We start from the raw sequence: 56383 nt of genomic DNA, 5'->3' as shown, positions 1-56383 counted from the left end.
TCGGCGACCTCGTGCACATTGCCCTGCGTCGGCAATCCGGAGCCAATGTCCACGAACTGCCTGACCCCGTGCCCGACCATGAAACGGACAGCCCGGCCGAGGAACGCCCGATTCGCACGGGCGAAATCCCGGATCTCCGGCAGCACCGCGAGCTGCTGCTCGGCGAACGCCTGATCGACGGCAAAGTTGTGCGACCCGCCCAGCAGGTAGTCATACACCCGCCCCACCGAGACCTTGTCCACCGACGCGGCCACACGGGCGGCATCATCCATGCTCATCACGTACCCCCAGAGTCATCTCGCAGGCGGCGCATCAGTACCGGCACACTACCGGGACCGGAAACGGCTCGACGCCCGAACCGGCACGTCCGGCGGCACCGACATGCCAAGCTCCGACTGAGCACGAATCCCGGTCTCCGATTTGACCTGGTCGTGAACGAAGTGCCGTCGCCACGTGCCACAGGCCCGACGCTGGCTCGAGCAGAGAGTTCCAGCGGCGCGGCGACGATGCCGATGACAGGTAGCGATCACCACGTGTGCGTACGTCGGACCCGAAGGGCTGAGATTGCGGTCCGGGTCGGGTGACTGAGGCCGCGTGTCTGCTCGACAGAGGGGACGGCGTCCGGTCGTCTTCGCTTCATGGGCAAAGGACACAGGCTGAAGAAGCAACGACGTGGGCAAACTGCTCCAGTGATCGTGCAGCAGCCGCTGCCGACGGGAAAGCAAGAGCGTTCTCTCGGGCCGCGGCGGCTCGAGTACATCGATTCGCCGGAAGGGCCGCACCCGGTAGCTGCGCTCCGAACTCTATTGGAGGGCCGCGCCGGCTGGGTCGAGCAACCGCCGGACTGGGCCATTGCGCAGATGTGATTCGAGCGACCGGCCTCGCTGATCGGGGGCGAGCGCGACGATGTGTACGGCATCGCGCCGACCACCCTGCTCGTGTGTGCGCGAACCATCGACAAAGACGGCCTTCTGCGGGATTTCGAGATCTCCGTGGAAATGGCCGGCCGCAGCGGAGGCGGATGCGCCGACCACGAGGCTCCGAAGACCAAGACGTTCCAGCTCGACGACGATGGCTTGGCAGGCCTGTCCCGGGAACTCGACGCCATCGAACAACACACAGCGAACGCACCGGACATGCTGGCATGCGCGGACGGCCCGGGTCTTTGCCTGTAGGCGCGCGCCGCGTTCATGGCACAGCGCGCCGGGCAGGCAGCGGGTCCGGTGAAGTGCCCGGCAACAGCAACCTGACCGCGCAGCCGCCACGGGCGCGCAACGCTGGTCAGAACCGGTGCGGGTCGAGCTCGCCTGGTAGGAGGACCGAGATCTGCTCAGGCGTTAGGCTGCGGCTCTCACCGACGGTCTGAGCCAGCGGTTGGAAGCGACCCCGGAGATCCCGCGTTGTCGTGGGACTCCGGGGTTCGCGCTTCTGCGGGTTTGCATGCGCGTGGCCAGGCTCCCGTCAAAGCCCGAGGTCACCTGGCCTCGCGAGCGCACCGGAACCTCGGGTCGTCACGAGTGCCCGGCCAGGGTCACCCGGTCCGGTGCTAGACGGGCTGCAGCGTGGGGCGAAGGATTGGGACGTGGCCGCGAGTTGGCGGTCGAGCACGGTGCCGGCGGGGACAAGGCCCGCTCGCCGGTAGAGGTTGTCCGTGCGGGAAGGGCAGGCCCGGGGTGACGGCCGGGAGTCCTCGATCTGGGCTTTTTCACGATGGATGCGTAGCGCCCCGGCATGCGGAGCTGGGGGCGTGAGCGCACCCGCGGCCGTTCCGTGGGTGGCGCACGCCGTGCCCTGATCAGGCGGGCACTGGTGTGGGAGGACGGTCCCGCGTCCGGCGGGCGGGTCCCGATGATCTTCTCCGTCTCTCGCTGTGTCCTGCCCTGCGCGCACCGCGTGGCTCCCTGCCGCGACCTCGCGCGCCCGGATCCGGGAGGGAGGTGAATCGTGATGGGCAAGGAAACCCCGATGGACAAGGAGTCCGCCGACCGGATCTCCGCGGCCGCGGACCGCGACCCGGCATCTCCGACCGCGACCAGCGGATTCGATGAGCGGGCTCAGGCCGCCGCCGACCGCAACGAGGACCACGACGACGAAGACGAAGACGAAGACGAGTGGCCTCATCCGTGCCGGGCCGCGCGTGATGCCGCGGCCCGGCACGACGTACGTTCGCAGCGCGCGCCGTGATGCGCGCGCGTGGCCCGTCGGCGTCACCCGCGGTCGGGGCTGCCCGGCCGCGGGATCGGACCACAACAACGCGGGAGCCAGCCGCAGCGGCGCCAACATCATTGCGGTCCGTGACGCAGGCAGGCGCACGGCCGCGAACCGGCGGCCTGCTGACTGCGCGAAGGCAGCGCGGGCGTTGGGCTCAAAGCCACGTTGCCCTGGTTTTCATGGCATGAAAGCAGAATGAAAGCGCTCCCAGGATCGTAGGGGCCTGGCTCCTGCCCAGCGAATACGCATCCGTCTTCCGTCCTCCACCATTGCTGTCGGGTGTTCACCTGACAGAAAACGGTACTCGACATTGGTAATTTGATGATCAAGCGCGGCCCGTTCTCCCGGCCGGCAGATCATGAGGGGATTGTCATGAGAGTTCGTTCGAGGCTTGTCGCATGTCTTGTGTCGGCGTTCATGGTGCTCGCGCTGGCGTTCGTCGGCGCGGGATCCGCGGCGGCGGACCAGTCGAAATCCATCTCCGGGAAGTCGCCGGACGGCGGTGCGAGCTTCAGCGGGACACTGACGTGGACCGGCCGGGGCAGCTTCAAGGCCGACATCACGTTGAAGGACGCGAAGTGCGACGGGAACCCCGTCTACTTCTACTTCATCATCAACAAGGGGTGGACGAGCGAGTGGCAGGGCAAGCGGCGCGACAACAACGAGGGCTGCGGCAAAACCATTACCTGGAAGGGCATCGCGGGATCTGACACCAACGGCATCTACGGTCCCACGCTGCGGGTGTGCACGGACATCCGGCCGGGGGTGGACTCTTGCAAGGAGTACGGCTACGACAACCCGTACTTCCCGTAACCGGCCTCACCCGCCGATCGGCCCGGACTCCCGGGCCGATCGGCGCGGCGCCCTCCGGGTGAGCGCCCAGTAGCCAACGCCCGCGACGGCGAAGCCGACGAGGAACGTGCTGTCGCCCACCCACGGCAACACCCTCGGCACCGGCCCGGTGTAGACGGACTGGTTCGCGAACAGGGCCACCGACACAACGAGCGCGGTTACAGTCGACAACGACCGCCCGGGACGAGTAGTACAGCGATGGTGCATCGCCATCGGAGAAGCCGACCGGTCTACCTGGACATGAACATCCGGAAACGCCGTCGAAGGGGAACCCGACCCGTTTCCCCTTCGACGGCCGGTCACCGCACCAGCAGTTACTTCTTCTTATGGTACGCCTCGACAACCTCGGACGGGATCCGTCCACGATCGGACACGTCGTACCCGTTCTCGCGAGCCCAGGCACGAATGGCCTGGTTCTGCTCGCGGTCGGCCGCCGTCGGTGCCTTGGATACCACCGACAACGCAGCCGTAGCCGTGGCCGCAACGGCCTTACGCTTGCGTCCCCCAGCTCGGCGACCGTGTTCGACATACTGTTCGAAGATGTCACGAAGTTCTTCCGCGTTCTCCGCGGACAGATCAATGTGGTACATCACGCCATCGAGACCGAACTCCACGGTCTCGTCCGCTTCCGTGCCATCAAGGTCATCGACAAGACTTACCGATACTTGCTGAGCCACGCCACGTCCCTCCAGAATGAGATATCGAACCACAGAATAGTACCCACAAACCAGACCCGGCTATCCCATGGCTTCGTATATTCGAAGCGGCGACGGAAACAAACTTGTCCCGTCACGATCCCGCGGTCCTGGCCACAGGGAAACCTGACTGCGGGGCGGTGCTCGCCGAGAGCGTTCCACTCAGGACTGTTCATTCCGGTCTTCGTCTATCGCGAAACCGGAGTTTCGTGGGGCTCAGTCGGTGTCCTGCTCTGCGTGGCGCTGCAGGATCGTGAGGATCTCGATACCCTGGATCCGCGAGTCGTCCGAAACTCCGTCTGCGTGCGCGAGCTCCTCCGCGTTGAACCACTGCACGGCGGACTCTGCGTCGTCGGAATATTCGCCGTCCGGTTCGGCAACGTACACGTGATCACGATGGACGTGGGGTACACCGGTGTGGTTATCGGGCCCGGCCGGGACCTCGGCGATCCACCACGGGCCCGCGATCGTGTGGTGTGGAAACCGGGCCGGCAGTGACAGCGGCAGGAGCCTGCACCGCACCCCGGCCTCTTCGCGCACTTCGCGCACCGCCGTCTCGCCGATGCTCTCCCCCGGTTCCTGATGGCCACCGGCCTGCAAGGTGATTTCCAGGCGGTGGTGCCAGGCAAGCCCGATCACCCACCGCATCTGCCTGCGTTGCAACAGAAAAGCCGACGCTGTCTGCTCTGCGATCGTCACGAACCACATTTCCCATCTGCCAGATCGCCCATACAACCCTGTCATACTTTCTGGTAGCAGGTCTGCGTGAGCCAGCGGCATCTACGCCGATGCCCGCGCGCCCACAGCCGAGCCTCACCCTCCAATCCTTGCTGGGTCCATAGTGGACGGTATCGCCGCCGATGCTCGACGTAGCGTGAGTGGCGCTCAACCGCCATCCGTGCTTGTGGAAGAATCTCGCGCGGAAGCTGGCGTTCACGCCGGATCACGGTCGCCCCTTCCCGACAGGGCGAGAAACAGCGGGTTTGACGATGAACAAGCACAACGCCGCACAGGCCGGCACCCAGCACCATCAACAGCCGGAGCAGCGGGCGTTCCGGTTGCTGGTCACGGGCGGCGGGACGGGCGGGCATACCTATCCCGCGCTGACCACTATCCGCACACTGCAGGCCCGCTTGGCGGATCAGGGCAGGACCGTCGAGGTGTTGTGGGTGGGAAACGCGGCCGGCTTGGAGGCCCGCGTCACCACCGATCAGGGGATTCCGTTTCAGGCGGTCGCCACCGGGAAAATCCGCCGTGCGCGCAACCCGCTGAAGATGCTGTCGCGGGCCAATCTGACCGACATGGCCCGGGTGCCGCTCGGCGTGGTACAGGCGCGGTCGGCCGTGGCGCGTTTCCGTCCCGATGTCGTGCTGGCGACCGGTGGCTACGTCGCCGTGCCCGTGGGGATGGCTGCCAAGGTGTGGCCGTCCGCTGGTCATTCACGAGCAGACGTTGCGGCTGGGCTTGGCGAACCGGGTGCTGGCCCGGGTGGCGGCCAGGGTGGCGGTGTCGTCGGAATCGACCCTGCCGCTGCTGTCGCCCGCCACGCGGAAGCGCGCTGTCGCGACGGGAAACCCGGTGCGCGCGGAGGTGCTCGAGGGGGACGCCGAACGGGCCGTGAAGGCGCTCGGCGTTCAGACCTTCGATCGGAAGCTGCCCACGGTGTATGTCACCGGCGGCGCGCAGGGCGCCAGGCAGATCAACGAGCTCGTCTCGGCGATTCTGCCGTGGCTGCTGGAGCGGGCCAACGTCGTGCACCAGTGCGGAACAGCCGCCGTGGAGGCGCAGCGGGAGCGTGCGGCCAGGTTGCCCGCGGATCTCGCTGCCCGGTATCTGCCGATCGATTTCGTCGGCGCGGAGCTGCCTGATGTGTTCGCACTGGCCGATGTGATCATTTCGCGGAGCGGGGCGGGGACCATCGCCGAGGTGACCGCGCTGGGCACGGCGGCGGTGTTCATCCCGTTGGCGTCCTCGGCGGGTGGCGAGCAGGCCCACAACGCGCGGCATCTCGCCGACCAGGGCGCCGCGGCCGCGCTGCTCGGCACCGAGGTCACTGCGGCGGACCTGCGGGACGCGGTGGCGCCGCTGCTGGCCGATCCGCAGCGGCGCCACGCGATGGCTGATCGGGCGCGCGAGCTGGGGCGGCCGGACGCCGCTGACCGGCTCGTCGATGTCGTTCTGGACGCCGCGGGCAAGTGTCGGTGATCGTGGTCGCTGGGCGGTGATCTCACCGGTGGGATTGTGTCGTGGTCCGGGTCCAGCCGTCGCGGTCGCCGAGCAGGTGGCTGTCTCGCCGGTAGTGCGTGGTCGCCCTGGTCTCGTCTTGGGGTGTCGGAGATGAGCCGCCGCCCGTGGTCCATGGCGCGGGCCCGGACGTCGGCGACCTCGTCGACGTCCGGCCAGATGGAGAACAGCGTTTCACTGGTGATGCGGCTTGCGGTGACGTGGTTGCAGGTGGATGTCCTCGAAGAGTGCTTCGATGGTGGCGGCGGATGGCGGAGTCTCGGTGAGCCTTCATAGTCGAGTCAGCTGAGGGCACACCAATCGATTGGGCGTTCATTCCCTCACGACCGCGATATCCGTGATCGTGTACGTGGTCTTCTGGCTTTCCGTGGCCGAGTCCACCTGCTTTCCCAGCCACAGCAGGCTGATCGGACCGAGCAGTTTCTTTCCGGTGGCGAGATCGAAGGTGGAGTACGTGGGTGTGTCCCGGAAGTCGATTTGCGCGACCGTCGACGGCGTCAGGTCAATACTCGTCCGCAGGTGTGTTGATGGCAGCTGCCAGTGGCGAGCGACTTTCGCGGAACCGTCCGCGGGCACGGAAAGGATGTCGCCGTGGATGGTGGACCAGAACAGTCGATCGTGGACTCGGGTGAGTGTGCCGCGCGCCATCCGCCAGGTGTAGCCCTTCATATCGAGTTGTGTTTCGGTTCGTGCGCCATCGGCGATGCCGATCCGGACGAGGGTCAGCCCGGGTTCGCCGGATTCGTTCGACCGCGCTTCTTGGGAGGCGTACAGCGCCGTCAGGGTCGTCCCGTCGAGCGCGCAGTGAAGGGTCCTCGTCGCCGGCCGCAGACCGTTGGGGTAGGTCCAGGCAAGCCGCCGAGTCAGCCCGCCTGTGGAGGACACCTCGTACAGGACACTGCCGTACGGCCGGTCGTCTCCGGTCGCCTCGTCCCGGCTCTCGGCGATCACGAACAGCCGCTCAGCGCAGTACCCTACGGCGAGCACCATCCCCGGAACCGTTCCGGCGCTCACCGAGTCTTCCGTGCCGAAGGACACGAACCTGCTGGACGACCCTCCCACAACCGATCCGCTGTTGAACCACACCGACGCGCGCCCCGTAGGACGATCGATCGCGGCGGCCTGCACCATGTCCTCGTCGACTGCTGCGCTCGTTTTCCCCGAAGCCGACAGTTTGGTGACCGAGTCCGACGACGCCGTGACCATCGTTCCCACAGTCGCCAGGACCTGGTTGTCGTAGATCGCTCCACCCTGGACCTTGCCCAGCATCGCCCCGGTCACGTCGAAGGCGAAGACTGTGGTCCGGTCTTGGTCGGGGACGATGGGGGGCTCTATCGGTCCCACCGACACCATCCCCACGGCATCGCCGGGCAGGACCGTGAGTGGAGCATCACCGCCGTGGGGAGTGGGTGCCGAGCAAGCGAGCGTCATCGTGCAGCCGGCCGCTGCCGCAACCAGCCACCGGCCGCGGGAAAACCGCTTCATTGAGCCCTGTTCCATCCGAGGGTGATCGGTGCGGGAGTCGTCGACGTCATGGGTATTTGGTGACCCAGGTGGATTTCAGGATGTCCCGGGGGTAGACACCCCAGCCGCCGTCCCCGTCGAGATCAATTTCGCGACCCCAGTCGGGGGCGTTGACCGACGCCCATTTGAACGACGCCCAGACCAGGGACGAACAGTTGTACCCAACGGTGTTCCCGCCATCGCTGCCATTGATGTCCTTGTTGGCCAGGAAGTTCTTGTTGTACGGAAAACCGACCCTGCTTCGCGCGAACTCGACCGCTTTCGTACGCACACCGGCGGACGTATTGACCCACATCATCTGCGGACTGCGCATCTTCCTGCCGCCGTCGGCCGTGTTGTCTACCTCCCGCACCCCCTTCTCAGGGTTGAGGGCCTCAACCGAATGCGTGAGCGACACGAAGATCCCGTTGTGCCCATGTGCCACCCTGGCCGTCGCGGCCTCCGAGAAGAAGATGTCGCCGACCCCCCTTGGGGTGGGAAGAAGCATCTCCTCGCCGGGGCTCGGGTCGCCCGCGGGGAACACCATCGACCGCCGCGCCTCGTCGAGTGCGTTCTCGATGAAGTCGGCGACCGTCGCGGCCCCGGTTTGGGCAATGCGCTGCGCCGCCGCGAGGACCTCGTTCGGCGTCATGTAGACACTCAGGTTGGCGAGTTCATGTGTCTTGGGACCGGGCCCGGACAGCGTTCCGTGCTGGAACCGCTGATCGACCGTGATCCCGCCGTCGGCGCTCGTCTCATCTGCGACGGGATAGCCTGCCGGGCTTTTCTCGTAGCCGTCCCGTGCCCATCTGGCCAGGATCGAGCCTGTGACAGGCCACGCGCCGGTGGACGGTGACCAGTAGATGACCGAATCGCCCTTCTCGAACCGGTTCATCCGGCCCTGCCCGTCGGGCAGCTTGACCTCGTCGCTGGCGGGGTAGCCAAGCCGGCCCTGTTCCCAGCCGGTTTCACCCCACTTGTCTCGGATCGCACCTGTGACGTAGTACGCCTCGTTGAGCCGCCAGTAGATCGTGCCGCCCTGGAAGTACTGCCTGCGCCCGATCGGTGCGACAGGGTCGGGATTGACGATCTCGTCGCTTGTCGGGTAGCCGAGCGGCCCCCTTTCCCAGTCGTTGCGCTGCCACGCGGCGAAGAAATGGTTGACCACCGGATGCGCGCCGCCTTCCGGAGACCAATAGATCGGCCCGTTCTGGAAGGTGGAGCGCTTCCCCACCCCATCAGGGTTTCCCAGTTCGTTGCTCGTGGGCCACAGCAGGAAGCTGCTCGGCCCACCGAGGGCGTTGTACTTGTCCCGGATCGCGCCGCACACCTCGTACGGCGCGGGCCAGTACACCTGGCATCCGGGCGCGGTCGAGGTTGATTGTGTCGCGAGTGCGGCCTGCATGCGCTCGGCCCTATCGGCCTCCGCTTTGGTGAACCCGCCAGGGATCTTTTGGCAGTCTGACCGCATCTCGCCCGGTTTCGGGCTGCATTCCAGATCCACGGCGGACGACGATTCGTGGGCGATCGCCTCCGTCGCGGGGCTGGCGAGCCCGATCAGCAACGACACGACGATCACCGTGGTCCGGCACGGTCTGGTACTTCGGCGGCGAATCGATTTCACGGTCAGCCTTCCCCTCAGCGGCGACAGGTACTCAGGGTAGTCGAAAGGATACGCACCGACAGACTGTCATTGGCCGATGAAATCCTGATGAAACCCGCCGCGCCTGGCCGAACGCCCGGTTCTCACTGGAGAACAAACCCTGCTCCACCCACTCATACACGCGACACACGTGACGTCGTCGGCCGTGCCGCCGGATTGCCCAACTCGTGGCTGACGATTCCCACCGACACGCCACTTCGGGGCCGAGCTGCCACGACACGGTGCCGGCGTTCATTTCGCGGCAGAACTCGCCGAGTGGTCGCTCGGCGGGTTCGGGGTCAAGGTGATGTCGCCGCCGGACCGGCCAACCGGTCGGACCCGATGCTCCAGCTGGCCCAGGAACTCGCGGAAACTGGTGGAGCCGTAGTTGGCCTCGTCGACGGTGTGGTCTAAGGCCATCATTCTCGACTTCAGCCCTGAGGCCGTGGGGCTGTCGTCGGGCTCTGCTGCATCGCGGCCACCAGCAACGCCTCCGCATCGGCCAGCCGGTATCCGGTTCGCGCGGCGGTGCATGGCTCGACCGGCTGTGGTTCTGCTTGCGCGACGATCGAGCCCCACAGCTGGTATTCCAGGCACACCGACACCAGTCGGGTGCTCGCTGACGTCTCCGCGCCGACACCGATCACGCACTTGCCGAACTCCCGCAGCTTAGTAGCTAGTGTCCTGCGCCGGAAATTCGCTGGCAATATCGTGCGAGTGAGTCGATGATCTCTTCGGCGGTCTTCTTCCACACGAACGGCTTCGGGTTCTGGTTCCAGTCTTTGATCCACTCGCGGATGTCTTTCTCCAGTGCCGCAACACTTTTGTGAAAGCCACGCCGGATCAGCTGATCGGCGAGGAACCCGAACCAGCGCTCGACCTGGTTGATCCAGCTCGATCCTGTGGGGGTGAAGTGCATGTGGAACCGGGGATGCTTGGCGAGCCACGCTTTGATCGCCGGGGTCTTGTGGGTGCCGTAGTTGTCGCAGATCAGGTGGATGTCGAGATCGGCGGGGACGGTTTTGTCGATCGTGGTCAGGAACTTCTTGAACTCGGCGGCTCGATGCTTGCGGTGCAGTTCGCTGATCACGGTGCCATCCGCGATGTTGAACGCCGCGAACAGGCTGGTGATGCCGTGGCGGACGTAGTCGTGGCTGCGTCGCTCGGGCATGCCCGGCATCACCGGCAGCACTGGCTGGGAGCGGTCCAGCGCTTGGACCTGGCTCTTTTCGTCAGCGCACAGCACCACCGCCCGTTCCGGCGGGTTGTGATGGAGCCCGACGACATCGATGACCTTGTCCACGAACAACGGGTCGGTGGACAGCTTGAAGGTGTCGGCCTGGTGGGGTTTGAGCCCGAAGTCCCGCCAGATCCGGCCAATCGTCGATTTCGACAGCCCGGACCGCTCGACCATCGACGTGCGCGACCAGTGAGCGGCGTTGCGGGGAGTCTGTTCCAGGGTTGTCACGATCACCTCCTCGACCTGGTCGAGCGCGATCGACGGCGGCCGACCGGGCCGGTCTTCGTCGGCCAGCCCGTCCAATCGCTGCGCGACGAACCGGGCCCGCCACTTACCCGCCGTCATCCGGTTGACCTCGAGCCGATCCGCGACCTCCACATTGGACAAGCCATCCGCGCACGCCAGCACAATGCGACACCGCAACGCCAGCGCCTGCGCCGACTTCGCCCGCCGCGCCCACCGCAGCAACGTCTCACGCTCGTCATCGCTGAGGATCAACTCGACCTTGGACCGTCCACGACCCGCCATCGCCACATCCAATTAGATAGCGAATTTCCGGCGCATGACACTAGGCCTCGTGCATCCGCGGGCGCCAGTTCGCCCTCCGCCTCAGCGCCGAACGCCGGTTCGCCTGGAACGTCCCATCCCACGCGAGGACGTGCGGCGCGGGAGACGAAGCGAATCGGTAAAGGGCAGCGGCGAAGGTCGGCCTCCCGGTCCCGACTGGAGAACTCGCCTGTGCATGGACGGCCTCGCCGACGCCGGACTGAACCCCGGCCCGACCGAGACCCGCCGCTGCCTCGACCCGGTACATCTGCCGCGCGCACGGTCACCCCGTCGCTCGCGGGCGCCGTAGGCTGCATTTGAACGCTCACGAGGTCTGCGCGCTACATCCCTACGTGGTCGGCGACCGGTCCGACTTCTGGAGGTTCAGGTATTCGACCAGCTTGGCGAGTTGGTCGGCGTAGCGCTCGACGAACTCAGGGGACTCCGGATCGATCTCTAATAGCCCCTCGATGATGCGCGGCAACGTCACGGGTGCCATCGCGGCGGCCATCACCATTACCGTCAGGCACCCCGAATCGACCCAATCCGGCAACTTCCCGGACTCCCGCAGCTGGGTAACGTGCTCCACCGTCCCACCCAAACGCCTCATCCAGGACGTATGGCCTGGGTCGCTCTGCGGGCCGTCGTACTCCAACCCTGACCAAACCAGCAGCCGCATGTCATCTCGACTGGAAAGGGCCTCCAGTACGCAGCGGTGCAACTGCTCCGACAACGGCGCCCCCGGCGGCATCAACTCACTCTGTCGCCGGCCTAATCTCTCCGACATCGCCCGATACAGGCCCTCTTTACCCCCGAAGTAATACGAAATCAGCTGCTGGTTAACACCGGCACGTGCCGAAATCGCAGCGATCCGCGCACCCGCGTACCCGTGCGCCGCGAACTCCACCACAGCCGCATCCAGGATCGACCGGCGCGTGCGGTCCGCATCCCGCCGCCGCTCTTGTGGCTTCGGCGACCGGCGAGGCTTTGAATCGGTCACAACCGCGACTATACATGCGCAAAAAGCCTTGCCAAATCGATCGGCGAAATAGACCAGAAGGTTGACACAGTCGGTCATTGCTCCGTCGACCACGGCCAGAAACGCCACTGGCCTCGCACCGCTCATCCACGACATGCCGACGCACTCCGAACCACGAACGATCCCCCGAACACACCGCCGTCCAGGTAACAGCCGTGAGAAGAAGCGCCTTCGCTCCGCCGGCGCACATGCGAGTATTATGCGCACACAACCCGTCCTTGGCCGCCTTCGCGAGAGGGCATAGTGACAGAAGAACACGAACGAGACCGAATGCCGACCTTAATCAGAATTCACGAATTCACCGAGTGGCGTCAGCCGTACGGACAACCCGCGCGTCCGACAGTCCACAGCCGGACGTGCCGCGCTGTCACAGAACCATAACCTCACGTAAACATCGATGACAGACGGGCGAAGCTGCGGATTCGACTACGCGACGGCTGCGTCACCAGGGAAAACATTGTGATCAACGCACGTACCACGCTTTTCCGGATCCGCCAATCACTGAGGAAACCGAAGACCGGCCACACCTTATCGACTTCCTTGACACAGTGATCCTTTCCACTATATTATCCAGCCACGGCATGATATGCGTGGAACACGAAAACTGCTACCCTTTATCGTGCCACTGGGGAGGATCAGTCGGTGGATTTACATTGTAAAATTCTGGGTTCTTTGGCGGTCGAAATCAATGGGCAAGATGTCACGCCGAGCGCACCAAAAATGCGAAGAATTCTGGCGCTTCTGATACTTCGACGAAGCACGCCGGTCAACATGGGTGATCTCGTTCTCGAACTCTGGGGTAACCATCCTCCACCCAGCGCGCGCACGACGGTCCACACATATATACACAAACTTCGCTGTCGACTTTTCCCTGCACATCTGTCGAAGCACGGTTTCGCGTTGCACACCAAACAGCAGAGCTATTTCCTCGAGATGCCACCACAGTGTCTCGATCTGCACCGGTTCGAGCACTTGGTCCAGCGCGGAGAAAGCGCGCTGGAGCGCGGCGAACCACGTCTGGCCGTGGAATCGCTACGTGAGGCCCTGAGCTTGTGGCGAGAACCGATGATGAGCGCCATGGAGACCGGCCCCCTGCTGGCCGCGCATGTCACCGGTCTCGAGGAGAGCAGGCTCCGCGCCCTTGAACTCCGCATCGGAGCGGACCTGCAGCTGGGCCGGCACCGGGAACTGCTGAGCGAGCTGAAGGAACTCGTGATCACCCATCCACGCAGCGAAGTGTTTCACGGCCACCTGATGCTCGCACTGCACCGCTGCCATCGGCGTGATGAGGCTTTGGAGGTCTACCAGCGATTTCGTCGCGAAATGGTCGAGGAGATGGGTCTCGAGCCCTCCCAGCTTCTGCAACATGCGCATCAGGCCGTGCTGGCGGGCGAACCGTTGCCCGATGCCACGCCCCTGAAAGCACAGGTCACCACCGCGACCGAGCGCCCCGCGCAACTGCCTGGTGACAGTGCGGACTTCATTGGCCGCGGTGGCCTGGTGGAGGACGCTGTCATGTGGCTGACTTCGGCTGGGCTCGCGGACGTCGCACCGAGGGTGCTGTCGGTGCATGGGATGCCGGGAGTCGGCAAGACCGCCTTCGCGGTACGCGTCGCGCAACGTGTGCGATCGCGGTTCGAGGGAGGGCAGTTCTACGCATGCTTGGGTACGAGTGGCGACGGAGCGAGAGATCCGGCGGACGTACTGAACGGCTTTCTCATGGCCGCCGGTTTTCCCGCGGAGCGACTACCTGCCGATCGTGAAGACAAGGCAGCACTCTTTCGCACTTGGACTTCGATGAAGCGGGTACTCGTCGTGCTCGACGACGTCGGTTCCGCGGAGCAGGTACGGCCACTGATGCCCGCGGGGCCGCGTTGTGCGGTAGTAGTCACCACCCGGCGTGGCATCCACCCGGCGGCGGGATCCCGCTTGGTCTGTCTCGATCCCCTCGAGCCGACCGAGAGTACCGGGCTGCTGTCCGCGATGATCGGCACGGAACGGATCGCAGGCGAACGCGAGCAGGTGGACCGGATAGTCCAGCTGTGCGGCGGACTGCCTCTGGCCGTTCGCGCGGTCGGTGCCCAGCTCCGTTCCGTGTCCGGATGGCCCATCGGAACCGTGCTCCACCAGCTCGAAAACGGTGCACGCCGGCTCGACGCGTTGTCCTTCCACGATCTGGACGTGCGCGGGCGGATAGCCGGCAGTTACCACGTCATACCGAGACCGGCACAACTCGCGCTCCAGAAGTTCGCCACCCTCGGTAAGACCACGTTGACCCAAGCCGAGGCGACCTCACTGCTCGGCTACGACCGGCTGGAGAGCGGCAGGATTCTGCTCACCCTCGTCGATCACGGACTTCTCCGGATATCCGGAGAAGCGGATTCGACGGTGAGCTACGAGCTTCATCCACTTATCCGCTGCTACGCCGAAGAAATCGTCGCCGACCGGACTCAGCGGCATCCGGTGATTCGGCGGCACCGGCCGCGATTCTGTGCTCGCCGGCCCCGAACCATCATGCGGTCGCGGCGACGTCGGCCCGGCTGAGTGCCGGGCCGACGTCGGTTCAGGCCATCAGGCAGAGTTCCTCCCGCGGGCTCAGCCTACGGCCGATCGCACGTAGGCTGGGAAGGAAACGGTACTGGGTATGACCGATCCGCTCGTCGAACGCCGTCACGTCGATAAGCCACAGTTCGGCCAGATCCTCCAGCAACGACTCGGCATATTGCTCGTCCACCTCCAGCATCCTGGCCGCGAGAGCCACCGAGACGCTTGGGTTATCGAGCTTCGCCAGCTTGCGAAAGGCGTCCTGCGCGCCCGGACGAGCCAGCGAGTAGCTCCGTTCGACACTAGCCCGCAGGCCGAGGATGTCGGTATCGACCGAAGGGTCGTCGATCGCGGTACTGAGCCGATGGACCGATCTGGCGATCGCCCAGTGCTGCCGGACCTGCAACTGGCCGGCGGCCCAATGCAGTGCCAGCGGGAGCCCATCGCACAGCTTCACCAGTTCCCTGGCCGCCTGATCATTTTTGGCAACCCGGTCACTGCCGAGAACTCCGGTCAGCAGCTGAACTCCTTCAGGCTCGGTGAGCGGAAGCAGTTCGACGGTCATACTCGTCGCCGCGACGAAAAGACGGCGCCGACTGGTCACGAGTACTCCACATTCCGCGCTCGACGGAAGCAACGGCAGCAACTGCTCGGCACTGACCGCGTCGTCCAGCGCGAGAAGAACCCGGTGTTCCGTGGTCCAGGTACGGAACATCCTGCTGCGCTCGTCCGTCGACGCCGGGATCCGTTCGTCGGTCACCCCGGCCGCGCGCAAGAAGCCGGCGAGCACCTCACCCGGTTCGACCGGGCTCCCGTCGTCGTCGAGCAGCTTGGCGTAGAACTGCCCATCCGGGTACCTGTCCACGACTTGATGCGCGACGTGGTTGCACAGCGCCGTCTTGCCGACCCCGGGAGGACCGACGATGACAACCACCGTCGCCGCCCGGCCACGACCAGTGCACAACGCCTCGAGAGCCGCTGTGCTCTCGGCTCGCCTGCCGATGAGAACCGTACCGTCGGGTGGGAGCTGCCGTGGTGGTCTCGACCGGCGAGTGACAACCGTGCCCGGGCCGGGCGTCGGCGATGACAGGCTCTGATCCGCACTCAGTACGGCCCGCTGCAAACGTTGCAGTGAATCGGTGGGATCCAAGCCGAGTTCGGTTGCCAAAGCGTCCCTGGTGCGGTGGTACACGTGGAGCGCCTCGGCCTGTCTTCCCGCTCGATAGAGAGCCAGCATCAGTTTCGCCTGGAACCCCTCGTGGGTGGGATACTGCGCCCCCAGCATGGTGAGCTCACCGAGCAGCTCGTTGTGCTTGCCCAGCTGGAGATCCACCTCGATCCGCTGTTCAAGGACGCCTTTGCGGAGTTCTTCCAGGCGTCGTGTCTCCGCATCCAGGACCGGTCCCGTGCTGACGTCGGCGAGCGCAGGACCACGCCACAGCCGTAGCGCTTCCTCCAGCGTCTTGGACGCGGCCTCGACCGTCCCCGATTCCAGTTCGCCTCGGCTGCGCTTCGCCAGTTGCTCGAACAAGCGCGAGTCAAGCGAATTCGACGGCAGCGCGAGGACATAGCCATTGGCCAGCGTGTGCAACGCGGCGCCGTCGGCACCGGCAGGCCGGGACGAGCGCACGCCTTCGGCCGGTGACAGTTGTAGCAACTTACGCAGTTGGTAGATGTAGGTTTGCAATGTCGTGGCGGCGCTCGCTGTCGGCCTGTCCTCCCAGAGCTCGTCGATGATCTGATCGGTCCGGACGAGATTGTTGGCCTGTAGTGCCAGAAGACTGAACATCCGCCGAAGTTTCGGCGCGGACGGAGTGATCACCACTCCCTCGCGGAAGACTTCGAGCGGGCCCAGCAGATTGACCTCCATCGTCAGCACGCTCCCCCAGTTGTCAGTGACTCGATGGCCCGCACTCGAAGCACGGATACCGATTCTTTCAAGCGTCCTTGTGAGTCCCTTCAATCTATCGGGCGGTACGACTCCCGCCCTTGAAGATCGGTGGTGGCTTACTAAAGCGATCCTGATGCGGTTAACAGCCCACCAAAGCCGCGTTCAAAGCTGCCGCCGACCATGGCAGGCGACGCGTTGACCTGGACTTATCGGCCTGACGACACAGACCGCGACGACTCTTCAGGAGTCAGCCGGAGCCGCTCTGTGCAAGCAAGGGTCATCCGATCGATGTAGCCAGGTTCTCGCGCCACAAGACTTTCTGTAGTGAATCGGGCGACCGAAGGCCGATGTCAGTACCTGGAGACGCGCCTAGCGTTGACGGCACGAGACACGTCGGAGGAGGGGAATCGTTGTGTCGTCAGCCCGCACACCACGAATAGCGGTCGTCGGTTCTGGGCCCGCGGGGGTGTTCACCGCGGAGGCCCTGCTGAAATCGGACTACAGTCCGGCTGTCGATGTGTTCGATCGCCTGCCCACTCCGTACGGCCTGGTCCGGTACGGTGTGGCGCCCGACCATCCGAGGATCAAATCGGTGAGCACCGTTCTGCGGCGAGTGCTGGAAAATCCCGCCGTCCGGTTCTTCGGCAACGTGACGTTCGGCCTGGACATCGGCCTCGACGACCTGCTCGCCCACTACGAGGCCGTGATCTTCGCGACCGGAGCCCCCGGGCATCGCGAACTCGGAGTCCCCGGTGAGGACCTGCGTGGCAGCTGGCCGGCCGGCGAGTTCGTCTCTTGGTACAACGGCCATCCGGACGCGCTCAACGACTTTCCCCTGCATGCGAGGAAGGTCGCCGTACTCGGAGCGGGCAACGTCGCGCTGGACGTGACCAGACTGCTGGTGAAAGATCCCCGCGAGCTGGTGGATACCGACGTACCGGACCACGTCCTCGACGGATTGCGGTGCAGCAGCGTCGCCGACGTGTACCTGGTGGCCAGGCGCGGGCCCGCCCAGGCCAAGTTCACCACCGTCGAACTCAGGGAACTCGGCCTGTTGCGCGGGGTCGACGTTCTGGTGCGGTCCGAGGACTTGCGCTTGGACGAGGCGGACGAGCAACTACTCGAAGCCAACAGGCAGACGCGAGCCAACGTCGACCTCCTGCGGGAGTGGGCGCGACGCCCCATGACCGACGCCACCCGGCGGATCCATCTGGTGTTCTGGCGGAGCGCGGCGGCGATCGAAGGTGACAGCGAGGTGCGCGAACTTCGCTTGTCCCGTACCCGGCCGGGTGAACACGGCCCTGGCGAGGTGCTTCCGGTCCAGAGTGTCCTCCGTGCCGTGGGCTATCGAGCCGACCCGTTGCCAGGGCTGCCTTTCGAATCACGAACCGGAACCCTGCCTCACCGCAAGGGACGGATTGTCGATGGCGGCGCACGGCCGGTCGCCGGGTGCTACGTGGCGGGTTGGCTCAAGCGCGGCCCGACCGGCGTGATCGGCACCAACAAGGCGGATGCGGCGGAGACGGCGCGCAGCGTTGTCGAGGACCTCGCGGAAGGAACCCGCGCCCGGTCGTCGGACCCGAACTCCGTGCCGCGACTGTTACGCCGCCGTGGCACGGAGTTCGTGACCTGGTCGGACTGGCTACGCCTGGACTGTTACGAGATCAACCGGGGTCAGGCACAGGGCCGGGACCGCAGCAAGGTGTCGGATCTCGATGCCATGCTGGCCATCAGCAGACGAGGTCTTTGAGTGGTACGGCGTAAGACCTTCAGTGCACTGCTCCGTCGAGCAGTTCAAGCTGGGACAGTTCGGCCGAGCACGGCATGAGGATCAGTTCGGTACAGCCCGCGTCGGCGTAGGCCGCCACGGCTTCGCGCACTCGCACCGGATCCGTGAGCACGCCCTTGGTGATCCGGTCGGTCGCCCTCTCCCCGAGAAACGCGTAGTACTCGCCGACGTAACGCCGGGCCAGTTCTGTGCCTTGACGGCCGAGCGCGAAGTAAGCCAGCGCCAGCAGCCGTGGCTGATCCAGCCGTCCTTCGGCGGCCCAGCCGCGCCGGGCGCGCTCGGCAAGCTCCCGGTATCCGCTGGCCGAGCTGCCGCCGGAGATCCAGCCCTGCCCATAGCGCGCGGCTCGCCGGATCGCGATGTCGGTATGCCCGCCGAAGATCAAGGGCGGGCTCCCTCGATACGGCGACGGGCCGATGCGGCCGTCGGGCTCCGCGCCCGACCAGATGGAAACCATTCGCTCCACCGCGCTGTCGAGAGTGCGGCCTCGCCGCGCGTAGGGCAGGTCAGCGGCGATGAAGTCGTCCTCCCGGCCTCCGGCGGCGAGACCGGCCACCAAGCGCCCCTCACTGATTCGGTCGAGGGTGGCGAGCTGCTTCGCGAGCAGTGCCGGGTTGCCTCGATACGGCGCGAGCAGGACCGTCGCGGCAAGGCGTATACGCCGCGTGACACCGGCCGAGGCGGCCAAGGCGATCAACGATTCGCAGTTGCCGTACACGAGCCGGTCCAGCGTAGCCAGTGAGCTGAACTCAGCCTGGTCTGCATACCGTGCCCAGTCCAAGAGCTGATCGCCCACCACGCCGCATACCGCCGCGGGGAGGCCGACTCCGATCTCCACTCGATCATCCCGCCTTGTGACCGATCACGACGGTGTCGTTCTCGCCGAGCGGAGCGACCTCTGTCGAGCCGAAGCCGGCTTCCGTGAGCCATCCCTGGTACTCCGACGGCGGGTACTCCGCTCCACCCGGCGTGGTCAGCATCATGTCGAGGCTGATGATCAGGTTGGTCAGATCGGTGCCTTCCTCGTCCACCATCCGGTCGTACACGACGAGCTTGCCGCCGGGCCGTACCGCGTCGAACGCCTTACGCACCAATGCCCTGCATTCATCCGGTGACCAGTCGTGGAGGACGTGGCCGATGACCACCACGTCGGCGGACGGGATCGGATCGGTGAAGAAGTCACCCGCCTGGAAGGTGGTCTTCTCCTCGAGACCGAGCGCGCGCATGTGCTCGTCGAACGGTGTCCGCATCTCCGGCAGATCGAACACGGTGCCCGAGAGATGTGGATGCGCCTTGATCAGCCCACCCGTGAGATTGCCGCGCGCGCCCCCGACGTCCACCATCGAACGGTAGGCGGTCCATTCGATGGCCCTGGCCAGTTCAGGCACGATCAAGGTGGTGAGCGCGTCCATCATGCCGAGGAAGCTGCGAAGCCGGTTCGGCTCCTTGATCATCTCCATGTAGTCGGCTTCGGCTGTGGGCTTTCCGGTCCGCAACATCTCCCCGAAGCGGCCCCACGCCGGATAAAGCATGTGATTGGCCCGTTCGAGAAAGCCACCGATGTACCCGTCGCCGGTCCGCACCAGATGGCGCCCGGCCAGTGCACTGTTGCGGTATCGCCCGTCGTTCTTCTCGAGAAGGTCGAGCGCGGCCAGCACATTGAAGAAATCGGGCGTTCCCCGCGGGTGCAGGTCCAGCTTCACCCGCAGTTCCTCCGCGGTCATCTCGTCATCGCCGAGTACGGTGAACAAACTCAATTCGAGTGCGGTCAGGAGACATTTGGCGGTGCAGAAGGCGGTACCGAGTTCGAAGACGGCGCTCGGGCCCGCGGCGTCGACACTCGATGCTGATGTGGTCATTGCTGGTGTTCCTCCTTGACTCGGGGGATCGTGTCTTCATGTGCCGCCAGGACCACGGCCGCGTCCTTGTCACCGTCGCCGGCCGCGACGACGCCGGCATAGCGATGGGCGAGAGCGTCCGCCAGCGGGAGGGCCAATCCTGCGTCCTGTGCCTCCGTCAGCAGGAGCCGGACGTCCTTCTCCATCAACCGTGCCCGGAACGCGGCGGGTTCGTAGCGTCCGGTGCGCATGAATTCGGCCCGGAAAGCCAGGACCGGCGATCGGACGCCGCTGTTCAGCACGGCGTCCAACAGCGTCTTGCGGTCCAGCCCGGCGACGGCGGCGAACGAGACCGCCTCGGCCAAGGCGACCGTCTGCGCGCCGAGTATCAGGTTGAAGGCCAGTTTGAGCGCACTGGCCTGACCGGACCGTCCAAGGTGTACAAAGCCGTCGCGGCTCAAGGTATTCAGCACCTCGCGAGCGGACTCGACGTCGTCGTGCTCCCCCGCGGTGAAGACCCGCAGGCCGCCGGACCGGGCCATCCCGGGGTTGCCGATCACACTGGCCTCCACCCGCCGTATCCCCGCGTCCGCCAGCCGCCGCGCGGCCTGGCGGGCATATCCCGGCGATACCGCGGACGTGTCGATCACCAGGGTTCCTCGCCGCAGGGCGGGAAGCAATTTGCCGAAAAGCACCTCGTCGACCGCGGCCTCGTCACTCAGGCTGAGCAAGATCAGCCCCGTCTCGGCGACGGCTTCGATCGATTCAGCGAGCACCGCTCCAGCGGCGACCAGCGGCGCCGCCTTCTCGGTCGTACGGTTGCAGACCGTCAACGCGAAACCGCCTTCGAGTAGCCGGTGCGCCATCGCGGCCCCCATGTTGCCCAGTCCGATGACGGCGATCCCCGTGGGCTTCATGACCGAATCCGCCCGCGGCGGGGAAATGCCACGGAGCGCTGGGTATTTCGTCGGGATCCCTGTCTGCTGAGGACCTTTGACATCGAATGCCTCCGTCCGTCGATCCGGTGCGGCCTCGGAACGAAGGTTCGCGGTCCGTGCTCCAAACGCGCTGGTGCGCCGTTGAACCCCGACCGATCGGTCATGCCCAGCGAGTTTCCATCGGCGCTACAACGCATGCGCGCACCGTGGTGCTTCGCCGTCTGTCGCGGATCCCGATGAGGAGAACGCCATGCCTGCCGAGCCAGCACCGTCCTTTCCGTTCCGTGCGGACGATCCGGTACTTCCACCGGCCGAGTACCGGAAACTCCAGGTCGAACGGCCGGTCTGCCGGGTGACGCTGCCGACCGGTGACCTCGCCTGGCTGTTGCTCCGCCACGAAGACGTGCGAGACGTCCTCGCTGACACCAGGTTCAGCCGGGAGGCGATCACCGCACCCGGCGCACCACGGATCCTGCCGATCGCTCGCGGTTCACGGTCGATCTTCGTGATGGATCCGCCGGAGCACAGCAGGCTGCGCAAACTGGTTTCGAAGGCGTTCAGCCCCCGGCGGATCGAAGCGCTGCGCCCTCGGATCGAGGATCTCACGCGCGGATGTCTCGACACGATGGCCGAATCGGGGCCGCCTGCCGACCTGATCACCTGCCTCGCCCAGCCGCTCCCGATCACGGTGATCTGCGAAATGCTGGGGGTCCCCTTGGCCGACGTCGACCAGTTCCGGGCGTGGACCGACATCATGCTCGGCTTCACACCCGATCGGCAGGCCGAAGTACTGGCCGCGAAAGACAGTCTCTCCGCATACTTGACGGAGCTGATCAAGGACAAACGGCGGACCCCGACCGATGACCTCCTGATGGTGCTGATCTCCGCGCAAGACGAGGGAGATCGGCTCAGCGAGGAAGAACTGGTGGCGTTCGGCTACACGCTGCTCGGCGCCGGGTACCACGCGACGACCGCGAGCATCGTGCATGCCTTGTTGACCTTGTTGCGGAATCCGGCGCGGCTCGACGATCTGCGCCGCGATCGCGGCCTTCTTCCCGGTGCGGTGGAAGAGTTGCTACGCCTTTCCCAGGCAGGCGGCGGCATCGGAGCGCTGCGGATCGCAACGGAGGACGTGAAGATCGGTGACGTGGTGATCCGGGCGGGGGAAGCCGTCCTGCCCTCGATCAACGCCGCGAACCGCGACGACTCGGTATTCCCCGAACCCGACGAGGTGCGGCTGTCCCGCCCCCGAAACCCCCATGTCGCCTTCGGACACGGCATTCACCATTGTCTCGGCGCCCAGCTGGGCAGGATCGAACTGGAGGTCGCACTCGGTTCGCTGCTGGCGCGTTTCCCGGACCTTCGCCTCGCGGTCGCGGAAGACGAACTCGACTGGAGCGTCGGGCTGGCGTTCAGCAGGCCGGACGAGCTCCCGCTCGCCTGGTGAAGTCCACAACAGACGGTAAGGGGGAGCACGAATGGATCTCGGGCTCGCAGGCAGGTCGGTCCTCATCACCGGCGGCAGTGGTGGTCTCGGCGGAACGATGGCGCAGGTCTTCGCTGCCGAAGGAGCGCGCGTGGCGCTTACCTATCACCGCAACAAGAATGCCGCGTCAGCGGTTGTCGAGACGGTCGAGAAGGGCGGCGGGCAAGCCTTGGCCTTGCCGTACGACCTCGGTGACGAAGAGTCGATCCGATCGGCGACCGACGCCGTGACCTCCGCCTGGGGCGGTATCGATGTCCTGGTCGTCAACGCGTCGCCGGCTCGAGGGCCGGATGAACACCGCGGCCCTTTCGAGACGGTGCCGGCCGAGCAATGGCGAGCGCAGCTGCGCGAAGAGGTCGAAGGCGCTTTCCATACCGTCCAGGCGGTGCTGCCGGGTATGAAGGCCCGTGGCTGGGGCCGGATCGTGCTGATGTCCGCCAGCATCGTCAACCGCGGGATGCGCGGCGAGGAGGCATACGTGGCGAGTAAAGCGGCATTGCATGGGCTGAACCGGACGTTGGCCACCGAGCTGGTGGGTCACGGCATTCTCAGTAACGCCGTGGCGCCCGGGCCGACCGTGACGGCCAATCTGCTGCCGAAGGTGCCCCCGGAGATCCGGGCCACTTTGGCCGGGCTGAGCCCGGCGGAGATCCAGAGTGTGCTCAACGAGCGGATCCCGCACCTGCGGTTCGGTCTACCCGAGGACGTGGCGAACGTGGTGGCGTTCTTGGGTTCCGACGCGAACCGCCACGTGACCGGCAGTGTGGTCAACGTCGCGGGCGGCCATTGACACCGGAGGCCGTGTGGCGGTGTCGCCGTCACACGGCCTCCGTCGTCATTCACGCTCGGCGGCCAGCTTCTCCAGCACGTGTACCACGTCCGCGGGTGGCGGCCGGAGCCGCGACTCGGTGGCGAGCGCCGCAGCCGATTCACGGTGACCTGACTCCGCGAGCAGCGCGGTGACCGCCTCACGGACCGACTCCGGCTCGGCGTCCTCCTTCGCGATGACCCGCCCGGCGCCGGTAGCGGCCAGTTGCCTCCCGTGCAGCGCGTGGTCGGGCAATTGCGGAATCACCAGCTGGGGTACACCGTGGGTCATCGCGGTGAGCGTCGTCCCGGCGCCGCCGTGATGCAGCACCAGATCGCAGGACGGCAGCACCAGGTCCAGTGGTACTCCGGTCAGGACCCGCACGTCGTCGGGTAGCCCGGTGAGGAGCTCCATGTGCTCCTCGGCGATCGCGACGACGATCTCGGCGTCCAGGACAGCCACGGCTTTCGCCATCCACTCCGCGAGCATTCGCCGCGATTCGAGTTTGGCCATCGTCGTTCCCCACGTCACACAGACCCTCGGTCTCGATCCCCTGTCCGGTATCGAGGACGGAACCGTGCCGGCACCGTTGTACGGGACATAACGGATCTCCTGTGGACGGTATCCGGTGGAGATCTGTAGCCGCGGTGGGCAGGGATCAACGGTCAGCCCGCCGTGGACGTCCACTTCCGGGAGGCCGAGCCGTTCGGCGAGTGGGCCGATCGCGTCCGGCAGGAAGCCGGCCGCCCGCTCCAGAAGATCTACGCCGTAGAGCATGCGCACCGCGGGCACACCGATGGCGGCGGCCGCGAGCGGACCGGCCCAGGTGGTCAGCTCGTAGACGATCACGTCCGGCCGCCATCGTTTGGCTTGCCCGACCAGATCGTCCACCATCGCATCGGCCAGCTCGACCAGCATGTCCAACGCTCGAGGCCTGCCCTGTGGCCGGCCGCCCGGCCGCAGCACGTATTCGCGGACGAATCCCGGCACGTCGACGTCGCGTCCGACCGAAACCGCGTCCAGACCCGCTTGGCGGATCACCGGCATCAAGCCGGGCTGGCTCGCGACTCGCACCTGATGCCCGGCCGCGCGGCAGGCCCAGGCGAGCGGGACCATGGGAAAGAGATGGGACTGCCAAGCCCAGGTGCAGAACAAGATCCGCATTCGCTCACTCCCCGACGATCGCTTCGATCAGGCGAAGCGGCGTTCCGGTCTCGGTGACTCCCCGGTACCGCAGTCCGGCCCGTTCGAACAGCTCGGCGTACTCGTGTGCGGTCCGTTCCCTGCCGTCCATGACCAGCAGCATGTGCAGGTCCATCAGAGCGTCCCAGGGGTTGGCGGGCGGATCGGAGATCAGCTGCTCCAGCAGGATGACCCGGCTGCCCGGTTCGGCTGCCTTCGCCACGTTGCTCAACGCCCGCACACACCTCTCGTCCTCCCACATGTGCAGTACCTGACGGAACAGATAGACGTCGGCCTTCGGCACCGTCACCAGGCAGTCCCCCGCCTCGAGGTCGCATCGGTCCGCGAGCGCGCCGGTACTCAGCACCGGATCCGCGTGCTCGATGGTGTGCGCCCGATCGAAAAGGATTCCGCGCAGGGCGGAGTTCGCCTCCAACAGCGCGCGCAACAACGAGCCGTGTCCGCCACCCACGTCGACCACCGTGTGGGTCTCGGAGAGGTCCAGTGCGCCGACCAGCGCGGGGTGCATGGCGACGGACTGCGCGGCGTAACCGCGCAAAGTGGCCGCGCCTGCCTCGTTGTCATCCTCTGCGAAGTAGCTGAAGAGGTCCTTGCCGTAAGTGGCCCGGAACGCGCATTCGCCGGTGCGAACGCTTTCGTCGAGCTTCGCCCACATCTGCCAGCCCCAGTACGAGCCGGTCAGCATCACGTCCCCGATTCGCACCGGCGCGTCGGAGCGCATGGCCCTGGACGCCTCCGTGTGTTCGTAGCGCCCGGGCCCGAGCTGGCGATAGACACCGTAGGCGGAAAGCGCGCGCATCAGCCTCGACAAGGCGCCCGGATCCGCACCGATCTCGTCCGCCAGCCGATCGACGTGCACCGGCTCGTCGCCGACGAAGTCCGCGATCCGCAGCTTCGCCGCGGCCTGGATCACGCCGCTCGCCCACATGCCCCAGGCCAGCTCCATCACATTCTGGACAGCCGGCGGGCCGAGCACCGGAGCACCGTCGAAGGCTGTCGTCCGCACGGTCTTCAGGTCAACGTCACGCATGATCATCACCTCGGAATCGATCGTCGGATTCCGCCGTCCTTCGCGGACGGCGGACGGTCGTCGGCCGCGGTGGCGGGCACCCCACCCGGCGGGAGCAGGAAACTCATCACGAAACTGGCGAAGAACAACGCCACGCAGACCCAGAGGCAGGCCTCGATCGCCTGCCGGTGATCCCCGGTGCCGGTGAGCGAACCGAAGAAGACCGTGCCGAGCACCGCGATGCTGATCGCCGAACCGACCTGCAGAGCTGTGGTCATCAGCCCGGACGCCGCACCGGCGTCCTGGACGGGGACCTTGCTCAGCACGATGTTCACCAGCGTCGCGCTGACCATGGCCATGCCTGTCCCGAGGACGATCGCGCCAGGCACGAGCGCCCACGGGGTCAACGCCGGCCCCAGGACATGGATCGGGTAGATCACGCCGACCACCCCGGCGATCTTGACCAGTGCCGCGATCGACACCACCCGCCTGCCCAGTCGCGGGGCCAGCCGGATGGACAGCATCGAGCCCGCGATGATGCCCAGCGAGGAGGGGAACAGCGTGAGCCCGGTACGCCAGGACGAATAGCCGAGACCTTGTTGCAGGTAAAGCGAAAACACGAAGGTGTGGCCTGTACCCGCGAAGAAGATCAACGCGAGCGGAAGCCCCGCGCGCAGGCTGCGATGACGTGACATCCGTGCCGGGATGAGCGGTGTCCCCCCGCTGCGTTCACGGAATCGCTGATGCCACAAGAAGAACAGAAAAATCGGCATCACCGCGGCGAACGAAAGAAATGTCCACAGTGGCCACCCGGTCTCGTGACCTTGTACCAGCGGGTACATCACCGCCACCAGTGCCGCCGTCACCAGCAGCACGCCGACCAGGTCCAGTTTCGGTGCCGTGCCGGATCGCGATTCCGGCATGAGCCGCAGCGCGCCGAGCAGGGCGGCGGCCCCCACCGGAAGATTGATCAGGAAGACCGCACGCCAGCCGAGCCCGGCGATATCGGCCTGGATCAACAGGCCACCGAGCACCGGGCCGGTCATCCCGCCCAATGCCAGCGATATCCCGTACATCGCCAAGGCCCGCGGCCGTTCCGGTGAAGGGAACTCGACCTGGATGAAGCTGAGCACCTGCGGGATCATCATCGCGGCCGCGGCCCCTTGCAGGACACGGGAAACAACCAGCATTTCCGGGTTCCTCGCCAGGCCGCACAACACCGAGGTGAGCAGAAAGACAGCCATCCCAGCGACAAAGGTCCGCTTCCGGCCGTAGATGTCCCCGACCCGGCCACCGGTGATCAGCAGGACAGCGAACGCCAGGGTGTAACCGGCGGAGGTCCATTGCAGCGTGGCCGGGCCCGCTCCGAGGTCTTCTTCGAACGCCGGCAAGGCGACCGTGACGATGGTCGCGTCGAGCAGATCCATGTAGCAGGCGAGCAACGCGGGAACCAAGGCCGCCCAGCGTCGCGGATGGTGGATCCTAGGGGTGGTACGAAGGTCCAAGGGAGTCATCGGCCGACTTTCCTGAGGCGTCAGCGTGCTGACCGATGCTCAGGGGACGGCCTGGGATCGTGCTGGAACCTCGGTGGACCACCCTCGTCTTCAGCCGGCCAGACCCGCACGGTGTGCGAGGATCGCGGCCTGCACCCGGTTGGTCAGCTTCAGCTTGCTCAGGATGCGGCTGACGTGGGTTTTGACGGTCGCCTCGCTGAGATACAGCCTGTTCGCGACGTCGGCGTTGGCCAGCCCCTCCGCCAGTGCGACGAGAACCTCACGTTCCTTGTCGGTCAGCACGTCCAACTGTTCCAGCGCCTTCGCCTGACGGGACGGCTCACGTTCGGTGAAGGTGTGCAGCAGTCGGCGAGTGATGCTCGGTGCGAGCATGGCATCGCCGGCGGCGACCGCCCGGATCGCGGTGATCATGTCGTCCCCCGCGGAGTCCTTGAGCAGAAAGCCGACGGCGCCGTTGCGGAGTGCGGTCTGCACGTACTCGTCAAGATCGAACGTGGTGAGAACGATGACCCTCGGCGGCCGTGGCAAGGACTGCAGGCGTGCTGTCGCGGCGAGACCGTCGGACTCCGGCATCCGGATGTCGACCAGCGCGACGTCCGGCTGGTGCCGTTCGGCCTCTTCGACGGCCGATATCCCGTCGGACGCCTCGGCCACCACCGACATGTCACCCGCCGCCTCCAGGATGGTGCGCAGCATGGAGCGCACCATCCATTCGTCGTCGACGACCATCACCCGGATCATGAGCCGGTTCCCGTCGATGGAAGCGGAATGACCGCCTCGACCTCGTACCCGCCGTTGAGGGTCGCCCCGCAACTGAGCGTGCCGCCGATCAGCCTGATCCGTTCTTGCAGGCCGATGATCCCGAAGCCCCCACCAGGGAGAGAGTCCGGAGCAGGCGACGATGGCGGTCTCTGATTGGTGATGATCAGCCGGAACTCCTCCGGACCGTGGATCATGCGGATGCGTGTATCGGCGTTTCTCGCATGCTTGTGCACGTTGGTCAGTGCCTCCTGGGCGACACGGTAGCTTGCCTGTTCGACGATCGAAGGCAGGGGGCGAACCTCTCCGACGGTCTCCACGTCGACCTGGACCCCCGCTGCCCGGGACTGGGCGGCGAGCCCGGCGATGTCCTCGATACGGGGCTGGGGCGACAGTGGCGCGTCACCGACCCGCAACACCTCGAGAACCTGGCGGAGTTCGCTGAGCGCGTCCCGGCCGATGGACCGGATCTTCTTGGTCAGCTGGAGCCTTTCCCGATCCCCCGAGACCTCCGCGGTCGCGGCGTGCAACACGATAAGGCTCACCCGGTGCGCGACCACATCGTGCATGTCGCGGGCGATGCGGGTGCGCTCCTCGGCACGAGCCTGTTCGGCGAGCAGATCGCGTTCGCGTTCGAGCCGGGAAGCGCGTTCGAGCAGGTTGCCGACCAGCTTCCGATGGGTGAAGCTCCACAACCCGAGCAGCGTGGGTGCGAGGCACAGCGCCGTACTGATCGGGACACTCGCATCGAAACCGCCAAGGCGCCAGAACGGGAATCCGACCGTCACCAGTGCGATCGCGGTGATGACGGCCATCATTCGTCGTGACGTCTCGAAAGCCGCCAACGCGTACAGGCCGAAGACCACACCGGCGATCGCCGAGAGCATCGTCCAGCTCGCCAGGCTCACGATCACCAGAAAGACCGGCTTGCGCCTGCGCACCATCGCCGCGGCGCCCGTCAGCAGGGCGAGCGGGATCGAGGCGATCAGCCGATTGTCGCTGCCGAGGAGAGGAAACCCGAAGTCGGGGGCGAACTGCTGTGGCCCCGACCAGACGAAGGTGCCGATCACGCACGCCAGTGCCACCGCCGAATCGATGATCACGTGACGTCGTTCCGATGGTTTCCACGCCCACCACCGTGGGGTGGAGCTCGGCGAGGTCATTCTCGAAGTCTAGAGGAATGATCAAGTGGAGCCGGAGCATACTGCCCGCTCTCACCTGATCGGTCGCCCTCTGGAGCCAGCTCCCAGTGTTCCGAGATCCCCCAGGAAGACGCTGCGCTGACCCGGCGGCGGTGCGAAGTATCGATCAGGAGGGGACATGTCCGAGGGAGCGCCAGTGGATCCTGCCGGAACGGCGAGGAATCCCACGCTTTGGCAGGCGGGCGTGGTCATCGCGCTGGCCGCGCTGACGATGACCGCCCTGGCCGTCCCGGTGTTGCGGGGAGCACCGCTCTGGATGGCCGACTTCCAGGTTTATCACGAGGTCGCACGAGCGGTATTCGACGGCGTTCCGCTCTACGAGCTGCAAGTCGATACCGCGGCTTTGACAGGAGTCGCGTTCACCTATCCCCCTTTCGCCGCGGTGATGTTCACACCCTTGTCGTGGCTGCCTGCAGGCTTGGGGGAGGTTCTCTGGACGTACACCTGCTTACTCGGTCTCGGTGTGCTTCTTTGGGTTTCGCTCGGTCTCGCGGGGGTCAAAGCGCGAAATCGACGGCTCCGGCTGGTGGCGCTGGGAATGGTCGTCGCGCCGCTGCTCACGCCGGTTCTGATGAATCTCATGCTGGGACAGGTCAACATCTTCATCGTTCTTCTCGTACTACTCGACTTCTCGCCGCTGATGCCCGCGAGGTGGCGGGGTCTGCTGATCGGAATCGCCGCCGGGGTGAAACTCACCCCTTTGATCTTCGTGGGCTATCTGCTGTGCACCGGACGGCGGATGAGCGCCTTACGCGCCACGGCTGCCTTCGCTGGTACGATCGCCGTCGGATTTCTCGTCCTGCCCCGGGAATCAGGCGCGTACTGGCTACAGGGCCTGATACTGGACACCGGCAGGGTGACCGATATCAGCGCAGTGGTGAATCAGTCGTTGCCCGGCCTTTTCGCGCGGTTGGCCGGTACCACCACGGCACCTGGCTGGTGGTTGCCGGTCTGCCTGGTGGTCGTCCTGCTCGGCCTGCTCGCCGCGAGGTGGGCTCATGGCCTTGGCCACGACCTGGCAGGCGTGCTGGTGGCGGCGTTCACCGGACTGGCGGTCGCGCCGATCTCGTGGCCCCATCACGCGATTTGGATCGTGCCTGTGCTGGCGTGGCTCTCGGTGGTCACCTGGCGTACGAAGTCCACGGTGCCGAAGTTGCTCTTGGCAGCGGCGACCCTCTGGTGGCTGGTGCCCGTTTACTGGCTGTTGGCACCCGACAAGGCCACTCCTGATCTGACCCCCGGTGACCATTTGCTGCTCGCGCTGACGGGCTATCTAGCGGTGACCGCGCTCGCGGTGGCACTGCTGCCTGTATGGCTCCCCCGCGTTCGAACTGCGTCGTCCGACCCAAGGATCAATCGATCGATGTAGGCGACGGCGGTATTCGAACTACTTCCGGCCCATAGGTGAAATCACTTCGTGCGACGCGGACACCGCCGCCCCGCTCCTAGATTCGAATCCACAGGCCAACGGACCACGAGACGACTTACGCCTGGGACGAGAACGGAGAGGTGACCAGCATGGACCCCGCGAACAGGACGAGCGCCGATGTCCCGGCACGGCCGGCGATCGCTCCAAGCGGGCCGGGACTGACCACCCGGCAGACGCGAGCGCAGTGGGCGTTCGCCGTGTTCTCGGTCCTCAACGCCGTGGTGATCTTCCCCGGCGAGAACGCCATCCTCCCGCTCATCCAGAGCCTGGGATTCGCGGGCTATCTCCTCGCCGCCGGGATCACGGCCTATTGCGCACTGCGCTCCAGGACCTCGCGGGCGCGCGGAATCTCTATCGTGTTCCACCTGCTGTTCGTCCCTGTGCAGTTCCTTTTCAGCTTCCCCGGCCCGCTTCCGCTCGCCGGGATGGTGTTCTCCGCGGTGATCCTCGGCCTGCTGCGGCCGACTTTTCCGAGGTTGTCACCCGGAAAACGGAAACTCTGGGTGATGCTGCATGTCGGGCTGTCGGTGAGCTGGCTCGGTATCGCGGTGTCCATGGTGGTTCTCAGCACCGTGGGCTACACCACGGAAAACGCCGGATTGCGCCATGGCGCCTACGAATTGATGCACGTCTTCGATCTGTTCATCGTCATTCCGACGATGATGCTGTCCATCATCACCGGCCTGGTGGTCTCCCTGGGCAGTAAATGGGGCCTCGTCAAACACTGGTGGGTGCTGCTCAAGCTCGTGATCGCGCTGGGCATTCCGGCGGTCGCCATCGTGGAAAGCCAGTGGGTCCAGGAACTCGCCGAACGAACCCTCGACCCGGCCGCCGAACCCGGCGCCACAGGACTGACGCTGATGATCTGCATGATCGTCTTCTCCGCCGCGTTGTGGACGGCGACCTACCTGTCCGTCTTCAAACCCGGCGGCAAGACCCGATGGGGGAAAAAGGACATCGAACGCGAACGCGCCATACGGGCGGGCCGGTCGGCGGCCCCGACCGCAGAACGAGCAGCAGGTCAGCGTGTCGGCGGTCCGGAGTACGACGCTGCCGAGCACTATCGAGGAGGAAAGAACTGATGGGGGAACCGAAACCGCCTGCCGCACGAGCCCGCGCGCTCGTGAAGGTCTACGGCCAGGCGAGCGCGAGCGTGACCGCGCTCGACAACGTGAGCCTGGACATCCAGGCTGGGAGATTCACCGCGATCATGGGGCCCTCGGGCTCTGGCAAGTCCACGTTGATGCATTGCCTCGCCGGCCTGGACACCCCTACCAGCGGCCAGGTCTTCGTGGGCGACACCGAGCTGACCGGTCTCGACGACGATCGGCTCACGGTGCTGCGCCGCACAGAACTGGGGTTTATCTTCCAGGCCTTCAACCTGGTGCCCACCCTGTCGGCGCGCGAGAACATCGTGTTGCCTTTGACGATCGCGGGACGGAAACCGGATCCCGGTCACTTCGCCGATCTCGTCACGGCCTTCGGGCTCGCCGAACGGCTCGATCACCGGCCTGGGCAGCTTTCCGGCGGCCAGCAACAGCGGGTCGCCTGTGCGCGCGCCCTGATCACCCGGCCGAAGGTGATCTTCGCAGACGAACCCACCGGAAATCTGGATTCCCGCAGCAGCGGGCAGATCCTGCGATTCCTGCGGAGCGCGGTCGACGAGTTCGGGCAGACCGTCGTGATGGTCACGCATGATCCGCTTGCCGCCGCCTATGCCGATCTAGTCGTCTTCCTCGCCGACGGTGTGTTGCTGGATCGGCTGGAGGCACCGACGGCCGAGCGTGTCCACGCGCGGATGCTCCAGTTCGATCACGGCGCCGGGGCGGGTGCCGTGTCGTCGGCCGCACGGACCATCAGGGCGTTCTGATCATGTGGCGAACCGTATTGGCGACGTTGCGGGGAAACTGGTCCCGCCTGGTACTCACCTTCATCACCGTGCTCTTGGGTGCGACCTTCGTGTCGGGCGCACTGGTCGTGAGCACGAGCCTGTCCGAGGGGCAGCAACCGTTGAGGGACGGTTTGGACGCCTTGGTCACGCCACTGGGCCGTGGTGTGGGCGAAGACGAGGCGCAGCTCAGCCAAGGTGGGCAGAACCGGGTACTGCTCGACGAGGGCCAGCGCGCGACACTGGCCGGGCTTCCCGGCGTCGCCGCCGCGACCGGGGTCGTGGAGGGTTACGCCGCGGTAGCGGGCGCGGACGGCAAGGTACTGGTGTCCCAAGGCTTCGAAGTCAGGATGACCGGGAGCAACTGGACCGGGACGGACCGGATGTCGCTGGTCACCGGCCGTGCCCCGGCCGGGCCGACCGAGGTGGTTCTCGCGGAGTCCGTCGCCACCGATGGCGGTATCGCCGTCGGTGATACGACGACCGTGCTCTACGGCGGCGGGAAGCTCCAAGCCGCGGTGGTGGGCGTCTACGACTACCAGCCCCATGGCCGGGAAGCCGGCTCCTCCCCCACCGTGGCGTTCGACACCGCGACGGCGCAGCGGTTGTTGCTGCGCCCAGGGAGCTTCACCAGCGTGGAGGTCACCGCGACGCCCGGAACACCGGAAAGCTCGCTGACGATGGCCGTCTCGGCGGCCATGCCCGCCGGTTTCGCCACCGTCGACCGGGCCGAACTCAACGCCACACTGCGCGCGGCGACTTCGGAGATCACCTCGGCGCTGTCCGCCACCGTGCTGGCCTTCACCGGGATCGCACTGGTCGTCGGGATCACGTTGATCGTGAACACCTTCTCGATGCTGGTGGCTCGTCGCGGGCGTGAGCTGGCGCTGCTGCGGGCGGTCGGCGCGACCCGTCGGCAGGTCCGGCGATCGGTGCTCCTGGAAGCCGCCGTGGTGGGAGTACTCGGTTCGATGACCGGCCTGGTCATCGGCAGCCTGCTGGCCCTTCCGGTGGTGACATACGCGGCGGAGCTGAACCCCGCCTTGGACGGCGGCGTGGTGATCGGCCTACCCGCGGTACTGGGGACGCTCCTGGTCGGGACGGGTACCACGGTGGTGGCGGCCTGGCTGCCGGCGCGTCGTGCGGCGTCGGTACCTCCGGTCGCGGCGCTGGGCGGTGAACAGCTCGAGGAGGAAAAAGGCTCTCGGTGGCTGCTGCGGTCCGGGCTCGCGATGGTCAGCCTTTCACTTCTCCTGCTGATCGTCGCCGCGGTCGGCGAGGGCACCGCGAGCCGGGCGTCCGGCATGCTCGGGGCGCTCGGGCTGTTGCTGAGCGCGGTGATCTGTGCCCGCTGGCTGAGCGGACCGGTCATCGGCCTGCTCAGCAAGCCACTGCGACGCGGGACGCTCGGCGGGATGGCGGTCCGCAACACTTTGCGCAGTCCCCGGCGGACGGCCGCGACAGCGACGGCCTTGACGATCGGCGTGGCCATCGCCATCGGCATCACCATCTTCTCCACGACCATCTCGACGATCAGCGAACGCGATCTCGGTGGCGCCTTCGTCGGCAGGACCGTCGTCACCAACGTCGCCGGCGGTCAGATCGGCGAGGACACCCGGCGGCTGGTGGAGGCGGTGCCGTCCGTGACCGCGGTCAGCACGTTGCGCACCGACCAGGTTCTCCTCGACGGCAAGGAAACTCGCGCAGGCAGCACCGACGTCTCCGCGCTCGGTCGCACCGTCGACGTGAAACTCGAGCAAGGCGGCACCGCGGATCTGACGCGGGGTGTGTTCGTCGCCAAGCCGGTCGCCGAAGAGCGGGGCTGGTCGCTGGGACGGCAGGTCACACTGACCTCGCCCGGCGGTGGCAGCACTCCGGTCGAGATCACCGGGATCTTCACCGAAGCGACCGTCCTGGGCCAGGTCGTGTTGCCACCCGCGCTCGCCGACGTGCATTTTCGGCCGGGCGATGGCAACCCCATGGTGGTGGCGACCGCGCCGGGCACCGACGGCGCCGCTGCGGAAGAAGCCTTGCGACAAGCACTCGCCGCCCGCTCCGATCTCGCCGTCATGAGCGCACCGGAGTACGTGCGCAGCCGTATCAGCGAGGTGGACGTGTACCTCGGTGCCGTTACCGGACTGCTGGGACTGTCCGTGTTGATCGCCTTCCTGGGCATCATCAACACCTTGTCGCTCTCGGTACTGGAGCGTGGACGGGAACTGGGCCTGCTCCGCGCGACCGGGATGACCCGGCGGCAGATCCGCGGGCTCATCCGGGTCGAATCCGTGCTGATCGCCGCGCTGGGCGGGTTGATCGGAGTGGTGGTCGGCGTCGTACTCGGCGCGATGATGCAGAACTTCATCTTGTCGCGAGGAGTCTTCGACCTCGTGGTGCCACCTACGATTCTGCTGGCACTGGTCGGGATCTCGCTGGGTGGCTTGCTGGCCGCCGCGTGGCCGGCCCGCCGGGCGGCACGGGTGAACGTGATACGCGCGATCACCGTCGACTGACGGTGCGTCCGGACGAGTTCGCGTCGCGAACCGAAATCAGTTGAGGAGCGGTCCTGTGACCTATGTGATTACCAGTCCGTGCACCGACGTCAAAGACCGGTCGTGCGTGAACGTGTGCCCTGTCGACTGTATCCATGACTCGGGAGCGCAGATGGTGATCGACCCGGTGGAATGCATCGACTGCGGCGCCTGTGTGCCGGAATGCCCAGTGGAGGCGATCTTCTTCGAGGCCGACGTGCCGGACGGCGAGCGGGAATCAGTGGCTCGTGCCGAGTCGTTCTTCGACCAAGGGATCGGATAGCGAAACCGCTTCCGGACGGGCGTTTCGCACGCCCGTCCGGAAGCCGCCGGTTCAATAACGCTCGGCGGTCACCGTCGTCTCCGAGACCCGCACTATCTGCCCATCGGCGTCCACTGCCGTACCGGTTCCATGCGAGGTGAATGTGTCCCCCGACGTAAGCCTTCCTTCGTGGTCCACGTGCACGTCGAAAGCGAACTCGTTGTCGTCGTCGAAGGCCTGCTCGCGGAAGGTGAACCGGAACCCCTCCCTGGTCCGCCTCCATTTTCCGATCCCGGTGGTCTGACTGCCGGTGTTGGTCTGGATGAGCAGCCCTTCGGCGGTGAAGGCGAACAAGCCGCGTTCGTTCCGCGTCCCATCCGCGAAAGTCACTCGTACCGCCCAGGTTCCTTCCGGACTCTGTGGGCGGGTTCTCAGATCAGTGTCGGCTTCCGCCTCTCTCGCCGGCGCCAGAGCCTCTTCCTGAGTGGACATATCCCCTCCGTGATCACTGGTGATAATGGTTCGTGCCCCTGCAAGGCCCAATTTAGCAAGGCGCCGAGGACTCGGGCGCACTTTAAGGATTTTTCAGGAACTCGAACCAACCGCCGGAGGAGTGCGTGATTCATTGACGGTTTCGTGTCACCAACGCACCGGCAAACTCGCCAGCGCACGGGCCGTCAGTCCGGTCTTGAGTTCGACCTCCGCCGGCGCCACCGCCAGCCGGAGGGTGCCCGGAATATTGCGCATAAGTGCGTAAAGAGCCTCTTGCATCTCCAGTCTCGCCAGTTGTGCACCGAGGCAGTGATGGATTCCGTAGCCGAAGGCCATATGCGGATTGTGCGACCGAGTCAAATCGACACGGTCCGGCCGGTCGAATACCTCGGTATCGTGGTTGGCCGAGCCGAGCGCGGCCAGCACGGCGTCTCCGGCGCGGATCGTGACGTTGCCCAGCCGAACGTGCTCGAGTGCCACCCTCAGCTGAGTACCGGTCAGCGCGAAAGTGTTGTGCCGCAGCAGTTCTTCTATGGCGCTCGGAACGAGGTCGGGCTGGGCGTACAGTCGCGCCATCTGCTCGGGCAGGCGGAGCAGAGTGAACAGTGCGGTACTCAACGTGCTCGCGGTACTCATATGGCCGACGGTGATCAAGATCAGCGCGAAGCTGACCAACTCGGTTTCGGACAGCTTGTCCTGCTCGTCGCGAGCGGCGATCAGGACGCTGAGCAGGTCGCCGGCCGGGTGAGCGCGCTTTTCCGCGACCAACTCGACGAGGAACCGCTCGATACTCGCTCGCGCCGCCCTCACCTCGTCGCGCGAGTGCGAGGACAGGCTGAAGATCACGTCAGTCCAGCCGTGCAGCGTCCCGAAATCCGAATAGGGCACACCGAGCAGTTCGAAGATGACTTTGCTCGGCAGCGCGGCGGTGAACTGCCCGAGCAGGTCGGCGGACCGAGGGCCACTCGCCACCTCGATCATCAGGTCGTTCGCAAGTTCTTCGACCCGGGGCCGCAAAGCCTCGATCCGGCGGGTGGTGAAGGCCGGCGCGACCAGCCGGCGCAGCCTGGTGTGATCGGGCGGGTCCATACCGAGGATGGTTTCCGGGCCAGGACTGGTGTTCCCCATCCGCGGGCCACCTGGCAGTTCGGCGGCCGCGCGGCTGAACCTGGCGTCCGCCAGAACCTTGCGGACGTCCGTGTACCGGGTGACCAGCCAGGCCCGGTCCCCGGACGGCAGGGTCACCTCGGTGACCGGTTGCCGCGCGCGTAACCGGGTGAACTCGGCGGGCAGGGTGAACTCGGGTGGCTGCGGGAACGGGAACGTGAGCCCGGTGAGTTCCGTGGACATGGCGCACTCCTTTACGAAGGCGGTCAGGCGAGCCCTGCGCGGTCCAGCGCTTCAGCGGCGACACGCAAGATGGACTGTTGTTCCTCGATCGCGCGCGCGAACGGCGACAAGGCCAGTGTGGTCACTCCCGCCTCGGCGTACGCGGTCATCTTTTCCGCGATCCGTTCGCGGGGCCCGAGCAAGGCCGTCGCGTCGATGAACCCGAATGGCACGGCTGCGGCGGCACCTGCGTGATCACCGGCGCCATACCGATCGTGCACCTCATCGGCCTCGTTCGGGTACCCCATGGTTTTCATCAGGCTGTGGTAGAAGCTGTGTTCCTTGCTACCGAGGCTGACGAACCGTGCGATGTAGTGCCGGACGGCGTCCGCCGCCTCGTCTGGCGACCGGCCGACGACGACGGGTACCGAGGGAGCGACCTCGAATCCCTTGTATCGCAGACCCGCCTTGTCCCGCCCCGATCGGATGTGGGGAAGCGATTCGGTGATCCGGTCCGGCGAGCAGAACACACCGAACCAGCCATCGGCGACCTCGCCCGCCAGTTCGAGGCTGCGCGGTCCGATGGCCGCCAGGTAGATCGGTACGGCCGCAGCGTGCGCCGAGCCGAATTGCTGAAAGGGTTCACCTCGTGCATCCGGAAGCGGCAGTTCGTTGAGTTCGCCTCGATATCGCACGGGCTCGTCGTTCAACGCGAGCCGTACGATCTCGATGTACTCCCTGGTACGGCGGAGCGGGCGATCGAATCGGACACCGTGCCATCCCTCGGAGATATGCGCGTTGGAGATTCCGAGTCCCAGCCGGACACGCCCAGGGGCCAAGGTCTCCAAAGTGGACGCCGTCATCGCGGTCATCACTGCCGAACGCGCGGGAATCTGGAGTACACCGGCTGCGAGACCGATCCGTTCGGTTCGCCCGGCCAGCATCCCGAGCACGCTGATGGCGTCCGTACGGTAGCCCTCGGGAACGAACGCGACGTCGTAGCCGAGCCGTTCCGCGGCCGACGCCACCGCCGGTGCGCCGTTCGGCGCGATGTTCACCCCGAGCTTCATCGGACTTCCTCCAAACGCGTCAGTGTGATCAGGCGATGGTGACAGCGACTGCGGTGCACGCCAGAGCGAGCATCGCCAGCGCGGTGCGCAGGAAATGCCATCGGCGCCACAGGGGTCGCGGATCATGCCAGTCGTCGGGCATCCGATCCGGATCCAGTTCCCTTGTCTGCCGGTTGATCGGCACGTTGCACCAATGGGAGACCACGGACACTCCGAGCAGCGAGACAGCCGCGCCGCCGAATAGGAGAACCGCGGCCGTTCCCGGCATCAATACAGCGAGCACGATTTCGATCAGGGTCGAGCTCAGCACCAGTACGGGCATGGTGGGGTCCCAATTGCGCCCGAGCAGTTTCTGCGCGTAGACGTAGCGGCCGGGCGGCATCGCGATCAACGCGGGCAAGGTACTCAGGGCGACCGCGAACAGCACGCCGGCCACCGTTCCGCTGCCCATCAGGGCAAGCACGCTGAGCAGGTCGGCCACCGTGGCGGTCATCAAGGGACGTCTGGCTTGTCGGCCGAGAGCCGGGAAATGCAGCGCATGGTGCTCCTCTCGAAGGTCTTGGTGAATCCTTCGACCGATCCCGTGTCTCTCGGCCGGGCGAGATAGGGCTTGAGTTTGCGCTCGACCTCGCGCACTCCAGGCTGAGTCGCCATGAATCGCGCGATGTCGGCAAGTTCACCTTCGTATTCGACGAATCGCACCATGATGTCGTTCTCGATGAACACAGCGGTCGACAAGATGCGCCCGACTTCGTTGCCATCGTCGTCGAGCACCACTGGCGAGCCAGTACGTTTGAAGTCGGCGAAGATCTCGGCGATCTGCTCTTCGCAACCGGCCTTGATACCGTATCTGATCGCTGTGATGGGCATTGCGGACTCCTTTGTTCGGGGTCAACTCGCCGACGTGACGGAGACGTCGGCCATTCGTTCCAGCAACGAAGTGTCGTGAGTGCCTTCACGAAAGGACGGGTTCCGGATGATCTCGCGAAGCGCGTCCCTCGTCGTGTGGATACCAGGACCACCGATCCGGAACTCGGCCAGCGCGCGGTCCATCCTGGCGAGCGCCTGTGCCCGATCCGGCGCCCACACGATCACCTTGGCCAGCAGGGAATCGTAGTCCGGCGGAACGCGCCAGCCGGGATAGGCATGTGTGTCGACCCGGACGAACGGGCCGGCGGGCGGGGAGAATTCGACGAGCTTGCCGGGGCAGGGGGCGAAGTTCCGGCTGGGGTCCTCCGCGTTGATCCGGCACTCCACCGCGACGCCACGCGGTTTCACGTCTTCTTGCCGAAGGGAGAGCGGCAGGCCCGCCGCGACCAGGATTTGTTCGCGGACGAGATCAATACCGGTCACCATTTCGGTCACCGGATGCTCGACCTGTATACGCGAGTTGACCTCCATGAAGGCCGCCTCTTCACCGGAGACGAGGAACTCGAAGGTGCCCGCGCCGGTGTAGCCGACCGCTCGCGCCCCTCGGGCCGTGGCTTCGGCGAGTATTCCGGACAGCCCTGCGGCCAAGCCGGGTGCGGGGCTCTCTTCGACGAGCTTCTGGTGACGCCGCTGCACCGAGCAGTCCCGCTCGCCGAGGCAAACGACGTTGCCGTGCTCGTCGGCGAGCAGCTGGATCTCGACATGCCTGGCGTTTTCCCAGAAACGTTCCAGGTACACCCGCTCGTCGCCGAACACCGCCCGTGCGGTCGCCCTGGTCGACCGATAGGTCGGCAGCAACTCCGCCCACTCTCGGACGATCGCCATTCCCCGGCCGCCCCCGCCCGCCGATGCTTTGATGATCAACGGCAGGCCGATTCGCCGTGCCTCGGCGAGAACCTCGGCCGACCCGTTCACCGGCTTCGTCGTCCCGGGAAGCAGCGGCAGGCCGGCCTCGCTCATCAGGCGCCTGGCCAAGGACTTGTCCCCCAGCCGGGCCATTACTTCGGGCCGCGGGCCGACGAAGGCGAGCCCGTTACTCACACAGATCTCCGCGAAATCCGGGTCCTCGGACAGAAAACCGTAACCGGGATGAACCGCTTCCGCCCCGGTCCGCAACGCGACCTCGATGAGCGCGGGTGGATACAGATAGCTCTGTTTGGCCGCACCCGGGCCGATCTGGACCGCCTCGTCGGCGGCGAGCACGGCGGCCGACTCCTTGTCGACCGTGGAGTGCGCGACCACCGTGCGGATGCCCATCTCGCGGCAGGTCCGAACCACCCGGAGAGCGATTTCGCCCCGATTGGCCACCAAAAGGGTCTTGAAGACGGGTTCGGTACGCCGATTCCCGATCGGCCGCGGCAGCGAGCTCATTCCGGCACCTCGGGTTCGATGGCGATCAGTGCTTGGTCGTACTCGACCGGCTCGGCGTCGGCGACGAGGATCCGCGTCACCCGCCCCGCTCGGTCCGCGACGATCGGGTTCATCAGCTTCATCGCCTCCACGATCGCCACCTGCCGACCGCGTTCGACCACGTCACCGACGGCCACGAACGGCTTCGCACCGGGTTCCGGCGCGAGGTAGCAGGTGCCGACCACCGGCGTGCGTATCGTCGGAGTTTCGGTCGCAGGTGACGCCGCGGCGGGCTTCGCCGGCTCCACGTCGGAAGGTGGTCGCCCGCCTTCGACGACCGGCCATTCCACATCGATGGTCGCGCTGCCCAGCCGCACCCTCGCGCGCTTCGGCACCCGCTCGGTCGAGGTGACGACCTCGGCCAGGCTGCGGCAGAGGATCTCCATCGCGTCCTCGGCGCCGAGCTTGAGCATTTCGGTCTCGAACCCCAGCACATCCGACAGATCCCGGCTCGCAGTGAACTCGGGATGCCTTTCGATCATTTCACCGTCTCCCTGGTCTTCGGGCGGACCTCGGCCGAGCCGAATCGCCGGAACCTTGCACGCCTCGCCGCCACCAGAGCGTCGCTGTCCCGCCCGTGCAGTTCACGCAGCGCGCAGACCACTGCGTCACGTACGAGCGCGCTGGCAGCCGCCGGATCCCGGTGCGCGCCACCCGGCGGCTCGGGCACCACTCCGTCCACCACCCCCAGGGACAGCAGCGACTTCGCCCCCACCTGCAGCGCCTCGGCGGCGGCGGACACGGCAGGCGTGGCAGAGCTGCGCCAGAGGATGGCGGCACACCCCTCTGGACTGATGACCGAGTACGTGGCGTTCTCGCACAACAGGACGCGGTCCGCGACGGCCAGCGCCAGCGCGCCGCCGCTGCCGCCCTCCCCGGTGATCACGGTGACCACCGGCACCGGGAGCCCGCCCATGACCCGCAGGCATTCGGCGATCGCGTTCGACTGCCCGGTCCGCTCTGCCTCCGGCCCCGGATGTGCGCCAGGGGTGTCGACCAGGGTGACCACCGGTATCCCCAGTTTGGCGGCCAGCCGCATCAAGCGGATCGCCTTGCGGTAGCCGGCCGGGGACGGCATCCCGAAATCTCGCCGCACGAGTTCTTCGGTGGTGCGGCCTTTCTGGTGACCGATCACCATCACCGGCAGGCCGTTGAGCTCGGCCGGCCCGCCCACGATCGCCGGGCTGTCGTGCCCGGCGCGATCCCCGTGCAGTTCGACGAAACCGTCGGTCCAGTTCGCGAGATGATCGAGTGTGGTCGGTCTGCCGAGGACGCGGGCACGCCGGACCACCTCGTCGATGGCCGGAGAAGACAGGGTTTCCGGGTCTCGCAGCACAGGGTCCGGTACACCGTCACTCCAGCCGTCCGCAGGCGGCGCCGCCGCGCCCACCAGGACCGCCAACAGCTGCGGCAGTTCCTTCCGAGGCGAGACGCCGTCGATCAGACCATGCTCGAACAGGAACTCGGCGGTCTGGAACGACTCGGGCAGGCTCTCCCGGATGGTCTGCTCGATGACCCTGCGCCCGGCGAACCCCATCCTCGCGCCTGGTTCGGCGACGATCACATCCGACAAGGTCGCGAACGACGCCGCCACCCCGCCGAAGGTCGGGTCGGTGACAAGGGTGAGGGTCAACAGGCCCGCTTCGTCGAGGGCGGCCATGGCGTTGCTGGTTCTCGCCATCTGCATCAGGGAGAGAGCCCCCTCCTGCATTCGTGCCCCGCCTGACGCGGTGATCACGAGCAGCGGCATCCTGCCTGCCAGCGCGGTTTCCGCGGCGGTCACGATCGCCTCTCCCGCGGCCGAGCCGAGACTGCCGCCGAGGAACCGGAAGTCCATCGCCGCCACGACGAGCGGGCGACCGCTCAACGTCGCCGACACCACCTGGACCGCGTCCTCCAGACCGGTTTCCCGCCGGGCACGGTCCAGCCGTTCGGTGTAGGGCACCAGGTCTGTGAAAGCCAGGGGATCGTGAACCGCCGCCGCAGGTTTCACCGGCCTCGCCGATCCTGGATCCAGTAACGAATCGAGCCGATCACGCACGGTCAGCCTGCTGTGCCAGCCGCAGCCGGGACAGACCTTGGCCGACCGCGCGAAGCGCTTGCCGTACAACAGCATCCGACACCGTGCGCAGGACACCCACTCGGGTTCCGGCTCCCGCTGTACGCTGTCGGCGGCATCCATGGTGGCCGTCATGAGGTCCTTCCCTCCCTTGAGACCCGGGCCGATGACGGTTGATCGCGGTCATCGGACGGGAGTACGAGTCCGCCCATGCAGCCGCCAAGGGTCCCCAGCGACCACACCAACATCCCGCCTGCCCTGCTCCACGCCCGACGGGATCGTTGTTCCCGCTCGCGGCGCTCGGGTACGGGTGACCGCATGACGGCTCTCCTGCTCAGTAGGTGGCTCGCACCTGGTAGATGTCGAACGGCCTGGACAACCGCGTGTCCCGGAACGGACGCAGCGGTGCGGTCTGGGCCCGGTGCTCCGGTCCACGCTCCCACTCCTCGAAGGCGGTGACATCGCTCCACGAACTGACCACCACGAACCCGCTCGGGTCCGAAGTGGACCGCAGCAGCTCGTTGCCGAGCAGTCCGGGGACGCCGGCCAGCCGGACACTGGCCTCGTGGTAGGCGGCCTCGATCCGGTCCGGCTCCTCGGTCGCGTGGTACAACAGGACCCGCACTCCGCCGCTCACCGCGCTCGTTCCCAGTCGTGAGGAGACTCGGTGCTCGCCGTGCCCGGCAGGTACGCCACCACGCGCATGGTGGTCATCGAGCCGCCGGAGCGGAACGGGTGCAGTTTCCGCCGATGCTCCAGATGGCGGTCGCTGGTCTCGAACTCACGGAACAGCGCCTCGCTCACCCAGTCGCTGACGATGTAGTAGACGCCTTCGTCCTCGGACCGGGACAACCACTGTCCGAGGTTGGCGGGGTGGGAGGTCACAGAATCGCCTATCTCCAGCCAAACCCGCTCGAAGTCGCCTTCGGCGCCGGGGTTGATCTGCATCCGCAGCATCACGCGGAAAGCGTCGCCCGTCACGAGATCCCTCCGTCCACCGGGATGACCCCACCGGTTATGTACCTGGCCAAATCGCTGGCCAGGAACCGCACCACGTCGCTGACCTCTTCCGGAGAACCGAGCCTGCCGAGCGAAGTCTTCTCCGAGTAGCGCGTGACCATCGCGTCGCGTTGCTCGGCAGGCAGAGCCTCCAAGGCTTCCGTGTGGATCATGCCCAGCGACAGGACGTTGAACCGGATTCCCTGCGGACCGAACTCCCGCGCCAGTGTGCGGTTCAGGCCGTGCAACGCCGCCTTGGTGGCGGTGTAGTGGGCCCGTAACGGGATGCCGACCTCGATGGACTTCGAGCTGATCCCGATCACCGAGCCGCCGGCGGTGAGTAGCGGCAACGCCTGCTGGACAACCAGGTGTACCGCGGTCAAGTTGGTGTCGACGATGCGCTGCCATTCGGCGACGCCCAGTTCCAGGTATGGGACGTGGCTGATCGCGGCGGCGTTGTTGACCACGATGTCCAGCCTGCCCAACCGCGACTTGCATTCTCCGAACAGATCGGTGACCTGCGCGGGATCAGCGAGGTCCGCGGGCAACACGTGGTGCGCACCGCCGATCTCCTCGAGTGCCCGTTCGAGCGAGGCGGCCGCTTCCTTGTCCTGGCGGAAGCACGTGACGACGTCGACACCGTCCCTCGCGAGAGCCAGCACGATGCCGCGGCCCACTCCCCGGGTTCCCCCGGTGACGAGCGCCTTCTTGCCTTTCAAACCGAGATCCATCTTCCCCTCCGCGTCCTGATCGGATCGATGATCTTTCACAACAGCAGCCCCACCGCGGCGCAGTTGGCCAGCAGCGCCGACGTCGCCGACACGGTCCGGGCGCGGTTCCAGCCACCCCAATGCCGTCGCGGATCCCTTTCCGCGAAGTCGTCCGGCAGGTTCTCGGGGTCCAACGTGCGAATCCACTTGTTGACAGGGACGTTTTTCACCAGGGAGATGACGACCGTGCCCGCTGCCAGCAGGCCTGCCGCACCGAACAGCACCTGGGTGCCTGCCGGATCCGCCGCCAGTGCGAGCACCCCATCACCGAGCACCGTGCCGAGGAAGCAGAGGGGCATGAACGGGTCATAGCGTGTCGAGAAGAACCCGTGCGCCTGTACATAGCGCGCGGCGGGCAAGGTATCGAGCAAGGGCCAGCCACCGAGCTGGGTGCCGACCAGCACTCCTGCCGCCAACCCGTTCGCGAGCAGAACCACCGGAATCACGATCTCGAGCACCGCGCACCTCCAGCCGACGTGGTCGGGTCAGCCGACGGCGGCACTGTCGCGTGCGGCCGCTTCCACCTTGTCCTTGATCAACCGCATCTGCACCGGTGTGTTGCCATCCAGTCGCTCACGCATCGCCTCGTCACCGATCGGTGCCTGCGGCTTCATCTCAAAGTCCTGCACCCAGCGCATGCGGACACCCCGCTCGGTCTGGAGGTACTCCCAGAAGATCCACATGTACTTGAATGGACCGGTTTCCACACGCTGAGAACGCACCGTCCTGGTCGCCGCGTCCGGTGTTCTCGCCGAAACCCAGCTCCACACCTTCCCGCTCTCGTCCGGATGCAACGAAAGCCGGAAGATGACGGTCTCGCCACGTCGTTCCAGGATGGTCGCCTCCGAGTACTCACTGAAGAGCCGCGTCCATGATCCGATGTCATTGGTCATTTCCCAGACGAGGTCCATGGGTGCGTCGATGACGATCTCGTTCTCGGTGTGCCCTGCCATTTCAGATCCTCGCCTCCACGAACTGGGCATTGATGAATTCGACGGCCTTCGCCGGCGTGGGCATCTCCGCGATCGCGGAGTCCGGAATCGAAAAGCCGTAGCGGCGCTCCACCTGCCTGGCGAACTCCAGTACGGCGAGCGAGTCGTAGCCGAGTTCACCGAACTCGACATCGGCGATATCACCATTCAGATCGACTTCTTCGTCGACTCCCCCGCTCGCGCGCAGGATCTCTTTCAATTCCTCGAAGGTGAACCTGTCCGTCATCTTCTCGTCCCTTTCACTGTTCACAGCGCCTTGGCCCTGGGGAGATCCGTGAGTACGAGTGCCGCGTTGAAGCCACCGTGACCGCGCGCGAGGACCAACGCGGTACGCACCCTCCCGTCCCGGGGCTGGTTGGTCACCAGATCGAGATCGCAGCCGGGTGCCAGCCGGGCCGAGCCGACCGTGTGCGGGATGACGCCGTCCCTGATCGCGAGCAGCGCCGTGGCCACGTCCAACGATGCGCCTCCGCCGTACAGCCGTCCGGTCAACGTCTTCGGTGCCGTCACCGGCACCCCACGCGAACCGAAGACCGCGCTGATGGCCTGGGCTTCGGAAAGATCATCTGCCCGCACGCCCGCGGCATCGGCGAAAACGACGTCCACCTCCTCCGGATTGACGCGCGCGTCCGCGAGTGCCCGCTCGATCGTGCGCCGTAGTGCCGGCGGCCGTGCCGACCCCGGAGGGGGGTCGAAACCGGCGGCGTGGCCCGCGATCGCACCGTAACCGGATCCCTTGTCACGGTCCTGAGCACTCCGCGCGCTTTCCACGATCAGGATGGCGCCGCCTTCGCCCGGCAAATAGCCGCTCGCTTCGGCATCGAATGGCAGGTAGGCGCGATTTTGATCATCCACAGTGGAGAGCTTCCCGTTCGAAAGCTGAGCGACCAGGCCGTAGGGGCAAAGAGAAGCGTCGGTGCCACCACTGACCACCAGACGAGAACCACCGTGAACGAGTCTGCGGGCCTGGTTCAACGCGTCCAGACCACCTGCCTGTTCACAGCACAGCACGCCGCTGGGACCACGCATGCCGAAACGGATCGAGATCTGTCCCGTGGTCGCCGCGTAAAACCAGGCGATCGACTGATAGGCCCCGACACCCGACGGACCGTCGAGGTACAGGCGCTCCATCTCGTGCTGGCCGAATTCGGTGCCGCCGGACGAGCTCGCGGTGACGACGGCCATCTCGTAGTCAGGAAGCTCCGCGGGTCGCACGTCGGCGTCGGCCAGAGCCGCTTCGGCCGCGGCGAGCCCCAGATGTGTCCAGCGGTCCGTCTGTGGGATCAGCCTGCCGGGTACCCGCTCTTCGGCGAGGAAGTTCGGCAGCTGCCCGGCAAATCGGACCGGGTAGTTCGAAGGGTCGAACCGGGTGATCCTGGTGACGCCGGATTTGCCTGCCAGAACCGATTGCCAATGTTCCGCAATGCCGATACCCGTCGGCGCCACCACACCGATACCCGTTATGACCGGGCTGGTGGCCGCACCAGATGCGTTCATCGAAAGACCTTTCCGAATATCGGTCCCGCGTGTTTTCCATCGCTTCTCAAGACTGGTCGACCTGCCTGGAAACTCCCTCCAAGCCCGCTGAACGGCCGAAATCGCGAGGTCTCATCCCGCCGCGGGGTGCGACTCCACGGAGAACTGGGAGATGACCTGCATGGTGGCGTCACGGAAGTAGGCGCCGAAGGCAGCCGGGGTACTCGTGTCCCGTGGCGTCTCGAGATAGGGTGCCAGTTTCTCTTCGATCAGGTGAACACCACGCTGACTCGCCATATGCTCGGCGATCGCGGAGAAGTCACCTTCATAGTGGATCACCCGGACCATCACGTCGTCCTTGATGAACACGGCGGTCCCGAGCAGTCGCCCGGCCCGCCTGTCGTCCGCGTCCCGGAACCGGGGGTCGTCCACTCGCTGGAATGCGGCGAAGATCTCGGCGATTTCGGTCTCATGGCCCGGTTTGACCCGATAGGTGATAGCGGCGTACATCAGATCCCTCCATCCACGTTCAAAGTCGCCCCGCTGATGTAGCGGGACGTGTCTCCGCTGAGGAAGAGCACAGCGCCGGCGACGTCCTCAGGACCGCACAGCCTGCCGAGCGCGGTCATCCGGGTGATGCGGTCCACGACGGGCGCGGGCAGGCCCGCACCCGGTTCGGTCTCGGTCAGCCCCGGTGCGACCAGGTTCACGCGAATACCTTGTGGGCCAAGGTCTTTCGCGAGGGCCCTGGTGAATCCCGTCAACGCGGACTTGGAGGCGGAATAATGCACTCCGTTGACCCGGCCGCGCTGTGCCACCGAAGATCCGATGTTCACCACCGCGGCACCGGCCCCCAGCAGGCCCAGCACGGCTTGGGTGACCAGGTAGGCGGCGGTGACATTGTGCTCGAAGACACGGTGCCATTCCTGTTCCGGGAGCTCTTCGAAAGGCGCAGATCCGTCCACACCGACGTTGTTCACCAGAACGTCGAGTCCGCCGAGCGTATCCGCCGCGGCTGTCGCCAGGGCGGCCGCTCCCGCACGCGTGGTGACGTCGGCCTGGACCACTCGATGCCCGGCTCCACGCTCCTTGAGTTCCCGGGCCAGGCTCTGCGCGTCTTCGTCTTCCGTGCGGTGGCCCGCGACGACCGTCGCACCGACGTCGGCGAACGCCAGCACGGTGGCCCGTCCGATTCCTTTGCTGCCTCCGGTCAGCAGCACCCGTTTTCCGGACAATCCCTGATCCACCATCATCTCCTTGACTTATTGAGGGGAAGGGCGAACGTGGCGTGGTCGGCGCGGGGTGGTCGTGAGTGGCGTTTCGGGTTCTAACCCGAAACGCCACTCACGACCTCCGCGCAAAGCACCCAAAACGGGCACACGGGGGTGTTTTTGTGTCCCTTGTAGACAGTTGGGACGCGATCAGCCCGGCAGGCCGGGCCTCCAGCACGCAGCATTTGACCTTCCCCTCAACAGGAACCCAGAGGTTCACGAATTCGCGGTGAGTCGCGTCAGGACAAACCGCGTGTCAGTGCGTGGCGCCCCACCCAGAAGGCGACCCCGCAAAGGATCGCGGCCGAGCCGAGAAGCGAGTAGTAGAGCGGTTCCGGCATGACCGTGCTGAGCCGGACCACGCCACTGCCGATGCCGCCGCCCAGACCGGCGAACAGCCACAGCATCCCCAGTGTTCGCCCCAGAAATCCCGCGGGCAGCACGTCCGCCGCGGCGGAGATCGTCACCGCCGCGATGATCACTTCCCCGCACGCGTGCGTCAGATAGACGAGCACCATCCACCAGGGCGAGATCTTGGTGCCGTCGGCGCTCACCAGCGAAGTGGCCACCGACATGACCAGGAAGCCCGCGCCCACAAGAAGCAGGCCGACACTGAACTTGGTGCCGACATTGTGCCGTCCTCCCCAACGTGGCAACGCCGAGGCGATCACCGGCGCCAACAGGAGAATGAACAACGGGGTCGCCGCCTGCAACCAGCTCGCGGGCATGACGAACCCGAGCACCTCGAGGTCGACATGATCCCTCGCGAACAGGTTCAGGAGTGACGCGGCATGGGCGACGATCATCCAGAACAGCGCGGAACCCAAGTACACGAACAGAAAGAAGGTCAGTCGCCTGCGGTCGTCCGATTCCAGCGCTGGATCGGCTCGTAGCCGGACATAGCAGATGATCGGTGTCACCACGCTGAGCAGCCCGATCAATCCGATCGCCACGACGGCGCTGAGCAGACCAGCGATCGCGAGCCCCGCCAGTACCACCACGACCGCCGGGCACAACAGGGCCAGCCGCCGTATCAGCGTCCGACGCTCCGGCGCGTCGAGCGGCCGGATCGCCGTGGCACCGACGCCGTGGAACTGGGCGGAGGTCACCCGGAGCTGAACCGTGGTGGCCAGGAGCACCAAGGCGATAGCCAAAAAGGCGAGATGCCAGCTGACCCGCTCGCCGAGGTAGCCGGCGATCAACGGTGCGAGCAACGCCGACACCTGGGAAGCGACGTACATCAGCGAGATGCCGGCCTCCCTGCTCCGGCTGCCGCCGAACATCATGTTGATCATCGCCTGGTGGTTCGGCTTGTAGACGGCGCCCCCGATCGCCAGCATGGGCAGCGCCGCGGCGGCCGTCCATCCGGCTGGAATGGACAGGAGGAGGTAGCCGACGACGTTCACCGCACAGCCCGCGAGCAGCGCGGTCCGGTTGCCGAGCCAGCGGTCACCCACCCAGCCGCCTGCAAGCGACAACATGAACATCAATCCGATCCATGCCCCGAACAAGGCCGCCGCGTCCGCCATGGCGAGGCCGAGGCCCCCACGCTCCGCCGGCGCCGACGCATACAGCACGAGAATCGCCTGCAGACCATAGAAACCGAACCGCTCCATCGCATCGCTCGTGAACAGAGTCACGTACCAGCGAGGCATTCTCCTCACGCCGACCGGTCGGTCGTCCCGCGTCCCGCGCTCGGCCCGTGTGGTGGGCACCGCCGCGTCGTCCACACCCTGTCCCTCCGCCGGAAGCCATGCGAAGAAAGGGATACCGACGAGGCCTGGGGAATCCCTGGGTTCCTGATCCGCCCCGGTGCCCGGCTCCACCACGGCACCAGCCGCGTCTCACACTTCCCGGCCATGGTGTTCCGGACATTCAGTCAGGTAGTGAGGAGCACCATGGCCGAACAACGCACCGCCTTGGTCACCGGAGCCAACCGAGGGCTGGGGCAAGCCGTCGCCGCCGAACTCTCCCGGCGGGGGCTGAGGGTCGTGCCCACCGCACGACAGGCCGGAGGGACGAACGGGGCCCAGGTGCTGGACGTCACCGACGCCGAGAGCGTACGAAGGGCTGCGGAGCAGGTCGGCGCGGTCGATGTACTGATCTGCAACGCGGGTGTCCTGCTCGACGGCGGCACCGATCCGCTGTCCGTGTCGCTGGATCTCGTTGAACGCACCCTGGCGGTGAACCTGCTGGGCGGCTGGCGGGTGGCTCAGATTTTCGTCCCGGGGATGATCAGCAGAGGATGGGGCCGAGTGGTCTTCGTCTCGAGCGGGACCGGAACCTTCGACGGAGGGCTCTTTACCGGCGCACCCGGCTATTCGGTGTCGAAGACAGCGGTCAACGGGCTGACCACGATGCTGGCAGCGCACACGAAGGACACCGGGGTGCTCGTGAACGCGGTGAACCCAGGGCCGACGCGGACCAGGATGATGCCGTCGGCGCGGCGATCCGTGAAGGAGTCCGCGGACGACATCGTCCATGCCGCAACACTTTCCGACGACGGACCTTCCGGGACACTCCTCCGGAACAGACGGCCAGCCCCCTGGTAGCACCCCGCGTGTCGAGCACGACTTCAGATGTTCCCCATCGCCTCTGGGAATCATCGGCTGGTCCGCGAAATCCGATCAGAAGGGACGACCGTGCACCGCACCTTGATCGTGGCGAAGCTGCGGACCGACAATCCACAGCAGATCGCCGACGCCTTCGCCGAATCCGACGCGACCGAACTGCCGCACATGATCGGTGTGTCACGACGAACGCTGTTCACCTTCCACGACCTGTACTTCCATCTCGTCGAAGCCGACGAGGACATCTCGCCCAGCCTGTACCAAGCCCGCAAACACCCGCTGTACCAGAAACTCAACACCACGCTCGCCGAACTGGTCTCGCCGTACGACCCAGGCTGGCAGGAGCCGAAGGACGCGATGGCCGACCCGATCTACGTATGGACCACCGAGAAGGGGCAGACCACGTGACGACGACCCAGCCGACGAAGGTGCGCGCCGAGGATGTCGCGTCCAATCGCAAACGCGGTGGTGACATCCGTGTCACCCTGAGTCCGAAGACCGTGGGATCCACCTCGGGTTTCGGCGGCTTGCTGTGGCTGGCCGCCGGTGAGGTGGTCACCGAGCACTACCACCCCTATTCCGAGGAGTTCCTGCACGTCATCACGGGCGATCTTGAGATGAAGTTGGACGGCGAGGCGGTACGGCTCGCCGCAGGGGAATCACTTCTCGTGCCGATCGGCGTGCGTCATCGGCTGGTCAACGTGGGCGAGACCCCGGCACAGGTGGTGTTCCACTTGTCACCACTGGCTCCGAGACCCGACCTCGGCCATGTGGACACCGAAGCACCGGCACATCCGGATCAGCCGGGCCCCGACGTCGGAGCGGCCCGATGAAGAGGACGCCCGTCATCACCGGTATCGGCGTCGTGGCGCCCGGCGCGTTGGGCAGCACCGCGTACTGGGACCTCCTGTCCGGAGGACGGACCGCCACGCGCCCGATCTCTCTGTTCGATGCCGGCGGTTTCCGGTCCCGGATCGCCGCGGAGGCGGACTTCGACCCGGCCGCGGCCGGACTGTCCGCCCAGGAGATCCGGAGGATGGACCGCGCCGCCCAGTTCGCGGTCGTGTCGGCCCGGGAGGCGGTGGGAGACAGCGGGTTGCGCTTGGACGCGCTCGAGCCGGAACGGGTGGCTGTCGCCATCGGCAGCGCGGTCGGCTGCACGATGGGCTTGGAGGAGGAGTACGCCGTGCTGGCCGACGACGGCAGGCGGTGGCTGGTCGATCACACCTATGGCGTTCCTCATCTCTACGGCTACATGGTTCCGAGCACGCTCGCCGTCGAGGTCGCACAGGACGTGGCCGCCGAGGGGCCTGTGGCACTGATCTCGACGGGGTGCACCTCGGGTCTCGACGCCGTCGGGCACGGAGCGGCGTTGATCCGGGAAGGCTCGGCGGACGTGGTGCTCGCGGGTGCCACCGACGCTCCGCTGTCACCGATCACGTCCGCTTGTTTCGACGCGATTCGTGCCACGTCGGCGAACAACGACGACCCTGCTCACGCCTCGCGCCCCTTCGACGCGCATCGGGACGGCTTTGTGCTCGGCGAGGGAGCCGCTGTACTGGTTCTTGAGGACAAGACCGAGGCCCGCCGCCGTGGAGCGCGAATCTATGCCGAGGTATCGGGTTTCGCCAGCCGCAGCAACGCTTTCCACATGACCGGGCTGAAACCCGACGGTGCCGAGATGGCTGAGGCGATCACACATGCGCTCCGGCAGGCCGAAATCGACCCCACCGACGTCGGATATGTCAACGCGCACGGATCCGGCACGAAACAGAATGACCGCCACGAGACCGCCGCGTTCAAACGCAGTCTCGGCGCCCACGCGTATCGAGTCCCCGTGAGCTCTATCAAGTCGATGATCGGACACTCCCTCGGGGCCATCGGCTCTCTCGAATTGGCGGCCTGCGCGCTGGCTTTGGACCATCAGGTCGTTCCTCCGACCGCGAACCTGCACAACGCCGACCCCGAATGCGACCTCGACTACGTGCCGAACACGGCGCGGGAGCACAAGATGGACGTGGTGCTGAGCGTGGGCAGCGGATTCGGAGGCTTCCAGAGCGCCGCCGTCCTGACCAAGGTGTGAAGGCCTCCCCTGAACGAGAACAAGTCGACACCGCGCTGCCACCGCACGGTGACTGCATCGCGGAGTGCGGCGACACTCGACTCGGTGTCGACTCGGCGACCGGACGCGGGCCGCGTCGACCACCACAACAGCCTTGCAGAACACCCCCATTGAAGTATCCGCGCCGCGCCATACATTGCTGCGTGAGGCTGGCTTGCCACCGCTCCCACCTTGGCAGGGCCGGCGAACATCGGCGATTAAGCCTGGATTCCAAGCCAGGCGCCTTATCGACACCAGTGTGGCGGACACGGCACACATAGCGGTCGCCCTGGGCACGCTCACGTTGAGTGACATTTGTCCAAGACCGGATGGTCGGTGACCATGCACCATCCTCGTATGAGTGAGAACGGTGATGAGCATTCGCAGGGGATACACGTGGTGCACGACGGCCCGCGGCAGGCGCCGCCGCTGTTGCTCATCCACGGATCGGGGGCGTCGGGCGCCTTGTGGAGCCCGGTGGTCCCGGCCCTTGCCGGCCACCACCACGTCATCCGGGTCGATCTCCCGGGCTGTGGCCAGTCCCCACCCTCGCCGTCTTACGACGTGCCCGCGCAGGCGAGCGGAGTGGCGGCGGTGCTCGACGAGCTCGGCCGGGGTCCGGTCACCGTTGTCGGGCATTCCAGTGGCGGTTACGTCGCCACCGCCCTCGCCGAACAGCGCCCCGACCTGGTGCGCTCGGTCGCGTTGATCAGCTGCGGCCCGCATCCCGGCGCGCTGCTTCCCCAGCCGTTGATCCTTCGGATCCTGCTGGGCCCGCCGTTCGGCCCGCTGATCTGGCCGAGGCGTTCGGACGCGATGATTCGCAAGGGAATCGGGGCAACGGCCGCTCGCCCGGTGGACGTACCCGACGACGCGGTCGCCGATCTCAAGCAGATCTCGTACCGCACCTTCAGGACGATTTTGCGCCGCAACACCGAGTACATCGCCGAGCGCGGTGTGCCCGATCGTCTCGCCGCCCTCACCGTTCCGGTGCTGGCGGTCTTCGGTGCCGCCGACCCTCGCTGGGACCCGGCGTCGGTGCGCCAGTACGAGGTGGTGCCCAACGCTCGGATCGAACTGCTGTCCGGCGTCGGACACCTCCCCACGTTCGAGGCGCCCGAGGCGATCAGCGACCTACTGCTGAGCTGGACCTCGCGGGAACGGACCGTCGACACCCCGCCCAAGGTCCCCGATCCCTAGACTGGTCGTGTGCTGTCGACTGGAACACCGCCGGACTGGAAAGCGGTGGACATCGCGGTTCCGCGCCGGTGGGATCGGCTGCCGGGGATCAGCATGGCCGGGTTCCGCCAGAGTCTCCCCGCTTCCGTGGACATCGCCATGGTCGCGCACCCATCCGTCACCGTGCTCATCGACCTGAGCGAGGGAGAGGGCGTCGTCTGCGACAGCGGCGGCCGGCGCGAGTGCGGCAGTGTCGTCATCGGGCTCATGCCCGGCGATCTGCGGGCAGGTGGCCGCGTGGGCGAATGTCTCCAGATCCGGCTGGAGCCGGACGTGGCGGCCGGGGTGCTCGACGCGGCACCCGATCTCAGCGGGACGATGGCGCCCCTGGCGGACGTCTGGGGTCGCGACGCCGGGCGGATCGAAGACCGGTTGCGTGCCGCCGCGTCATGGGATGAACGGTTCAGGATCGCGGCGGAGGTCGTGGGCCAACGGATGCGCGCCCGCACGCCGGTCGAACCGGGAGTCGCCCACGCCTGGCGGCGGACGCTCACGAGCCGCGGGCGGATACAGGTCGACAGCTTGGCAGGAGAGGTCGGCTGGGACCGCAAGCGCCTGTGGTCCCGCTTCCGGTCCCAGCTCGGAATCAGCCCCAAACGCGCCATCAGACTGGTGCGGTTCGACCACGCCGCCCACCTCCTCGCGGCCGGTCGTACCGCCGCGAGCGTCGCCGCCGAGTGCGGCTACGTCGACCAGTCCCACCTCCACCGCGAGGTCAAGGCGTTCACCGGGCTCACACCCTCGGTCGTGACCGTCGCGCCGTGGCTCGCCATAGACGACGTCGCGTGGCCCGCATCATCACCGACCCGCAACCCTGCAACAGCCAGCGGCGCTGTCCGCCGATGACCGCCGGATACTGATCAAGTTGTTCTGCCGGATGCGGTCACGTCAGGGCTTCCGCAACGACCTCACCACCCGACGCGACGGCGCGGGAAAGTCGCACAACCCACCTTGGTGATCGCGAGCCGCCACGACGGATCCGTGCCCTTCGCCCACGCCGAAGCCCTCGCCTCGACGATCCAGCACAGCACCCTGATCGAGAGCGAAGCCGAGAGCCACTTCATCTGGTTCAGCCGGGACTGGGCGGCGATCAGCGTCAAGATCCGCGACTTCCTCGCCACCTGAAACCCCGGCGGGGCGAGACCCAAGACCTGGTCCCGCCCCGCCTTTCGTGACGAATTACCCGGCCGTCGCGACCTGGTTGTCGGCCGGGAGGAGCTGGTCGAGCAGGTCGTGGAGGGTGACCAGTCCGATCGGCTCGTCGCCGGTGCCGACGAGCGCCAGGTGGTTGCGGGTGTCGCGCATCGTGCTCAGCGCCGCGTAGACCGGTGTCTCCGCCGGCAGGGTCAGCACCGGCCGCATCAGGTCCGCCGCGGTCGTCCCGGCGGGCGGGGTCAGGGCGTCGCGGACATGCACCACGCCCACCGTCCGGTCCTGATCCCGTACGACCAGCCGGAGATGGCCGCTCGTCCGCGCGGCCGTCTTGATCTGCTCGGCCGTGGCCTGGGGCGGCACTACCGCGACGTCTTGGATCGGCCGCAGGACCTCGCGCAGCGGGCGGGTGTTGAGTTCCAGCGCAGTGGCCAGCCGGTCATGCCGCCCGGCGTCCAGCGCGCCCGCCTGCGCGGAGTGATCCAGCAGTTGCCGCAGCGCGTCCGGGCCGCGGCCGGCGCTGACCTCGTCGACCGGCTGCACACCGACCCGCCGCAGGCACCAGTTCGCGACGCCGTTCAACCCGACCAGCACCGGGCGGGTCAGCCACATGAACCCGCGCATCGGAATCGCCAGCAGAATCGCGGATTTCTCCGGATGCGCGATCGCCCACGACTTCGGCGCCATCTCACCGACCACCAGGTGCACGAACGTCACCACGATCAGCGACAGCACGAACGCGACCACGTCCGCGGTCACCGCGGGCAGGCCCCACCCCTCCATGACCGGGGTCATCATCTCGTGCACGGCCGGTTTGCTGATCGCACCCAGCGCCAGCGTGCACAACGTGATCCCCAGCTGTGATCCGGCCAGCAGCAACGACAACTCCCGCGCGCTGCGCAACGCGGCACGTGCCGCCACCCCGGTCTCGGCCGCCTGTTCCAGCCGGTTGCGGCGGGCGGCGACCAACGCGAACTCGATCGCGACGAAGAACGCGCTCAAGGCGACGATCAACGCCGATAAGGCCAGCGCCGCACCGGTGCTCATCCCGGTCATCGGGCCACCTCCTGGGCCTGCAGCAGCCGCAGCGTCACCGTGTGCGGGACATGCCGCTCAACCGAGCGCACGGTGATGACGACCTGCCGATCCGGTTCGTCGTCCTCGGCTCCCGCCGTCCGGGGCAGGTCCACGGTCACGCTCTCACCCGGTTCAGGCAGCCGTCCCAGTGTGGTGATGACCAGCCCGGAGATGGTCTCGTACTCGCCCTCGGGCAGATCGTGCCCGAGTAGTCGTTCGACCTCGTCGATGTGCGTCGTCCCGGACAAGGTCCACCCGTCCGCGCCGGCGGTCGCCTCGTCGGCGCCCGCCGGGTCGTGTTCGTCGGTGATCTCCCCGATGAGTTCCTCGGCGATGTCCTCCAGGGTGATCACCCCGGCCAGCCCGCCGTACTCGTCCACCACGCA

General features: G+C 66.4%; 60 protein-coding genes and 1 pseudogene (2 of these 61 running past the window's edge). 22 read left to right on the top strand and 39 right to left on the bottom strand.

The features are described from left to right. Window positions 1-272, bottom strand: partial view of an SAM-dependent methyltransferase gene (locus AC069I_RS17355; protein ID WP_478265843.1) — the start only. 553 nt of this gene lie to the left of the window's left edge; 272 of the gene's 825 nt are visible here — the first part of the coding sequence; it begins with the start codon at window positions 270-272; the stop codon falls past the left edge of the window. Between the two features lie 636 nt (window positions 273-908). On the opposite strand from AC069I_RS17355, the gene AC069I_RS17350 reads away from it, so the two are divergent. The 3 genes from AC069I_RS17350 (at window position 909) to AC069I_RS17340 (ending at window position 3024) form a co-directional block, all read left to right on the top strand. Continuing rightward, window positions 909-1175: a hypothetical protein gene (locus AC069I_RS17350; protein WP_478265827.1), complete on the top strand. Its 267-nt coding sequence runs from the start codon at window positions 909-911 to the stop codon at window positions 1173-1175. 772 nt (window positions 1176-1947) lie between these two features. Next, window positions 1948-2184, top strand: a complete 237-nt coding sequence (locus AC069I_RS17345) for a hypothetical protein (RefSeq protein WP_478265826.1) — start codon at window positions 1948-1950, stop codon at window positions 2182-2184. Between the two features lie 399 nt (window positions 2185-2583). Beyond that, window positions 2584-3024, top strand: coding sequence for a hypothetical protein (locus tag AC069I_RS17340; protein WP_478265825.1), 441 nt, complete (start codon window positions 2584-2586; stop codon window positions 3022-3024). A gap of 6 nt (window positions 3025-3030) precedes the next feature. Here the strand turns inward: AC069I_RS17340 and AC069I_RS17335 are convergent, their stop codons facing one another. The 3 genes from AC069I_RS17335 to AC069I_RS17325 form a co-directional block, all read right to left on the bottom strand. Then, the gene (locus tag AC069I_RS17335; protein WP_478265824.1) at window positions 3031-3204 is read right to left on the bottom strand and encodes a hypothetical protein; all 174 of its coding nucleotides are present in this window, start codon (window positions 3202-3204) and stop codon (window positions 3031-3033) included. A 173-nt stretch (window positions 3205-3377) separates the two neighbouring features. Continuing rightward, a complete protein-coding gene (locus AC069I_RS17330) occupies window positions 3378-3740 on the bottom strand; it encodes a histone-like nucleoid-structuring protein Lsr2 (protein ID WP_478265823.1) in 363 nt (120 codons plus the stop codon). Between the two features lie 234 nt (window positions 3741-3974). Then, window positions 3975-4457, bottom strand: a complete 483-nt coding sequence (locus AC069I_RS17325; RefSeq protein ID WP_478265822.1) for an NUDIX domain-containing protein — start codon at window positions 4455-4457, stop codon at window positions 3975-3977. 290 nt (window positions 4458-4747) lie between these two features. Here AC069I_RS17325 and AC069I_RS17320 point away from each other — a divergent pair. The 3 genes and pseudogenes from AC069I_RS17320 to AC069I_RS17310 form a co-directional block, all read left to right on the top strand. Then, window positions 4748-5116 (top strand): annotated as a pseudogene (locus AC069I_RS17320) (glycosyltransferase); the annotation flags it as partial. A gap of 94 nt (window positions 5117-5210) precedes the next feature. Next, window positions 5211-5963, top strand: a complete 753-nt coding sequence (locus tag AC069I_RS17315) for a UDP-N-acetylglucosamine--N-acetylmuramyl-(pentapeptide) pyrophosphoryl-undecaprenol N-acetylglucosamine transferase (RefSeq protein ID WP_478265821.1) — start codon at window positions 5211-5213, stop codon at window positions 5961-5963. A gap of 132 nt (window positions 5964-6095) precedes the next feature. Beyond that, a complete protein-coding gene (locus AC069I_RS17310; RefSeq protein WP_478265820.1) occupies window positions 6096-6278 on the top strand; it encodes a hypothetical protein in 183 nt (60 codons plus the stop codon). A gap of 36 nt (window positions 6279-6314) precedes the next feature. Here the strand turns inward: AC069I_RS17310 and AC069I_RS17305 are convergent, their stop codons facing one another. The 6 genes from AC069I_RS17305 to AC069I_RS17280 all read right to left on the bottom strand — a co-directional run bounded on the left by AC069I_RS17305 (window position 6315) and on the right by AC069I_RS17280 (window position 12041). After that, window positions 6315-7346 (bottom strand): hypothetical protein, encoded by a 1032-nt coding sequence (locus tag AC069I_RS17305; protein WP_478265819.1) that lies wholly within the window; start codon window positions 7344-7346, stop codon window positions 6315-6317. A gap of 187 nt (window positions 7347-7533) precedes the next feature. Next, a complete protein-coding gene (locus tag AC069I_RS17300; protein WP_478265818.1) occupies window positions 7534-9075 on the bottom strand; it encodes a hypothetical protein in 1542 nt (513 codons plus the stop codon). Window positions 9076-9399: 324 nt separating this feature from the next. Then, window positions 9400-9570 (bottom strand): hypothetical protein, encoded by a 171-nt coding sequence (locus tag AC069I_RS17295; protein ID WP_478265817.1) that lies wholly within the window; start codon window positions 9568-9570, stop codon window positions 9400-9402. An 8-nt stretch (window positions 9571-9578) separates the two neighbouring features. Continuing rightward, window positions 9579-9752, bottom strand: a complete 174-nt coding sequence (locus tag AC069I_RS17290; protein ID WP_478265816.1) for a hypothetical protein — start codon at window positions 9750-9752, stop codon at window positions 9579-9581. A gap of 71 nt (window positions 9753-9823) precedes the next feature. Next, the gene (locus AC069I_RS17285; protein ID WP_478265815.1) at window positions 9824-10915 is read right to left on the bottom strand and encodes an IS630 family transposase; all 1092 of its coding nucleotides are present in this window, start codon (window positions 10913-10915) and stop codon (window positions 9824-9826) included. Between the two features lie 367 nt (window positions 10916-11282). Further along, window positions 11283-12041 (bottom strand): TetR/AcrR family transcriptional regulator, encoded by a 759-nt coding sequence (locus AC069I_RS17280; protein WP_478265814.1) that lies wholly within the window; start codon window positions 12039-12041, stop codon window positions 11283-11285. 603 nt (window positions 12042-12644) lie between these two features. Between AC069I_RS17280 and AC069I_RS17275 the strand changes: the two genes are divergently transcribed. Beyond that, complete coding sequence (locus AC069I_RS17275) at window positions 12645-14516, top strand: AfsR/SARP family transcriptional regulator (protein WP_478230559.1); 1872 nt, start codon at window positions 12645-12647, stop codon at window positions 14514-14516. Between the two features lie 19 nt (window positions 14517-14535). Here the strand turns inward: AC069I_RS17275 and AC069I_RS17270 are convergent, their stop codons facing one another. Beyond that, entirely contained in the window at window positions 14536-16386 is a 1851-nt protein-coding gene (locus tag AC069I_RS17270; protein WP_478265813.1) for an AfsR/SARP family transcriptional regulator, read from the bottom strand. Window positions 16387-16819: 433 nt separating this feature from the next. On the opposite strand from AC069I_RS17270, the gene AC069I_RS17265 reads away from it, so the two are divergent. Beyond that, window positions 16820-18157 carry an FAD-dependent oxidoreductase gene (locus AC069I_RS17265; RefSeq protein ID WP_478230558.1) on the top strand — a complete coding sequence of 446 codons (1338 nt, stop codon included), beginning with the start codon at window positions 16820-16822 and terminating at the stop codon, window positions 18155-18157. Between the two features lie 19 nt (window positions 18158-18176). Here AC069I_RS17265 and AC069I_RS17260 read toward each other — a convergent pair whose 3' ends face one another. From AC069I_RS17260 to AC069I_RS17250, 3 genes are read right to left on the bottom strand one after another with little or no spacing between them, the layout of a single operon-like run. Continuing rightward, the gene (locus AC069I_RS17260; RefSeq protein ID WP_478230557.1) at window positions 18177-19034 is read right to left on the bottom strand and encodes an LLM class flavin-dependent oxidoreductase; all 858 of its coding nucleotides are present in this window, start codon (window positions 19032-19034) and stop codon (window positions 18177-18179) included. A gap of 4 nt (window positions 19035-19038) precedes the next feature. Then, the gene (locus AC069I_RS17255; protein ID WP_478265812.1) at window positions 19039-20055 is read right to left on the bottom strand and encodes a methyltransferase; all 1017 of its coding nucleotides are present in this window, start codon (window positions 20053-20055) and stop codon (window positions 19039-19041) included. Continuing rightward, complete coding sequence (locus AC069I_RS17250) at window positions 20052-20951, bottom strand: NAD(P)-dependent oxidoreductase (RefSeq protein WP_478230555.1); 900 nt, start codon at window positions 20949-20951, stop codon at window positions 20052-20054. The genes AC069I_RS17255 and AC069I_RS17250 overlap by 4 nt, the downstream gene beginning before the upstream one ends. Before the next feature lie 271 nt (window positions 20952-21222). On the opposite strand from AC069I_RS17250, the gene AC069I_RS17245 reads away from it, so the two are divergent. Both AC069I_RS17245 and AC069I_RS17240 read left to right on the top strand, forming a co-directional pair. Beyond that, window positions 21223-22419, top strand: coding sequence for a cytochrome P450 (locus AC069I_RS17245; protein ID WP_478230554.1), 1197 nt, complete (start codon window positions 21223-21225; stop codon window positions 22417-22419). Between the two features lie 31 nt (window positions 22420-22450). After that, window positions 22451-23248: an SDR family NAD(P)-dependent oxidoreductase gene (locus tag AC069I_RS17240; protein ID WP_478230553.1), complete on the top strand. Its 798-nt coding sequence runs from the start codon at window positions 22451-22453 to the stop codon at window positions 23246-23248. 45 nt (window positions 23249-23293) lie between these two features. Here AC069I_RS17240 and AC069I_RS17235 read toward each other — a convergent pair whose 3' ends face one another. The 5 genes from AC069I_RS17235 to AC069I_RS17215 all read right to left on the bottom strand — a co-directional run bounded on the left by AC069I_RS17235 (window position 23294) and on the right by AC069I_RS17215 (window position 28854). Continuing rightward, entirely contained in the window at window positions 23294-24430 is a 1137-nt protein-coding gene (locus AC069I_RS17235; RefSeq protein WP_478265811.1) for a nucleotide disphospho-sugar-binding domain-containing protein, read from the bottom strand. A 4-nt stretch (window positions 24431-24434) separates the two neighbouring features. Next, entirely contained in the window at window positions 24435-25499 is a 1065-nt protein-coding gene (locus AC069I_RS17230) for a methyltransferase (protein ID WP_478230551.1), read from the bottom strand. Window positions 25500-25504: 5 nt separating this feature from the next. Further along, window positions 25505-26992, bottom strand: a complete 1488-nt coding sequence (locus AC069I_RS17225) for an MFS transporter (protein ID WP_478265810.1) — start codon at window positions 26990-26992, stop codon at window positions 25505-25507. Between the two features lie 90 nt (window positions 26993-27082). After that, entirely contained in the window at window positions 27083-27733 is a 651-nt protein-coding gene (locus AC069I_RS17220; protein WP_340682671.1) for a response regulator transcription factor, read from the bottom strand. After that, the gene (locus AC069I_RS17215; RefSeq protein WP_478230549.1) at window positions 27730-28854 is read right to left on the bottom strand and encodes a sensor histidine kinase; all 1125 of its coding nucleotides are present in this window, start codon (window positions 28852-28854) and stop codon (window positions 27730-27732) included. The genes AC069I_RS17220 and AC069I_RS17215 overlap by 4 nt, the downstream gene beginning before the upstream one ends. 235 nt (window positions 28855-29089) lie before the next feature. Here AC069I_RS17215 and AC069I_RS17210 point away from each other — a divergent pair, with 235 nt between their 5' ends. From AC069I_RS17210 to AC069I_RS17190, 5 genes are all read left to right on the top strand, one after another. Next, window positions 29090-30322, top strand: a complete 1233-nt coding sequence (locus AC069I_RS17210) for a glycosyltransferase 87 family protein (RefSeq protein WP_478265809.1) — start codon at window positions 29090-29092, stop codon at window positions 30320-30322. Window positions 30323-30471: 149 nt separating this feature from the next. Beyond that, complete coding sequence (locus AC069I_RS17205; protein WP_478230547.1) at window positions 30472-31464, top strand: hypothetical protein; 993 nt, start codon at window positions 30472-30474, stop codon at window positions 31462-31464. Beyond that, window positions 31464-32252 (top strand): ABC transporter ATP-binding protein, encoded by a 789-nt coding sequence (locus AC069I_RS17200; RefSeq protein ID WP_478230546.1) that lies wholly within the window; start codon window positions 31464-31466, stop codon window positions 32250-32252. The genes AC069I_RS17205 and AC069I_RS17200 overlap by 1 nt, the downstream gene beginning before the upstream one ends. Window positions 32253-32254: 2 nt before the next feature. Further along, window positions 32255-34780 (top strand): FtsX-like permease family protein, encoded by a 2526-nt coding sequence (locus tag AC069I_RS17195; protein ID WP_478265808.1) that lies wholly within the window; start codon window positions 32255-32257, stop codon window positions 34778-34780. A 151-nt stretch (window positions 34781-34931) separates the two neighbouring features. Next, window positions 34932-35081, top strand: coding sequence for a 4Fe-4S dicluster domain-containing protein (locus AC069I_RS17190; RefSeq protein WP_478265807.1), 150 nt, complete (start codon window positions 34932-34934; stop codon window positions 35079-35081). Window positions 35082-35132: 51 nt separating this feature from the next. On the opposite strand, the gene AC069I_RS17185 is transcribed toward AC069I_RS17190, so the two are convergent. From AC069I_RS17185 to AC069I_RS17100, 18 genes are all read right to left on the bottom strand, one after another. Further along, a complete protein-coding gene (locus tag AC069I_RS17185) occupies window positions 35133-35450 on the bottom strand; it encodes a hypothetical protein (RefSeq protein WP_478230543.1) in 318 nt (105 codons plus the stop codon). Between the two features lie 249 nt (window positions 35451-35699). Further along, window positions 35700-36902 carry a cytochrome P450 gene (locus AC069I_RS17180; RefSeq protein ID WP_478265806.1) on the bottom strand — a complete coding sequence of 401 codons (1203 nt, stop codon included), beginning with the start codon at window positions 36900-36902 and terminating at the stop codon, window positions 35700-35702. A 23-nt stretch (window positions 36903-36925) separates the two neighbouring features. Further along, the gene (locus tag AC069I_RS17175; protein WP_478230541.1) at window positions 36926-37951 is read right to left on the bottom strand and encodes an LLM class flavin-dependent oxidoreductase; all 1026 of its coding nucleotides are present in this window, start codon (window positions 37949-37951) and stop codon (window positions 36926-36928) included. A 28-nt stretch (window positions 37952-37979) separates the two neighbouring features. Next, window positions 37980-38444, bottom strand: a complete 465-nt coding sequence (locus tag AC069I_RS17170) for an anthrone oxygenase family protein (protein ID WP_478230540.1) — start codon at window positions 38442-38444, stop codon at window positions 37980-37982. Further along, window positions 38444-38821, bottom strand: a complete 378-nt coding sequence (locus tag AC069I_RS17165) for a SchA/CurD-like domain-containing protein (protein WP_478230539.1) — start codon at window positions 38819-38821, stop codon at window positions 38444-38446. The genes AC069I_RS17170 and AC069I_RS17165 overlap by 1 nt, the downstream gene beginning before the upstream one ends. 21 nt (window positions 38822-38842) lie before the next feature. Further along, window positions 38843-40252: an acetyl-CoA carboxylase biotin carboxylase subunit gene (locus AC069I_RS17160; protein WP_478232531.1), complete on the bottom strand. Its 1410-nt coding sequence runs from the start codon at window positions 40250-40252 to the stop codon at window positions 38843-38845. Continuing rightward, window positions 40249-40773 (bottom strand): acetyl-CoA carboxylase biotin carboxyl carrier protein, encoded by a 525-nt coding sequence (locus tag AC069I_RS17155; protein ID WP_478230537.1) that lies wholly within the window; start codon window positions 40771-40773, stop codon window positions 40249-40251. The genes AC069I_RS17160 and AC069I_RS17155 overlap by 4 nt, the downstream gene beginning before the upstream one ends. Next, on the bottom strand, window positions 40770-42485 hold the full coding sequence (gene accD, locus AC069I_RS17150) for an acetyl-CoA carboxylase, carboxyltransferase subunit beta (protein ID WP_478230536.1): 1716 nt from the start codon (window positions 42483-42485) through the stop codon (window positions 40770-40772). Before accD ends, AC069I_RS17155 begins: the two co-directional genes overlap by 4 nt. Window positions 42486-42684: 199 nt before the next feature. Further along, on the bottom strand, window positions 42685-42987 hold the full coding sequence (locus AC069I_RS17145) for an antibiotic biosynthesis monooxygenase family protein (protein WP_478232530.1): 303 nt from the start codon (window positions 42985-42987) through the stop codon (window positions 42685-42687). Next, window positions 42984-43331 (bottom strand): antibiotic biosynthesis monooxygenase family protein, encoded by a 348-nt coding sequence (locus AC069I_RS17140; protein WP_478230535.1) that lies wholly within the window; start codon window positions 43329-43331, stop codon window positions 42984-42986. Before AC069I_RS17140 ends, AC069I_RS17145 begins: the two co-directional genes overlap by 4 nt. Further along, window positions 43328-44080, bottom strand: coding sequence for an SDR family NAD(P)-dependent oxidoreductase (locus tag AC069I_RS17135; protein WP_478265805.1), 753 nt, complete (start codon window positions 44078-44080; stop codon window positions 43328-43330). Before AC069I_RS17135 ends, AC069I_RS17140 begins: the two co-directional genes overlap by 4 nt. Window positions 44081-44115: 35 nt before the next feature. After that, complete coding sequence (locus tag AC069I_RS17130) at window positions 44116-44577, bottom strand: anthrone oxygenase family protein (protein ID WP_478265804.1); 462 nt, start codon at window positions 44575-44577, stop codon at window positions 44116-44118. Between the two features lie 27 nt (window positions 44578-44604). Next, window positions 44605-45072: an SRPBCC family protein gene (locus tag AC069I_RS17125; protein ID WP_478230532.1), complete on the bottom strand. Its 468-nt coding sequence runs from the start codon at window positions 45070-45072 to the stop codon at window positions 44605-44607. A gap of 1 nt (window position 45073) precedes the next feature. Further along, window positions 45074-45310 (bottom strand): acyl carrier protein, encoded by a 237-nt coding sequence (locus AC069I_RS17120; protein WP_478265803.1) that lies wholly within the window; start codon window positions 45308-45310, stop codon window positions 45074-45076. A 47-nt stretch (window positions 45311-45357) separates the two neighbouring features. Beyond that, a complete protein-coding gene (locus AC069I_RS17115; RefSeq protein ID WP_478230531.1) occupies window positions 45358-46608 on the bottom strand; it encodes a ketosynthase chain-length factor in 1251 nt (416 codons plus the stop codon). 111 nt (window positions 46609-46719) lie between these two features. Further along, on the bottom strand, window positions 46720-47097 hold the full coding sequence (locus AC069I_RS17110; protein ID WP_478230530.1) for a SchA/CurD-like domain-containing protein: 378 nt from the start codon (window positions 47095-47097) through the stop codon (window positions 46720-46722). After that, window positions 47097-47840: an SDR family NAD(P)-dependent oxidoreductase gene (locus AC069I_RS17105; RefSeq protein ID WP_478230529.1), complete on the bottom strand. Its 744-nt coding sequence runs from the start codon at window positions 47838-47840 to the stop codon at window positions 47097-47099. The genes AC069I_RS17110 and AC069I_RS17105 overlap by 1 nt, the downstream gene beginning before the upstream one ends. 257 nt (window positions 47841-48097) lie before the next feature. Next, window positions 48098-49513 carry a peptide MFS transporter gene (locus AC069I_RS17100; protein ID WP_478265802.1) on the bottom strand — a complete coding sequence of 472 codons (1416 nt, stop codon included), beginning with the start codon at window positions 49511-49513 and terminating at the stop codon, window positions 48098-48100. 243 nt (window positions 49514-49756) lie between these two features. Here AC069I_RS17100 and AC069I_RS17095 point away from each other — a divergent pair, with 243 nt between their 5' ends. From AC069I_RS17095 to AC069I_RS17065, 7 genes are all read left to right on the top strand, one after another. After that, window positions 49757-50410, top strand: coding sequence for an SDR family NAD(P)-dependent oxidoreductase (locus AC069I_RS17095; RefSeq protein WP_478232521.1), 654 nt, complete (start codon window positions 49757-49759; stop codon window positions 50408-50410). A gap of 90 nt (window positions 50411-50500) precedes the next feature. Beyond that, entirely contained in the window at window positions 50501-50836 is a 336-nt protein-coding gene (locus tag AC069I_RS17090) for a TcmI family type II polyketide cyclase (RefSeq protein ID WP_478265801.1), read from the top strand. Beyond that, window positions 50833-51261 (top strand): cupin domain-containing protein, encoded by a 429-nt coding sequence (locus tag AC069I_RS17085; RefSeq protein WP_478230814.1) that lies wholly within the window; start codon window positions 50833-50835, stop codon window positions 51259-51261. Before AC069I_RS17090 ends, AC069I_RS17085 begins: the two co-directional genes overlap by 4 nt. Next, window positions 51258-52511, top strand: a complete 1254-nt coding sequence (locus AC069I_RS17080; protein WP_478230815.1) for a beta-ketoacyl-[acyl-carrier-protein] synthase family protein — start codon at window positions 51258-51260, stop codon at window positions 52509-52511. Before AC069I_RS17085 ends, AC069I_RS17080 begins: the two co-directional genes overlap by 4 nt. A gap of 375 nt (window positions 52512-52886) precedes the next feature. Further along, the gene (locus tag AC069I_RS17075; RefSeq protein ID WP_478230816.1) at window positions 52887-53729 is read left to right on the top strand and encodes an alpha/beta fold hydrolase; all 843 of its coding nucleotides are present in this window, start codon (window positions 52887-52889) and stop codon (window positions 53727-53729) included. A 9-nt stretch (window positions 53730-53738) separates the two neighbouring features. Next, window positions 53739-54614, top strand: coding sequence for a helix-turn-helix domain-containing protein (locus tag AC069I_RS17070; protein ID WP_478230817.1), 876 nt, complete (start codon window positions 53739-53741; stop codon window positions 54612-54614). A 24-nt stretch (window positions 54615-54638) separates the two neighbouring features. After that, window positions 54639-54893, top strand: coding sequence for an alpha/beta fold hydrolase (locus AC069I_RS17065; RefSeq protein WP_478230821.1), 255 nt, complete (start codon window positions 54639-54641; stop codon window positions 54891-54893). A 54-nt stretch (window positions 54894-54947) separates the two neighbouring features. Here AC069I_RS17065 and AC069I_RS17060 read toward each other — a convergent pair whose 3' ends face one another. Together AC069I_RS17060 and AC069I_RS17055 are read right to left on the bottom strand one after the other, a co-directional pair. Beyond that, window positions 54948-55976, bottom strand: coding sequence for a hemolysin family protein (locus AC069I_RS17060; RefSeq protein WP_478230818.1), 1029 nt, complete (start codon window positions 55974-55976; stop codon window positions 54948-54950). Further along, on the bottom strand, window positions 55973-56383 hold the 3' portion of the coding sequence (locus AC069I_RS17055) for a hemolysin family protein (protein ID WP_478230819.1). The gene runs 951 nt beyond the window's last position; only the last 411 of its 1362 coding nucleotides appear in the window; its start codon lies beyond the right edge, outside the window; the stop codon is at window positions 55973-55975. The genes AC069I_RS17060 and AC069I_RS17055 overlap by 4 nt, the downstream gene beginning before the upstream one ends.

This window comes from Amycolatopsis sp. NPDC043885 (assembly GCF_056435685.1).
Note: the sequence above shows the minus strand (reverse complement) of the source record. Positions and strands in the feature narration are given on the sequence as shown.

Excerpts from the sequence above, each read along its gene's own strand:
- AC069I_RS17345 (WP_478265826.1), top strand. The coding sequence starts at position 1,948 with ATGGGCAAGGAAACCCCGATGGACAAGGAGTCCGCCGACCGGATCTCC.
- AC069I_RS17340 (WP_478265825.1), top strand. The coding sequence starts at position 2,584 with ATGAGAGTTCGTTCGAGGCTTGTCGCATGTCTTGTGTCGGCGTTCATG.
- AC069I_RS17310 (WP_478265820.1), top strand. The coding sequence starts at position 6,096 with ATGAGCCGCCGCCCGTGGTCCATGGCGCGGGCCCGGACGTCGGCGACC.
- AC069I_RS17295 (WP_478265817.1), bottom strand. The coding sequence starts at position 9,570 with ATGATGGCCTTAGACCACACCGTCGACGAGGCCAACTACGGCTCCACC.
- AC069I_RS17285 (WP_478265815.1), bottom strand. The coding sequence starts at position 10,915 with ATGGCGGGTCGTGGACGGTCCAAGGTCGAGTTGATCCTCAGCGATGAC.
- AC069I_RS17270 (WP_478265813.1), bottom strand. The coding sequence starts at position 16,386 with ATGGAGGTCAATCTGCTGGGCCCGCTCGAAGTCTTCCGCGAGGGAGTG.
- AC069I_RS17255 (WP_478265812.1), bottom strand. The coding sequence starts at position 20,055 with ATGACCACATCAGCATCGAGTGTCGACGCCGCGGGCCCGAGCGCCGTC.
- AC069I_RS17250 (WP_478230555.1), bottom strand. The coding sequence starts at position 20,951 with ATGAAGCCCACGGGGATCGCCGTCATCGGACTGGGCAACATGGGGGCC.
- AC069I_RS17245 (WP_478230554.1), top strand. The coding sequence starts at position 21,223 with ATGCCTGCCGAGCCAGCACCGTCCTTTCCGTTCCGTGCGGACGATCCG.
- AC069I_RS17240 (WP_478230553.1), top strand. The coding sequence starts at position 22,451 with ATGGATCTCGGGCTCGCAGGCAGGTCGGTCCTCATCACCGGCGGCAGT.
- AC069I_RS17235 (WP_478265811.1), bottom strand. The coding sequence starts at position 24,430 with ATGCGGATCTTGTTCTGCACCTGGGCTTGGCAGTCCCATCTCTTTCCC.
- AC069I_RS17230 (WP_478230551.1), bottom strand. The coding sequence starts at position 25,499 with ATGCGTGACGTTGACCTGAAGACCGTGCGGACGACAGCCTTCGACGGT.
- AC069I_RS17225 (WP_478265810.1), bottom strand. The coding sequence starts at position 26,992 with ATGACTCCCTTGGACCTTCGTACCACCCCTAGGATCCACCATCCGCGA.
- AC069I_RS17220 (WP_340682671.1), bottom strand. The coding sequence starts at position 27,733 with ATGATCCGGGTGATGGTCGTCGACGACGAATGGATGGTGCGCTCCATG.
- AC069I_RS17205 (WP_478230547.1), top strand. The coding sequence starts at position 30,472 with ATGGACCCCGCGAACAGGACGAGCGCCGATGTCCCGGCACGGCCGGCG.
- AC069I_RS17200 (WP_478230546.1), top strand. The coding sequence starts at position 31,464 with ATGGGGGAACCGAAACCGCCTGCCGCACGAGCCCGCGCGCTCGTGAAG.
- AC069I_RS17195 (WP_478265808.1), top strand. The coding sequence starts at position 32,255 with ATGTGGCGAACCGTATTGGCGACGTTGCGGGGAAACTGGTCCCGCCTG.
- AC069I_RS17190 (WP_478265807.1), top strand. The coding sequence starts at position 34,932 with ATGGTGATCGACCCGGTGGAATGCATCGACTGCGGCGCCTGTGTGCCG.
- AC069I_RS17180 (WP_478265806.1), bottom strand. The coding sequence starts at position 36,902 with ATGTCCACGGAACTCACCGGGCTCACGTTCCCGTTCCCGCAGCCACCC.
- AC069I_RS17175 (WP_478230541.1), bottom strand. The coding sequence starts at position 37,951 with ATGAAGCTCGGGGTGAACATCGCGCCGAACGGCGCACCGGCGGTGGCG.
- AC069I_RS17170 (WP_478230540.1), bottom strand. The coding sequence starts at position 38,444 with ATGACCGCCACGGTGGCCGACCTGCTCAGCGTGCTTGCCCTGATGGGC.
- AC069I_RS17165 (WP_478230539.1), bottom strand. The coding sequence starts at position 38,821 with ATGCCCATCACAGCGATCAGATACGGTATCAAGGCCGGTTGCGAAGAG.
- AC069I_RS17160 (WP_478232531.1), bottom strand. The coding sequence starts at position 40,252 with ATGAGCTCGCTGCCGCGGCCGATCGGGAATCGGCGTACCGAACCCGTC.
- AC069I_RS17155 (WP_478230537.1), bottom strand. The coding sequence starts at position 40,773 with ATGATCGAAAGGCATCCCGAGTTCACTGCGAGCCGGGATCTGTCGGAT.
- accD (WP_478230536.1), bottom strand. The coding sequence starts at position 42,485 with ATGACGGCCACCATGGATGCCGCCGACAGCGTACAGCGGGAGCCGGAA.
- AC069I_RS17135 (WP_478265805.1), bottom strand. The coding sequence starts at position 44,080 with ATGGATCTCGGTTTGAAAGGCAAGAAGGCGCTCGTCACCGGGGGAACC.
- AC069I_RS17125 (WP_478230532.1), bottom strand. The coding sequence starts at position 45,072 with ATGGCAGGGCACACCGAGAACGAGATCGTCATCGACGCACCCATGGAC.
- AC069I_RS17115 (WP_478230531.1), bottom strand. The coding sequence starts at position 46,608 with ATGAACGCATCTGGTGCGGCCACCAGCCCGGTCATAACGGGTATCGGT.
- AC069I_RS17110 (WP_478230530.1), bottom strand. The coding sequence starts at position 47,097 with ATGTACGCCGCTATCACCTATCGGGTCAAACCGGGCCATGAGACCGAA.
- AC069I_RS17105 (WP_478230529.1), bottom strand. The coding sequence starts at position 47,840 with ATGATGGTGGATCAGGGATTGTCCGGAAAACGGGTGCTGCTGACCGGA.
- AC069I_RS17100 (WP_478265802.1), bottom strand. The coding sequence starts at position 49,513 with ATGCCTCGCTGGTACGTGACTCTGTTCACGAGCGATGCGATGGAGCGG.
- AC069I_RS17095 (WP_478232521.1), top strand. The coding sequence starts at position 49,757 with ATGGCCGAACAACGCACCGCCTTGGTCACCGGAGCCAACCGAGGGCTG.
- AC069I_RS17080 (WP_478230815.1), top strand. The coding sequence starts at position 51,258 with ATGAAGAGGACGCCCGTCATCACCGGTATCGGCGTCGTGGCGCCCGGC.
- AC069I_RS17075 (WP_478230816.1), top strand. The coding sequence starts at position 52,887 with ATGAGTGAGAACGGTGATGAGCATTCGCAGGGGATACACGTGGTGCAC.
- AC069I_RS17060 (WP_478230818.1), bottom strand. The coding sequence starts at position 55,976 with ATGACCGGGATGAGCACCGGTGCGGCGCTGGCCTTATCGGCGTTGATC.